Origin of the sequence: Halomonas profundus, assembly GCF_020865425.1 — a bacterium.
GTDB lineage: Bacteria > Pseudomonadota > Gammaproteobacteria > Pseudomonadales > Halomonadaceae > Vreelandella > Vreelandella titanicae.
The window spans coordinates 3,670,411-3,726,973 of record NZ_CP086344.1 but is presented as its reverse complement, the minus strand read 5'-3'; the positions used below and the strand labels follow the sequence as shown (position 1 = coordinate 3,726,973).

Annotated in this window: 55 protein-coding genes and 2 pseudogenes (2 of these 57 running past the window's edge); 38 read left to right on the top strand and 19 right to left on the bottom strand. The window is 55.2% G+C overall.

The features are described from left to right. Positions 1–604 carry the 5' portion of a zinc-binding alcohol dehydrogenase family protein gene (locus tag LMS44_RS17050; protein ID WP_022522314.1) on the bottom strand. The gene continues 407 nt to the left of window position 1, outside the view, so only the first 604 of its 1,011 coding nucleotides appear in the window; the start codon lies at positions 602–604; the stop codon falls past the left edge of the window. Between the two features lie 122 nt (positions 605–726). Between LMS44_RS17050 and LMS44_RS17045 the strand changes: the two genes are divergently transcribed. Together LMS44_RS17045 and LMS44_RS17040 are read left to right on the top strand one after the other, a co-directional pair. Continuing rightward, positions 727–1,611 (top strand): LysR family transcriptional regulator, encoded by an 885-nt coding sequence (locus LMS44_RS17045; protein ID WP_009287358.1) that lies wholly within the window; start codon positions 727–729, stop codon positions 1,609–1,611. A gap of 117 nt (positions 1,612–1,728) precedes the next feature. Beyond that, positions 1,729–2,613 (top strand): alpha/beta fold hydrolase, encoded by an 885-nt coding sequence (locus LMS44_RS17040; RefSeq protein WP_498945815.1) that lies wholly within the window; start codon positions 1,729–1,731, stop codon positions 2,611–2,613. A gap of 61 nt (positions 2,614–2,674) precedes the next feature. Here LMS44_RS17040 and fabF read toward each other — a convergent pair. Next, positions 2,675–3,947 (bottom strand): annotated as a pseudogene (gene fabF, locus LMS44_RS17035) (beta-ketoacyl-ACP synthase II). 231 nt (positions 3,948–4,178) lie between these two features. Between fabF and LMS44_RS17030 the strand changes: the two are divergent. Together LMS44_RS17030 and LMS44_RS17025 are read left to right on the top strand one after the other, a co-directional pair. Further along, positions 4,179–4,820, top strand: a complete 642-nt coding sequence (locus LMS44_RS17030) for a TetR/AcrR family transcriptional regulator (RefSeq protein ID WP_498945813.1) — start codon at positions 4,179–4,181, stop codon at positions 4,818–4,820. 172 nt (positions 4,821–4,992) lie between these two features. Beyond that, positions 4,993–7,176: an OsmC domain/YcaO domain-containing protein gene (locus tag LMS44_RS17025; RefSeq protein ID WP_498945811.1), complete on the top strand. Its 2,184-nt coding sequence runs from the start codon at positions 4,993–4,995 to the stop codon at positions 7,174–7,176. Positions 7,177–7,255: 79 nt separating this feature from the next. Here the strand turns inward: LMS44_RS17025 and LMS44_RS17020 are convergent, their stop codons facing one another. Beyond that, positions 7,256–8,158, bottom strand: a complete 903-nt coding sequence (locus LMS44_RS17020; RefSeq protein WP_027958057.1) for a LysR family transcriptional regulator — start codon at positions 8,156–8,158, stop codon at positions 7,256–7,258. A 100-nt stretch (positions 8,159–8,258) separates the two neighbouring features. Between LMS44_RS17020 and LMS44_RS17015 the strand changes: the two genes are divergently transcribed. The 3 genes and pseudogenes from LMS44_RS17015 (at position 8,259) to LMS44_RS17005 (ending at position 11,178) form a co-directional block, all read left to right on the top strand. Further along, positions 8,259–8,474, top strand: coding sequence for a DUF2798 domain-containing protein (locus LMS44_RS17015; RefSeq protein ID WP_022522320.1), 216 nt, complete (start codon positions 8,259–8,261; stop codon positions 8,472–8,474). A gap of 185 nt (positions 8,475–8,659) precedes the next feature. Further along, a pseudogene (locus LMS44_RS17010) lies at positions 8,660–10,122 on the top strand (alanine/glycine:cation symporter family protein). A 42-nt stretch (positions 10,123–10,164) separates the two neighbouring features. Then, positions 10,165–11,178: an asparaginase gene (locus tag LMS44_RS17005; protein WP_498945808.1), complete on the top strand. Its 1,014-nt coding sequence runs from the start codon at positions 10,165–10,167 to the stop codon at positions 11,176–11,178. A 5-nt stretch (positions 11,179–11,183) separates the two neighbouring features. Here LMS44_RS17005 and LMS44_RS17000 read toward each other — a convergent pair whose 3' ends face one another. From LMS44_RS17000 to LMS44_RS16980, 5 genes are all read right to left on the bottom strand, one after another. Beyond that, positions 11,184–12,050, bottom strand: a complete 867-nt coding sequence (locus tag LMS44_RS17000) for a DMT family transporter (RefSeq protein WP_009287352.1) — start codon at positions 12,048–12,050, stop codon at positions 11,184–11,186. 163 nt (positions 12,051–12,213) lie between these two features. Continuing rightward, the gene (locus tag LMS44_RS16995) at positions 12,214–13,443 is read right to left on the bottom strand and encodes a nucleoside recognition domain-containing protein (protein WP_022522324.1); all 1,230 of its coding nucleotides are present in this window, start codon (positions 13,441–13,443) and stop codon (positions 12,214–12,216) included. 81 nt (positions 13,444–13,524) lie between these two features. Beyond that, positions 13,525–14,457, bottom strand: coding sequence for a LysO family transporter (locus LMS44_RS16990; protein ID WP_009287351.1), 933 nt, complete (start codon positions 14,455–14,457; stop codon positions 13,525–13,527). Next, complete coding sequence (locus LMS44_RS16985; RefSeq protein ID WP_082116920.1) at positions 14,458–15,099, bottom strand: hypothetical protein; 642 nt, start codon at positions 15,097–15,099, stop codon at positions 14,458–14,460. A 172-nt stretch (positions 15,100–15,271) separates the two neighbouring features. Continuing rightward, positions 15,272–16,207 (bottom strand): 2-hydroxyacid dehydrogenase, encoded by a 936-nt coding sequence (locus tag LMS44_RS16980; RefSeq protein ID WP_022522326.1) that lies wholly within the window; start codon positions 16,205–16,207, stop codon positions 15,272–15,274. A gap of 304 nt (positions 16,208–16,511) precedes the next feature. On the opposite strand from LMS44_RS16980, the gene doeA reads away from it, so the two are divergent. The 11 genes from doeA to LMS44_RS16925 all read left to right on the top strand — a co-directional run bounded on the left by doeA (position 16,512) and on the right by LMS44_RS16925 (position 27,049). Then, on the top strand, positions 16,512–17,711 hold the full coding sequence (gene doeA / locus LMS44_RS16975; protein WP_027958052.1) for an ectoine hydrolase DoeA: 1,200 nt from the start codon (positions 16,512–16,514) through the stop codon (positions 17,709–17,711). A 38-nt stretch (positions 17,712–17,749) separates the two neighbouring features. Next, positions 17,750–18,769 (top strand): N(2)-acetyl-L-2,4-diaminobutanoate deacetylase DoeB, encoded by a 1,020-nt coding sequence (doeB, locus tag LMS44_RS16970; RefSeq protein ID WP_022522327.1) that lies wholly within the window; start codon positions 17,750–17,752, stop codon positions 18,767–18,769. An 8-nt stretch (positions 18,770–18,777) separates the two neighbouring features. Next, positions 18,778–19,254 carry an Lrp/AsnC family transcriptional regulator gene (locus LMS44_RS16965; RefSeq protein ID WP_022522328.1) on the top strand — a complete coding sequence of 159 codons (477 nt, stop codon included), beginning with the start codon at positions 18,778–18,780 and terminating at the stop codon, positions 19,252–19,254. A 223-nt stretch (positions 19,255–19,477) separates the two neighbouring features. Then, positions 19,478–20,974 (top strand): NAD-dependent succinate-semialdehyde dehydrogenase, encoded by a 1,497-nt coding sequence (locus LMS44_RS16960; protein ID WP_027958051.1) that lies wholly within the window; start codon positions 19,478–19,480, stop codon positions 20,972–20,974. A 140-nt stretch (positions 20,975–21,114) separates the two neighbouring features. Further along, positions 21,115–22,548 (top strand): aspartate aminotransferase family protein, encoded by a 1,434-nt coding sequence (locus tag LMS44_RS16955; RefSeq protein WP_009287349.1) that lies wholly within the window; start codon positions 21,115–21,117, stop codon positions 22,546–22,548. A 129-nt stretch (positions 22,549–22,677) separates the two neighbouring features. Next, the gene (locus tag LMS44_RS16950; protein ID WP_009287348.1) at positions 22,678–23,355 is read left to right on the top strand and encodes a haloacid dehalogenase type II; all 678 of its coding nucleotides are present in this window, start codon (positions 22,678–22,680) and stop codon (positions 23,353–23,355) included. A gap of 61 nt (positions 23,356–23,416) precedes the next feature. Next, positions 23,417–23,764, top strand: a complete 348-nt coding sequence (locus LMS44_RS16945) for a putative quinol monooxygenase (protein ID WP_022522330.1) — start codon at positions 23,417–23,419, stop codon at positions 23,762–23,764. A 32-nt stretch (positions 23,765–23,796) separates the two neighbouring features. Next, positions 23,797–24,264, top strand: coding sequence for an S-ribosylhomocysteine lyase (locus LMS44_RS16940; RefSeq protein WP_022522331.1), 468 nt, complete (start codon positions 23,797–23,799; stop codon positions 24,262–24,264). 162 nt (positions 24,265–24,426) lie between these two features. Then, a complete protein-coding gene (locus tag LMS44_RS16935; protein ID WP_022522332.1) occupies positions 24,427–25,038 on the top strand; it encodes a LysE family translocator in 612 nt (203 codons plus the stop codon). A 98-nt stretch (positions 25,039–25,136) separates the two neighbouring features. Next, complete coding sequence (locus LMS44_RS16930) at positions 25,137–26,174, top strand: CNNM domain-containing protein (protein ID WP_009287346.1); 1,038 nt, start codon at positions 25,137–25,139, stop codon at positions 26,172–26,174. Positions 26,175–26,398: 224 nt separating this feature from the next. After that, a complete protein-coding gene (locus LMS44_RS16925; RefSeq protein ID WP_022522333.1) occupies positions 26,399–27,049 on the top strand; it encodes a peroxiredoxin in 651 nt (216 codons plus the stop codon). Between the two features lie 170 nt (positions 27,050–27,219). Here LMS44_RS16925 and LMS44_RS16920 read toward each other — a convergent pair whose 3' ends face one another. Beyond that, positions 27,220–27,417, bottom strand: coding sequence for a zf-HC2 domain-containing protein (locus tag LMS44_RS16920; RefSeq protein WP_223828130.1), 198 nt, complete (start codon positions 27,415–27,417; stop codon positions 27,220–27,222). Positions 27,418–27,439: 22 nt separating this feature from the next. After that, a complete protein-coding gene (locus LMS44_RS16915; RefSeq protein ID WP_022522334.1) occupies positions 27,440–28,009 on the bottom strand; it encodes a sigma-70 family RNA polymerase sigma factor in 570 nt (189 codons plus the stop codon). A 150-nt stretch (positions 28,010–28,159) separates the two neighbouring features. On the opposite strand from LMS44_RS16915, the gene LMS44_RS16910 reads away from it, so the two are divergent. Beyond that, positions 28,160–28,960: a ZIP family metal transporter gene (locus tag LMS44_RS16910; RefSeq protein ID WP_009287345.1), complete on the top strand. Its 801-nt coding sequence runs from the start codon at positions 28,160–28,162 to the stop codon at positions 28,958–28,960. Positions 28,961–28,967: 7 nt separating this feature from the next. Here the strand turns inward: LMS44_RS16910 and LMS44_RS16905 are convergent, their stop codons facing one another. Continuing rightward, the gene (locus LMS44_RS16905; RefSeq protein WP_022522335.1) at positions 28,968–29,447 is read right to left on the bottom strand and encodes a MerR family transcriptional regulator; all 480 of its coding nucleotides are present in this window, start codon (positions 29,445–29,447) and stop codon (positions 28,968–28,970) included. 68 nt (positions 29,448–29,515) lie between these two features. Here LMS44_RS16905 and LMS44_RS16900 point away from each other — a divergent pair, with 68 nt between their 5' ends. Beyond that, on the top strand, positions 29,516–31,738 hold the full coding sequence (locus tag LMS44_RS16900) for a heavy metal translocating P-type ATPase (protein WP_138799896.1): 2,223 nt from the start codon (positions 29,516–29,518) through the stop codon (positions 31,736–31,738). A 25-nt stretch (positions 31,739–31,763) separates the two neighbouring features. Here LMS44_RS16900 and LMS44_RS16895 read toward each other — a convergent pair whose 3' ends face one another. Then, complete coding sequence (locus LMS44_RS16895) at positions 31,764–32,780, bottom strand: isocitrate dehydrogenase (RefSeq protein WP_009287343.1); 1,017 nt, start codon at positions 32,778–32,780, stop codon at positions 31,764–31,766. A gap of 481 nt (positions 32,781–33,261) precedes the next feature. Here LMS44_RS16895 and LMS44_RS16890 point away from each other — a divergent pair, with 481 nt between their 5' ends. The 3 genes from LMS44_RS16890 to cfa all read left to right on the top strand — a co-directional run bounded on the left by LMS44_RS16890 (position 33,262) and on the right by cfa (position 36,997). Then, entirely contained in the window at positions 33,262–34,752 is a 1,491-nt protein-coding gene (locus tag LMS44_RS16890; RefSeq protein WP_022522338.1) for a SulP family inorganic anion transporter, read from the top strand. 19 nt (positions 34,753–34,771) lie between these two features. Continuing rightward, positions 34,772–35,629: a universal stress protein gene (locus LMS44_RS16885; protein WP_230803703.1), complete on the top strand. Its 858-nt coding sequence runs from the start codon at positions 34,772–34,774 to the stop codon at positions 35,627–35,629. Between the two features lie 207 nt (positions 35,630–35,836). After that, positions 35,837–36,997, top strand: coding sequence for a cyclopropane fatty acyl phospholipid synthase (cfa, locus tag LMS44_RS16880; RefSeq protein ID WP_442908115.1), 1,161 nt, complete (start codon positions 35,837–35,839; stop codon positions 36,995–36,997). Between the two features lie 17 nt (positions 36,998–37,014). Here the strand turns inward: cfa and LMS44_RS16875 are convergent, their stop codons facing one another. The 3 genes from LMS44_RS16875 to LMS44_RS16865 are packed head-to-tail and all read right to left on the bottom strand — an operon-like array spanning position 37,015 to position 38,802. Next, positions 37,015–37,971 carry an arsenic resistance protein gene (locus LMS44_RS16875; protein ID WP_230803701.1) on the bottom strand — a complete coding sequence of 319 codons (957 nt, stop codon included), beginning with the start codon at positions 37,969–37,971 and terminating at the stop codon, positions 37,015–37,017. A gap of 46 nt (positions 37,972–38,017) precedes the next feature. Then, positions 38,018–38,404, bottom strand: coding sequence for a fluoride efflux transporter CrcB (gene crcB / locus LMS44_RS16870; RefSeq protein ID WP_027958040.1), 387 nt, complete (start codon positions 38,402–38,404; stop codon positions 38,018–38,020). Further along, positions 38,401–38,802, bottom strand: a complete 402-nt coding sequence (locus LMS44_RS16865) for a fluoride efflux transporter FluC (protein WP_230803696.1) — start codon at positions 38,800–38,802, stop codon at positions 38,401–38,403. The genes crcB and LMS44_RS16865 overlap by 4 nt, the downstream gene beginning before the upstream one ends. 164 nt (positions 38,803–38,966) lie before the next feature. Here LMS44_RS16865 and LMS44_RS16860 point away from each other — a divergent pair, with 164 nt between their 5' ends. Then, entirely contained in the window at positions 38,967–39,821 is an 855-nt protein-coding gene (locus LMS44_RS16860) for a universal stress protein (protein ID WP_230803680.1), read from the top strand. A gap of 11 nt (positions 39,822–39,832) precedes the next feature. Here LMS44_RS16860 and LMS44_RS16855 read toward each other — a convergent pair whose 3' ends face one another. Next, positions 39,833–41,026, bottom strand: a complete 1,194-nt coding sequence (locus LMS44_RS16855; RefSeq protein ID WP_498945797.1) for an MFS transporter — start codon at positions 41,024–41,026, stop codon at positions 39,833–39,835. A gap of 79 nt (positions 41,027–41,105) precedes the next feature. Between LMS44_RS16855 and LMS44_RS16850 the strand changes: the two genes are divergently transcribed. Continuing rightward, positions 41,106–41,447 carry a TraR/DksA family transcriptional regulator gene (locus LMS44_RS16850; protein ID WP_022522345.1) on the top strand — a complete coding sequence of 114 codons (342 nt, stop codon included), beginning with the start codon at positions 41,106–41,108 and terminating at the stop codon, positions 41,445–41,447. A gap of 25 nt (positions 41,448–41,472) precedes the next feature. On the opposite strand, the gene LMS44_RS16845 is transcribed toward LMS44_RS16850, so the two are convergent. Continuing rightward, positions 41,473–43,164, bottom strand: coding sequence for a 2-isopropylmalate synthase (locus LMS44_RS16845; RefSeq protein ID WP_022522346.1), 1,692 nt, complete (start codon positions 43,162–43,164; stop codon positions 41,473–41,475). Positions 43,165–43,442: 278 nt separating this feature from the next. Here LMS44_RS16845 and LMS44_RS16840 point away from each other — a divergent pair, with 278 nt between their 5' ends. Both LMS44_RS16840 and LMS44_RS16835 read left to right on the top strand, forming a co-directional pair. Then, positions 43,443–43,928: an Lrp/AsnC family transcriptional regulator gene (locus LMS44_RS16840; RefSeq protein WP_498945795.1), complete on the top strand. Its 486-nt coding sequence runs from the start codon at positions 43,443–43,445 to the stop codon at positions 43,926–43,928. A 71-nt stretch (positions 43,929–43,999) separates the two neighbouring features. Then, entirely contained in the window at positions 44,000–44,356 is a 357-nt protein-coding gene (locus tag LMS44_RS16835; RefSeq protein ID WP_022522349.1) for a RidA family protein, read from the top strand. A gap of 64 nt (positions 44,357–44,420) precedes the next feature. Here LMS44_RS16835 and LMS44_RS16830 read toward each other — a convergent pair whose 3' ends face one another. After that, positions 44,421–45,284, bottom strand: coding sequence for a MurR/RpiR family transcriptional regulator (locus tag LMS44_RS16830; RefSeq protein ID WP_009287337.1), 864 nt, complete (start codon positions 45,282–45,284; stop codon positions 44,421–44,423). Positions 45,285–45,498: 214 nt separating this feature from the next. After that, positions 45,499–46,854, bottom strand: coding sequence for an aldehyde dehydrogenase family protein (locus LMS44_RS16825; RefSeq protein ID WP_022522350.1), 1,356 nt, complete (start codon positions 46,852–46,854; stop codon positions 45,499–45,501). Between the two features lie 211 nt (positions 46,855–47,065). On the opposite strand from LMS44_RS16825, the gene LMS44_RS16820 reads away from it, so the two are divergent. The 11 genes from LMS44_RS16820 to alr form a co-directional block, all read left to right on the top strand. Continuing rightward, positions 47,066–48,214, top strand: coding sequence for a GNAT family N-acetyltransferase (locus LMS44_RS16820; RefSeq protein ID WP_498945791.1), 1,149 nt, complete (start codon positions 47,066–47,068; stop codon positions 48,212–48,214). Positions 48,215–48,370: 156 nt separating this feature from the next. Beyond that, complete coding sequence (gene ftsB / locus LMS44_RS16815) at positions 48,371–48,709, top strand: cell division protein FtsB (RefSeq protein WP_022522352.1); 339 nt, start codon at positions 48,371–48,373, stop codon at positions 48,707–48,709. Next, positions 48,706–49,413, top strand: a complete 708-nt coding sequence (ispD, locus tag LMS44_RS16810; RefSeq protein ID WP_498945789.1) for an IspD/TarI family cytidylyltransferase — start codon at positions 48,706–48,708, stop codon at positions 49,411–49,413. The genes ftsB and ispD overlap by 4 nt, the downstream gene beginning before the upstream one ends. A gap of 16 nt (positions 49,414–49,429) precedes the next feature. Then, positions 49,430–49,918, top strand: coding sequence for a 2-C-methyl-D-erythritol 2,4-cyclodiphosphate synthase (ispF, locus tag LMS44_RS16805; RefSeq protein ID WP_022522354.1), 489 nt, complete (start codon positions 49,430–49,432; stop codon positions 49,916–49,918). Then, positions 49,911–50,942, top strand: coding sequence for a tRNA pseudouridine(13) synthase TruD (truD, locus tag LMS44_RS16800; protein ID WP_498945786.1), 1,032 nt, complete (start codon positions 49,911–49,913; stop codon positions 50,940–50,942). Before ispF ends, truD begins: the two co-directional genes overlap by 8 nt. A gap of 169 nt (positions 50,943–51,111) precedes the next feature. Continuing rightward, positions 51,112–51,858 (top strand): 5'/3'-nucleotidase SurE, encoded by a 747-nt coding sequence (gene surE / locus LMS44_RS16795; RefSeq protein ID WP_022522356.1) that lies wholly within the window; start codon positions 51,112–51,114, stop codon positions 51,856–51,858. Then, positions 51,845–52,522: a class I SAM-dependent methyltransferase gene (locus LMS44_RS16790; RefSeq protein WP_498945784.1), complete on the top strand. Its 678-nt coding sequence runs from the start codon at positions 51,845–51,847 to the stop codon at positions 52,520–52,522. Before surE ends, LMS44_RS16790 begins: the two co-directional genes overlap by 14 nt. After that, positions 52,519–53,478 (top strand): DUF368 domain-containing protein, encoded by a 960-nt coding sequence (locus LMS44_RS16785; RefSeq protein ID WP_498945782.1) that lies wholly within the window; start codon positions 52,519–52,521, stop codon positions 53,476–53,478. Before LMS44_RS16790 ends, LMS44_RS16785 begins: the two co-directional genes overlap by 4 nt. 6 nt (positions 53,479–53,484) lie before the next feature. Then, entirely contained in the window at positions 53,485–54,552 is a 1,068-nt protein-coding gene (locus LMS44_RS16780) for a M23 peptidase family protein (RefSeq protein ID WP_498945780.1), read from the top strand. 152 nt (positions 54,553–54,704) lie between these two features. Continuing rightward, on the top strand, positions 54,705–55,676 hold the full coding sequence (gene rpoS / locus LMS44_RS16775) for an RNA polymerase sigma factor RpoS (RefSeq protein ID WP_088698869.1): 972 nt from the start codon (positions 54,705–54,707) through the stop codon (positions 55,674–55,676). Between the two features lie 232 nt (positions 55,677–55,908). Then, on the top strand, positions 55,909–56,563 hold the 5' portion of the coding sequence (alr, locus tag LMS44_RS16770; RefSeq protein ID WP_022522361.1) for an alanine racemase. The gene runs 446 nt beyond the window's last position; 655 of the gene's 1,101 nt are visible here — the first part of the coding sequence; the start codon lies at positions 55,909–55,911; its stop codon lies beyond the right edge, outside the window.

The following is a 56,563-nucleotide window of genomic DNA, read 5'->3' as shown; positions in this document are numbered from 1 at the left end:
GGTGGTCAATCACTGCGTCCGCGCCTAGCGACTTCACCCAGGATTGGCTTTCGGGCCGAGACGCCGTACCAATAACAGTAATATCGGTGAGCTGTTTGGCAAGTTGCACAAGGATTGAGCCCACGCCCCCCGCTGCGCCAATCACCAACAGGCTTTTGCCTTGGGTATCGCGCATGCCCAGCTCTAGCCGGTCAAACAGCAGTTCCCAAGCGGTAATGGCGGTTAATGGAAGCGCAGCGGCTTCAGTGTCAGAAAGGCTTTTTGGCGCTAGGCTGGCGATGCGCTCATCGACCAGTTGAAACTCGGCGTTAGAGCCTTGGCGAGCAACGTTACCCGCATACCACACCCGGTCACCTGGCTGAAAACGCGTAACGGCGCTGCCAACGGCATCCACAATGCCCACAGCATCGTACCCAAGTACGCGCGGCTCGCCGGTTTTCGGCAAGGCGCTGTTGCGCACTTTGGCATCAACGGGGTTTACGGAAATGGCGCTAACCGCAACACGAATATCGTGGGCTTCTGGTGTTGGGATCGGTAACTCAATCTCTTGAAGTGCATCAGGATGATCAATAGGCAGACTTTGGGTAAAGGCAATCGCTTTCATAATGGGGAGTCTCGTGAGTTGTCGTTGCGCCATCATGCCTGGATGTTGTTTTGCTAAAAAGAGGGGTAATCTTGCTAACAGTTTCTAATAAATTTTGAAGATAGCAGGCGCCAGGGGGTCTAATGCGTGTCGATGATCTAAAAGTGCTGACCTATGCCGCCGAGTACGGCAGCCTTTCTGCCGCTGCGCGGGAGTTAGCGATTACTCCAGCGGTGGCCAGTGTGGCCATCAAACGTTTGGAAGACGCGCTAGGCACACGGCTATTGGTGCGCTCTACCCGCAGTTTGCGGCTAACCACCGCGGGCGCACACTACCTTGTGCACGCTAAAGCGGCGCTCAATGCTCTCAACCAAGGCGAGAAAGAACTTCACCGCGAGCGCCAAGAGATCGCTGGAGAGCTCAGTCTTGCCATGCCTTCCGACCTGGGTCGCAATGTGCTGCTGGGCTGGTTGGACACCTTTATGGCCCAGCACCCGCAGTTGCATTTACGCCTGCGAGTAAGTGACCGCGTGAGTGACCTGTTCCGCCAACCCGTAGAAATCGCCCTGCGATACGGCGTTCCAGAAGACTCCAGCCTCGTCGCATTGCCGCTTAAAAGCGATAACTATCGCGTGGTATGTGCCTCTCCAGACTATATTACGCGTCATGGCAGTCCTGCTTACCCCGACGATTTACACCAGCACAACTGTCTGTGTTTCGTGCTTGGCGAACGTGTTCATAACCAGTGGAAGTTTGGGAGTGACAACATCAACGTAAAAGGCAATCGGGTGAGCGACGATGCCGATTGTGTGCGGCGCTGGGCATTGGCTGGCGAGGGCATTGCTTACAAGTCACGGCTAGACGTTGAAGAAGATCTTCGCAATGGTCGCCTAGTGGCAATGCTGGAGGAGTTTCCCTGCGAGCCAACGCCGCTTTACCTTGTGTGCCCTCATCGCCTTTCATTGACGCCTGCCGTGATAGCGTTAAAAGACTTTCTTATTCAGCAGTTAAAAGGTTACAGCCGCTAGCGACTGAGGTCAGGGTTTAACATCAACTTGTATTGCGAATCACTGATATAGGCGTTTATAAAAGGGTTACGCGATTACGTTGTGTTAGTTACATTGCCAGCAGACCAGGAGAACACCATGTTTCATGGGTTTGAAAAACAAACGCGCCACGTTAATGGCGTCGAGATCGCTTTTCGAATGGGTGGCAGAGGCCCGGCACTGCTACTGCTTCATGGCCACCCTCAGACCCACGTGATTTGGCACAAAGTAGCAGAAGAACTTGCCCAACATTTCACCGTTATCGCCGCGGATCTGCGCGGATACGGTGACAGCAGTAAACCCGACGATGATCCTGAGCATCTAAATTACTCCAAGCGCGCTATGGCGCAGGATATGGCTGAGCTAATGAGCGCGCTGGGTTTCGTGCGTTTTAAAGTGCTGGCCCATGATCGCGGCGCGCGGGTCGCCCACCGTTTAGGTGTTGACCACGCTGAACGCGTAGAGCGCATGGTGCTATTGGATATCGCCCCGACGCTTGCCATGTATCGCGGCACCAACGAGGCCTTTGCACGCAGTTACTGGCACTGGTTCTTCTTGATTCGGCCTCAGCCGCTGCCGGAAATGCTGATCCAGAGCGATCCCGCCCAATATCTGAAAAGCGTAATGGGTGCCCGCAGTGCCGGTATGGAGCCTTTCTCCTCAGAAGCCCTGGCCGAATATGAGCGCTGCTTGTCGCTCCCCGGTACCGCCACCGGCATTTGCGGCGACTACCGCGCCAGCGCCACGATTGATTTAGCGCACGATCAGGCAGATATCGACGCGGGTGTAAAACTCACCTGCCCGATAAAAGTGATGTGGGGCGCTGAAGGCGCTATTGAAGCCTGCTTCGATGCTTTAAGCGAGTGGCAAAAAGTCGCCACCGATGTAGACGGCAAAGCGCTGCCTTGCGGCCACTACATCGCTGAGGAAGTTCCCAAAATGCTGCTTGAGGAAGCGCTGTCGTTTCTATGCAAGAAAGGATGACAATAGTGTTTAGATAAACCGATCATAGCCTGGCGGCAGATCGGTTTATTTATTTCCGTCTTTAACGCTCGATACTGCTAACAATAAGCGCCGCATTGACGCCACCAAAACCGAATCCGTTGCACAATACATGCTTAGTGATGTGCTTATGATGAGTCGCCGTGACGAAGGTTAAATCCTGCATATCATCATCGCAGTGCTCAAGATTGATGGTGGGCGGAAGTTGCTGCGTATTGGCTGCCAATACAGAGAAAATACTCTCTATGCCCCCTGCTGCGCCTAAGAGATGGCCTGTGGCGGCTTTCGTTGCCGAAATAGGAATGGCGGGCAAGCGCTCACCGAATACATTACGCAATGAGGCAATTTCAGCCCGGTCGCCAACGGGTGTCGAGGTGGCGTGGGCATTGATGTGGTCAATAGCATCAGTAGATAGGTTCGCCATGCCTAGCGCCGCTTGAATCGCTGCTGCTGCGCCAGCCCCATCTTTTGGGCCTGCCGTTAGATGATAGGCATCTGCGCTGGTGCCGTAGCCGCTAATCACCGCTAACGGCGTTGCACCCCGCGCGACTGCATGCTCAAGCGTTTCGATCACCATAACGCCAGCGCCTTCTCCCATCACAAAACCGTTACGGGCTTTATCAAAGGGTCTGGACGCGCGTTCAGGGTTGTCTGCTTCTGTGGAAACGGCCTTTAGAGCGTTAAAGCTGGCCAGTGAAAGCGGGTCAATACATGCCTCGGCGCCGCCGACGAGGGCTACATCGGCTTCTCCATTGCGTATGATGCGCATACCGTCGCCAATCGCCTGTAGACCTGCCGCGCAAGCCGTTACTGGGCACCCCAGTGGGCCTTGAAAACCATAGCGAATGGACAGATTGCCCGCAGCCAAATTGGCTAGAAAGGCGGGCACCGTGAAGGGGGAAAGTTTGCGATAGCCTCGCTCGGCAAGGGTTTTTTGGGCTTGAGTAATGGTAGGGAAGCCGCCAATGCCGGAACCAATAATGGTGGCCGTTCTGCGTTTCTGAGCCTGCTCAACGGGAAACCAGTTGGCCTGTGACAGTGCCTCTTTGGCTGCCGCCAATGCGTAGAGGCTGAACAAGTCCATTTTGCGCTGCTCTTTGGGATCGGCTATCTCATCCAGGTCAATACCGCCGCTGGGGTCTTGGTTAATGCTAGGCACCACCCCAGCAATTTTGATCGGGATATTGCTGGTGTCAAAGCGGTCAATGGTGCTGATGCCAGACTGGCCGTCAACCAGTCGCTGCCAACTTGTGTTTGACGCTGTTGCCTAGCGGGCTGACCATACCCATGCCAGTAATCACGATAGGTGAGTGCATAGTGACTCCTGAGTTATTGATATGGTCACCCTAGCAATGGGCAATATATGATCAAGATAATATTTAGGCTTTGTACGAAAACTGCCTGCGCTCGACAATACTGCGTTAAAAATCGCCTCGAAATGCTCATTTACACCCCGTAAACTCTGCTTTCTCGTTGATTTTTGCCTTGTCTAGTCTTCGCTCGCCGACTTTTCGTACAAACCCTAGCTGACGTATGACGAGGTAGATATGCCTTATCCCAAGAGCCATAAATCGAAAACCAAAGAGCGCATTTTGGCTTCGGCGACGGAGCTATTCAGCCGCAATGGGTTTCAAAAGGTATCGATTGGCCAGATCATGAAGCTAGCCAAGATGACGCATGGCGCTTTTTATGCACATTTCGCTTCCAAAGAGGCCCTTTACAATGAGTCTGTTCGCCTGACCATTGATAACAGCCGGGCGGCTAGGCTGGTAAAAGGGCCGCTTTCGTTACAACACCTGACCGAATTAGTCGCCAACTACTGCAATCTCCAGGAGCTGGAAGCTAAGCATAAGCCGGGGCCTGAAGCGGTACTGTTCAACGAAATAGGCAGTGAAAAAGCAGAAATCCGCACCCTGTTTGAAGCGTCATATATGAGTATGAAAAAGATGCTTGAAACGCGATTGATAGCGCTGAGTAAGCTGAAAAAACTCCCCTTTGCCGATGACCGCAAGGCGATTGCTGATAAATCCCGGGTCATATTGGCCTCCTTGGTAGGGGCCGTCGCCATTGCCAAAAGTTTGCCGGGGGAGGTGGAGCGAAAGCAGGTGTTGGTAGCCACACAACGCCAGATTTTGCTGATGCTCGGGGTCAGCGAAGCTGAGGCGGAGCGTATGATGCAAGCTCAATAGTGCGTGAAGAGAACCCCGAGTTGCTGCTGTAGTAAGAACAACCTTTTTTGCACGACATGTGGTAGATGATTTGGGAGACTGACCAAGACGAAGCGGGTAAAAAACTGGATAATGGGCCGCAATTCGCCTACTGCCCACTGCTAGGCAAACTCATTGCTCCGGATGCCCGCTCATGGAAATCAAAGTTAACTATCTCGACAACCTCCGCCTGGAGGCCAAGTTCGACGATTTTACGGTTACCTCCGACCAGCCGATTCGCTATAAAGGTGACGGCTCGGCACCGGGGCCGTTTGACTACTTCCTGGCATCGTCTGCCATGTGTGCGGCCTACTTTGTAAAGGTGTACTGCAACGCCCGCGATATTCCTACCGAAAATATTCGTCTTTCCCAGAATAATATCGTCGATCCGGAAGATCGCTATAAGCAGATTTTCAAAATCCAGGTCGAGCTGCCTGAAGATATTTCTGAAAAAGACCGTCAGGGCATTCTGCGCTCCATTGACCGCTGCACGGTCAAGAAAGTGGTGCAAACTGGCCCTGATTTCCAAATCGAGACGGTAGAAAACATCGATGAGGACGCCCAGGCGCTGCTGATGGGCGCGCCGGAAGGCGGCAGTACCTACATCGAAGGTAAAGACCTGCCGCTGGAGCAGACCATTGCCAATATGAGCGCGATCCTTGCTGACCTGGGCATGAAGATCGAAATCGCCTCCTGGCGTAATATCGTGCCTCATGTTTGGTCACTGCATATTCGCGATGCGGCCTCCCCCATGTGCTTTACCAACGGCAAAGGCGCGACCAAAGAGAGTGCGCTGTGTTCGGCGTTGGGCGAGTTTATCGAACGTCTGAGCTGCAACTTCTTCTATAACGACCAGTTCTTTGGCGAAGAGATGGCGGGCAGCGCCTTTGTTCACTACCCCAATGAGAAGTGGTTCAAGCCGGGCCCGAACGATGAACTGCCTGCGGAAATCCTCGACGAGCACTGCTTGGCGATCTATAACCCGGAAGGCGAGCTGTGCGGCTCAAACCTGATCGATACCAACTCGGGTCGCGAAGACCGGGGCATTGTCTCGCTGCCTTATGTGCGTCAATCCGATGGCGAAACGGTTTACTTTCCTTCCAACCTGATCGAAAACCTGTTCCTGAGTAACGGCATGAGCGCGGGCAATACCCTAGTAGAAGCTCAGGTACAGTGCCTCTCGGAAATCTTTGAGCGGGCGGTAAAACGGGAAATCCTCGAGCAGGAGTTGGCTCTGCCGGATGTGCCGCAGGAGGTGCTGGCGAAATACCCCAGCATTGTCGAAGGTATTAACGCTTTGGAAGCTCAAGGCTTTCCGGTGTTGGTGAAAGATGCCTCCATGGGCGGGCAGTTCCCGGTCATGTGCGTGACCTTGATGAACCCGCGCACCGGCGGCGTGTTTGCTTCCTTTGGCGCCCACCCAAGCTTTGAAGTAGCGCTGGAGCGCAGCTTGACCGAGCTGCTCCAAGGCCGCAGCTTCGAGGGCTTGAATGATCTGCCGCTACCCACCTTTAATTCGCAAACGGTTGCCGAGCCGAACAACTTCGTTGAGCACTTTATCGACTCGGTGGGCGTGGTCTCATGGCGCTTCTTTAGCGCCAAGTCTGATTTTGAGTTCAGCGAGTGGGACTTCTCCGGCAGCAACGAGGAAGAAGCCGAGACGCTGTTCGGTATCTTTGAAGAGCTGGGTGCCGAAGTGTATATGGCGGTACACGAAGACCTGGGAGCACCGGTGTGCCGTATCCTTGTGCCGGGCTACTCCGAAGTTTACCCCATCGAAGATCTGATCTGGGATAACACCAATAAGGCGCTGGATTACCGCGAAGATATTCTCAACCTGCACCGCCTCGACGACGATCAGCTCACCGACCTTGTCGAACGGCTGGAAGAGAGCCAGATGGATGACCACGCCGATATCATCACCCTGATTGGTATCGAGTTTGATGAAAACACCGAGTGGGGCCAACTGACCATTCTAGAACTGAAATTGCTGGTCTACCTGGCGCTTGGCCGTCACGAAGAAGCGCTGGACTGTGGGCAGATGTTCCTGCAGTACAACGACAACACCGTCGAGCGCGGCTTGTTTTACCAGGCAGTGAACGCGGTGCTGGAAATAGTGCTGGATGATGAGCTGGCGCTCGAAGACTATCTGTACAACTTCCAGCGCATGTTCGGTGAAGCCACCATGGTGGCTGTTGTTGGCTCGGTGAATGGGGAAGTGCGCTTCCACGGCCTAACGCCCACTAACATGCAGTTAGAAGGCCTAGAGCGCCACCAGCGCTTGATTGAAAGCTATAAAAAGCTCCACGCTGCTCGGGCGGCAAAAGCGGGCATCTAAGCATTATCCAAAAATGATGGTCGTTAACTGCTGGCGTTATGGCGCCAGTAGAGAAGCCAGTTTGCTCCGTACAGTCGGTCTAATCAGCAGAGTGGAACCAGGATTGGTGACTGAGGAATTCGATTAACTCGCTGCGAAACAGCTTGGCCCGCGCTGAAAGGCTTCGCCGGTAGGGCCATACCAGGAAAATTTCCCTGTTGAGCCCCTGCCACTCAGGCAGTACTCGGATTAACTCCCCCGTTTGTAGGCTGTTGGCCACCATGCTGGTAGGCATCAAGGAAACGCCGGCGCCCGATTGGGTGAGATTCAGCACAATACTCATGTCGTTACTGATGTGAAAATGGCTTTTGCGGCAAGTGTACTGACTGCCTTCCCTGTGCGTGAGATGCCAGTCGCTAAACATTTTGGCGGCCACGCTGGGGCACGCTTCTAACTCATCAATCTTACTGGGAAGAGGATGCATCATGGTGGGTGATGCCACCAATATGAGCTCTATATAGCCCAGGTATTTCTGGATCAGCGTATCGTCTTTTTGTGGCCCAGAGCGTAGTGCAATATCCGCTTGTTGGCCGCGAATGTCGGCTACGTTGTTGTCCAGCTCGATGGTCAGCGAAATCTCAGGGTAGCGATGGATAAAGTGACGCCAAAATGCATCTAGCGGCCCGCTGCCCAAATTGACCGGCGCCATAATTTTCAACGGCCCGCTTAGGCTATGCAGCGTTTGATCCAGATCCAAAATGCGCTGATCTAGTGCGAGCACCAATTCCTCACATTCGCGGTAGTAGGATTCGCCGTGAGGCGTCAACGTCAACCCCTTGGTTGAGCGATAGAGCAACTCAACGCCTAGCGTGGCTTCTAATGCGCTTATACGCCTCGACACGGTGGCAATAGTCATCTTCAACGATGCCGCCGCAGCCGTGAGACTGCGTTGATTAGCGGCCACGATAAAGATATTTAGGTCATCTAACGAGGGTTTTCGCATTTTGCAATTTTGTAAAATTGATTCTCATATATTGGCATATATTACCGTTATAGATGTTTGTTAATCTACCTGCACTTATACATCATCCTTAGGTACTCTCATGAAACATAGAATTATCTTCGCTATTCTCATGTCGTTTACGCTATCGCTAATTATGTCTGCCTGGGTGACCTACGTGAATATCGGCATGCATGCTGATTTTGTTGGCATCTGGATGCACGCTTGGTTTCTTGCCTGGCCAGCCGCTGGGATCATTGCGTTTATCAGCGGCCCCTTTATCCATAAGTTAGCCCACCGCATTGCCGAGAAGGTCTGACGGCTTGCCTGATGCACTATGGTGCACCCACTGATGCAGCGAGTGCACACAACTGCACCGCTGCGCCAAATTTAATCCTGCCCCACACTTGGTAAAACGTTCTCCGCGGCGCGAATTCCACAAGCGCGATAACAAACGACGCGAATTCAAACATAACGCTAATACAAAAACGCGGAGAGAATCACATGCTCGATATGCTCAATGACCTCCTGTGGGGGAAGGTTCTACTAGTGCTGCTGGTGGGCGTTGGCATCGGTTTTACCGTTGCGTCCCGCTTTGTGCAGTTTCGTTATTTCGGTGAGATGTTTCGCATCCTCGGTTCCGGCCAAGCCTTTAAGCGCAATAAACACGGCCATTTAAGCTCGTTTCAGGCGCTGGTGCTCTCAGTGGCTGGGCGCGTTGGTGGTGGCAACATCGCCGGCGTAGCGGTTGCGATTACCTTGGGTGGCCCAGGGGCGATTTTTTGGATGTGGTTGGTGGGTTTAATGGGTATGGCCACCAGCTTTTTGGAATGCACCCTGGCACAGACCTATAAGAAGCCGAAGGTGACGGCACCTATCGCGGCGGCCCCGCGTACTACATTGTTAAAGGGCTGGGTAAGCAGTGGCGCTGGCTGGCAGCGTTCTACTCGGTACTGCTGCTGTTGACCTTCGGATTTGCCTTTACCGCACTGCAATCCTATGCGGTGGCAACCTCTTTCGGCGATGCTTTTGGCGTACCGGTGTTGTATAGCGGCATTGCTCTGGCGATGTTGGTAGGGCTGATTATTTTCGGCGGTATTAAGCGTATTGCACGTATTTCCGAGGTTTTGGTGCCCTTTATGGCGGTGAGCTATATCGCCATTGCACTGCTGGTCATCGCCATGAATATTACGGAAATACCTGGCGTGATTGTGCTGATTGTAAAGAGCGCTTTCGGCCTTGAACCACTGATTGGTGGCGGTATTGGCGCGGCAATTATGATGGGCCTGAAGCGTGGCCTGTTCTCTAATGAAGCGGGCTTGGGTAGTGCGCCAAACGTCGCGGCGGTGGCCTATGTGCCGCACCCTGCCAACCAGGGCATCGTGCAGGCGTTTTCGGTATTTATCGATACCGTGATTATCTGTTCCGCCACGGCGTTTGTGATTCTGCTCAGCGGTGCTTATGACCCGACCGTAGGTGCTGGTGTTGAAGGCATTGCCCTGACCCAGGCAGCGCTGGCCGGCCATGTGGGCGAATGGGGCCGCACTTTTGTCAGTTTGGCACTGTTGCTGTTTGCGTTTAGCACCATTCTCTACAACTACTACTTGGGTGAGAACAGCCTCAACTTCTTTAGCCGCGACAACCAGAACCTGTTTAACGCCTTCCGCGTTGCCATCGTGCTGTTGGTTTGCTGGGGCGCGACCACTGATTTGGGCACCGTGTTCGGCTTTGCTGATGTCACCATGGGGCTGCTCGCCGTGGTCAACCTGATTGCGCTGATCATGCTGTTCAAGTGCGGCCTGCGCATTTTGAAGGACTTCGATGGTCAGCGTCGGCAGGGCATCAAACAGCCGATTTTTGACGCTAACCAGCACCCAGATCTTGACCTGGATCCAAAAGCCTGGGAGCTAGAGCCTGAAGAGGCCGAAGCGTTAAAGCAGCGCCTGGAAGGCGTGCCTGCGAAGTAAGTATTTATTTAGACGACTGTACTGATTAGGAAAGGAGTGGCCATGCCCCGCGTACTGATGCTCTATACCGGTGGGACTATTGGTATGCAGCCATCGTCACAGGGTTATATACCTTGCGCGGGGCTGGCCGAACGCCTAGCGGCGCATTTGGCATTGGACGATCTTTACCGGCTGCCAGCGTTTGATGTGCTGGAAATGCAGCCGTTGATTGATAGCGCCGAGCTAATGCCAGAGGCCTGGAACCGTTTGGTGGCACAGCTGGAAATCCACTGGTCGTGCTATGAAGCGTTTGTGATACTCCATGGCACCGATACCATGGCGTACAGCGCTGCGGCGCTTTCGTTTATGCTCGGTGCGTTGAATAAGCCGGTGATCTTCACCGGCTCCCAAATTCCCCTGGGTGAGCCAAGAAGCGATGCGCTGAATAATGTGTTCGGCGCGCTGCAGCTTGCGGTTCACCCCGCAACACCTTGTGAAGTAAGCCTGGTGTTTCACGACCGGCTGTTGCGCGGTAACCGAGCCCGCAAGGTGCGCACTCAAGGCTTGGATGCCTTCGACTCACCCAACTTCCCCTGGCTTGCCGAGCTTGGCATTGGTATAAACTTCCCTCAGCCCTCGGCGCTGCTAAGCGGTAAACCGAATTTTGCACCTATTGAGGTGGACGACGAGGCGGTGGCGGTACTGCCGCTGCATCCAGGAATGTCGCTGCGCCGCGCAAAGGCGTTGCTGGCGGATAAAACGCTAAAAGGGCTGGTGCTTTATAGCTACGGGGTTGGCAACCCGCTTAGCTTTGAAGGCGAGCTGCTTGACGCCTTGAAGGCGGCCAGCGAGAGAGGCGTAGCGCTGCTTAACGTCACCCAGTGTGCCCAAGGCGAGGTAGTGCAGGGCGCCTACGCCACCGGTGCCGCACTCAATCAAGCGGGCGTGATTGCCGGAAGTGATATTACCCTGGAAGCAGCTATCGCGAAACTAACCGTACTCATTGGGCAAGGGCTGGTGGGGTCAATGCTGAGCAAGGCATTGAGTGCCCCCATGCGCGGTGAGTGTAGCCGTTAAGCTTATCAGCGGGAAGAAACGCTCAGCGCGGTGACGGTTAGCAAGATGATCCCCATACCGACCATTTGAATAACGCCCAGGCTTTCGTTTAACACCGCTACACCAAACAGGGTGGCGGTAATCGGCTCGACCATGGCAACCATGGAGGCTAGCGCAGGTGCCGCATGCTTGATACCTACCACGTACAGCAGAAAAGATAGTCCAGCGCCGAGAATGCCCAGCGCCACAAACAGCGGCAGCTCCGGAGCGCTGATAACGCTGACAGCCTGGTTAATGTCCGTTGGAAACAGCAGTGCGATGGCTAGCACGGTGAAGGCGACCGAAAGAATTGCCTGAGGACTGCCATGGGGCGCGGCATACTTGAAACCAAAAATGAACGCTGCATAAGAGAGCCCGGCAAGCAGCCCGGTGCCTACGCCAATTAACGAGAGACCACTGGCGCTGATGGCATACAGCTTGGTTAACAGCACAATACCCACCATGACCAGCGCAATGGCCAGCCACTTGGCAGCGGTGGGGCGCTCTAGTTTGAGGGAAAATGAGACGAGGTAGACAAAAACAGGGGCGCAGTACATCAGGGTGGCAGCGACCGCAACGTTGCCATACTCAATACTAAGAAAATAGAACGTAAAATTGCCAGCGACGCCCAGGCCTGCAACCACTGACCAGAACCAAAGCCGCTTGCTGTTTAGGCCGCTATGCCGACGTTGAAGCAGCAGCCACCCAAGTGCGAAGAGAAGCCCTATAAACCCTCGATAAAATGACACGACGGCTGCATCCCAGCCGTCGTCTAACAAAATGCCTGCGATTCCCCCAGATATCCCCCAGCAGAAGGCCGCCAGCGCTATCAATAAACTGCTTGCGCCTGCCATATTTCACCTATCGTCCTTGAGCGGTAAACACTCGGGAGCAACGAATGTTTAAACGCATTTCTACTGCTTAGCGATGGCTCCTGATCTACTGCCTGTAGACCTTAATGCGGCTCCCCTGAAAGGTAGACGCTGAGCCCAGTGAACGAAAGCCAGCTAACACCAGCTATCCAAAAAACCAGTAACACACCGCAATCGCAGTGGTTACTCCCGCCACATCGGCGACCAACGCACAGCCCAACCCGTGGCGAATGCGAGTGATACCCACGGCGCCAAAGTAGACAGCCAGCACATAGAAGGTGGTTTCAGTGCTACCTTGCATAGTGGCCGCGAGTAGCCCGGCGAAGCTGTCTACGCCGAAAGTATCCATGGTTTCGATCATCATGGCGCGGGCGCCGCTGCCAGAAAGCGGTTTCACAAAGGCGGTGGGGAGAGCATCGACAAAGCGGGTGTCCCAGCCAAAGCCTTCTACTATCCAGCGGATACCGCCTAAGCCAGCGTCTAAAACGCCGCTGGCGCGCAGTACGCCGACTGCCACCAGCATGGCGATCAAGTAAGGCAGCAACGTGATGGTAAAGCTCAGCCCCTCTTTTGCACCTTCAATAAAGGCGTCGTACACCCTCACCCCACGTAACGCCCCGACCATTAAAAACATCATCACGATGCTAAATAGCGTCAGGTTACCGACTAGCGTAGAGGCCGCGGCTAGCGCCTGGGCGGACATGCCTGCCAGCGTGGTTATCAGTAGCCCCAACGCAAGTGCAGCAATCGCTAAATAGGCTAGCACCACGGGCTGCCAGAGTTTTAAGCGCTGCATCAGTGCCACCGCCAAAAGCCCTGCCAGGCTGGAGGCGGTTGTCGCTAGTAAAATAGGTAAAAAGACCAGAGTGGGGTCGGCGGCGCCTTGCTGGGCGCGATACATAAAAATCGTTACCGGCAATAGCGTGAGAGAAGAGGTATTGAGCACCAGAAACAGAATTTGTGCGTTGCTGGCGGTCTCACTGCTGGGGTTAAGGCTCTGCAGCGAGTGCATCGCCTTGATGCCAATCGGTGTGGCGGCGTTATCCAGACCCAGGATATTCGCCGCGAAGTTCATGCTGATCAGCCCCATAGCAGGGTGGCCGCGAGGAACCTCTGGCATCAAGCGGCAGAACAGCGGGTCGAGCACCCGTCCAAGCAGGCGAATCAAGCCTGCCTTTTCGGCAATCGAAAGAAACCCCAGCCACAGCGTCATGGTGCCCAGCAGCACCAGGATAATATCAACGCTCACTTCCGCCATGTCGAACAGTGACTGCACCAAGCGGGCAAATACCTCGCTATCGCCGCCAACCAACCACTGCCAGAGTGAGGCCGCGAAGGCAGCGATAAAGAAGCTTAACCAAATTCCGTTGAGCATGGGGAGTGGGCATCCTGGGGGGTAAGAGTTTTTATATCTCCAGCAATGCCACTTATCCTAACCAATGAGCGCCCGTCACCGCTAACCCGACAGCGAAAGAAAGAACAGAATCAGCGGCGGGGAGAGCAGTGAAAGGATAAAACCGCTGACCACGGCAATGGGTACGCAGGCCACACCGCCGTGCTGCTGAATGACGGGCAGGGTGAAATCCATGGAGGTGGCGCCGCCGTAACCAATCGCCAGTGCGGTATGGCGGTGAATCACCAGTGGAATCAATATAAACGCCAGCAGCTCCCGGGTCAGGTCGTTGAAGAACGCCACACCGCCCATCAGTGGGCCTAGCTGGTCGCCGATCAAGATGGCCGAAAGAGAGTACCAGCCAAAGCCTGACGCCATCGCCAGGCCTTCGTTCCAGCTTAATGAGAGCAGCGGGGCGGCAGCCAAGCCTGCCAGCAGCGAACTTATTGCTAGCGTCACCGCAATCGCCAGCCCCATGCGGTTAAGTAAGATCTGCCTGAGTGGCATGCCGGAGTTACGCAGCTGGCAGCCAATCAGTGCCAGCAGCAGGTAGAGTACCCATTCGGCCAGTAAATCTGCGCTGTTGAAAAGCCTATCACCCAGGAGTGGCCCCAGCAGCAGGCCAGCGATAACGCCCCCTGCCACCACGGCGACCAATAACAGCGAACCCTGCATGGCCGCCAGCTTACTGGTCGGAGCATTTTTCACCACCGGTGAGCTACCGGCCTTAAGCGTTAAACGGCGCGATAGCCACCATAGTGCTGCTAAGTTAAACAGCGTGGTAATGCTAAATAACAGCAAGGCGTTGCCACCCAGGCGCGAAAGCTGGCTAGTCAGGTTTTCAAGCCCGGCAAGGCTTATGCCCATGAAGAGCAGAATCAGGTAAACCGAGCCATTAACCGCTCGGTTGATCAGATTCTGTAACTGTATGGAACGGACGCGAACCAGATAGCCAAGAAAAAGCGGTAGTAGAACAATCAATAAACCGGAAAACATTTAGGGCGTCGCGCCACCGTTTGGGTTGAAGTTAGTTAATGTCAGCTGCGTTTCGCGGCGACCCTCTTTTCGATACACCGCAGAAAGAATCAGCCCGGGCCAGTCAGGGTGAAAGCTAATGGTTAGCAGGCGGTCGGGCTTCTCGATATCGATGAGCGATACGTTCAGTGCTTCAAACTCTCCTGCGGGAACCTCAATGCTGCCTGGGGCGGTAACATAATATTGAAAGTGCTCATCGCGGCCTTTTTGATCGACAAACTCAATCGCGCAGGGCGTACTCTGTGTACAGTTTTCGTGTCCCGCCCGACGGGAGAGATCAAATAGCGCCGCTTGGCGATCTAAAGTGGGGATCTCACCTTCGTTCAGTTGATAGCTATCACCCACGCCCAGCACCGAATAGCTGCTGCTAAAGAGCAGAGCGTTGGTGTCATTGCCATTGAGCGAAAAACGGCTGAACTCCTGGCCGCGCGCCACGGTGATTGAAAAGCGCATATCGCTTAACCAGTGATTCCCTTCGTTAGAGAGGCGATGGGTAATGGTAGCCCCAGGCCAACCGCGAACCTCAAGCCGGTACTGTGCTTCAAAGGGTTGGGGGGCTTCAAAGGGCTGCGGCTCTTTGAACGTCTCAGTTGCTAATGCCATGCCACTTGAGCAGGAAATAGCAAAACCCAACCCCACACACCTGAGCGCGCGGCCAGGTAGTCGTGCGAAAACATTGACCAAGGGCCTTTCCTCCATAAAGGGTATCTTCCTAAGAGCCTTTAGCCACTGCTTGGTTCCCAGCGCGCCAGTATAGCCTGGGTGAGGGGTGGCGTCAGTAACCTGCTTCCGGGTTGATGGTGGAGAGTTTTTCACCCGATTCAAAGGCATGCAAGTAAGCGATCACTTGGTCGATGGCATCATTCAGCGGAGTAGGCGCCGCCATATGGGGTGTGACGATTACCTTAGGATGCTGCCAGAGCGGGTTGTCAGTGGGCAGTGGCTCTTCCTGGAAGACATCCAATAGCGCACCCCGCAGGTGCCCCGGCTGGTTACCGCTACCCAGTGCTTCCAATAGCGCCTGCTCATCAATCAAGCTACCCCGGCCAGGATTAATCACACTAGCCCCTTGGGGCAGCTGGGCCAGCCGCTCGGCGTTGAGAATATGTTGAGTGGCGGCCGTATCGGGCAAAATGGTGATCAGGCTCTGCACTTGGCCGAGCAGTTCGCTTAATCCATCATCGCCATGAAAGCAGTGCACGCCACGGATCTGCTTGGGGGAGCGGCTCCAGCCCAGTACAGGGAAACCTGCTTGCTCCAAGGCGCTGGCCACAAAGCTGCCAATAGCGCCCAGGCCTAATACACCCACCGGCCACTGGGATTTTTCCACCACCTCTTGCGGCTTCCAAGTGGCGTTTTGCTGCTGCTCTGAGTAACGATCCATGCTGCGGTAAAAGTGCAGTACGCCATAGAAGGCGTAATCGGCCATCAGCTCGCCCATGCCCGCATCGCGCAATTTTACAATTGGCACGTCGCTGGGCAGGCCTGGGGTTTTCAGCAAATAATCCACCCCTGCGCCTAAATTGATGATGCCTTTGAGCTGGGTCTGCTCTTGCAGTAAATGGGCGGGGGCTTTCCAGATGGCGAGATAGTCAGCGTCTTTACGCTCATCCGCTGGTGCCTCGCTGGTGAGTACGGTGGCTTGGGGCAACGCTTCCGCAAGCGCCGCTTGCCACTGTGCCGCCTCATCAATATGCACAACAATTTTCATTTCGTTTCCTCTCGCTAAACGTGTTTCCAATGCAGGTTATCATGGTGAGCGATAGGTGCCGTTGCAAGCTCGCATAGTGCAAATAACGATGCCGTATGCACTTTTTGTCATAAAGCCTTTGACCGCTAACCAAGGGTCGGTGCTAGTATCGGCTTAAGACGACATTGGCGGGCCTGCTGCAAGCGCGGCAGATGCAACCCCGACGCCTGATCGGTGGTGGCCAGGTCGATCCTGTGGCCCAGCGTTGCGTGCCTATAGTAGGCAGTGCGCTGGTTCTTGGTGATCTTTAATGGCGAGTTGCCCGATGACTCAGGTTTCCCTGCCTTTCACGCGCGAAGAGTACGCTAACCGCCTGTGGAAAGTGCGTGCTGAAATGGCCAGTCGTGGTATTGACGTACTGATCGTCAGTGACCCTTCCAATATGGCTTGGCTGACCGGCTACGACGGTTGGTCGTTTTATGTGCATCAGTGTGTGCTGGTGGGCCTTGAAGGCGAGCCGGTATGGTTCGGGCGGCGTATGGATGCCAACGGTGCTCTGCTCACCTGTTGGATCGATCCCGAAAACATTACCTACTATCCGGATTACTACGTACAGAATCCGGACATGCACCCGATGGAGTATCTGGCTCAGTCGATCATGCCGGATCGCGGCTGGCATCTGGGGGTGGTGGGTATGGAGATGGATAACTACTACTTCTCCGCCAAGGCCTATCTAAGCCTACTGCGCGAACTCCCCCATGCGCGTTTTATGGATGCCAATGCGCTGGTTAACTGGTGCCGGGCGATCAAATCGCCGCAAGAAGTGGCCTATATGCGCATTGCCGCCAAGATTGTGGAAGGCATGCATACGCGTATTCTTGAAGTGATTGAGCCTGGCTTGCCCAAGAGCAAGCTGGTGTCAGAGATTTACCGCGTTGGCATCGAAGGTTTTGTGGATGAGAACGGCAAAGTATTTGGCGGCGACTATCCCGCCATCGTGCCCATGCTGCCTACTGGTAAAGACGCCGCCGCGCCACACCTAACCTGGGACGACACGCCGTTCCGCAAAGGTGAAGGTACTTTCTTTGAGATTGCCGGGGTGTTTAAACGCTATCATGCGCCGATGTCGCGCACCGTATTTCTGGGCACACCGCCGACGGATTTTATTCGCGCGGAATCAGCTCTGCTAGAAGGCATCGAAAATGGTTTGGCAGTGGCCAAACCTGGTAACCGTACGGCGGATATCGCCATGGCACTGGGTGCGGCGATGGATAAATACGGTTTTGACCGTGGCGGCGCCCGCTGTGGTTACCCTATCGGTATCTCCTATCCGCCCGACTGGGGCGAGCGCACCATGAGTCTGCGCCCCTCGGATGAAACCATTCTCCAGCCAGGCATGACGTTCCACTTCATGCCTGGGCTATGGGTCGATGACTGGGGTCTGGAAATTACCGAAAGCATTCTGATTACCGACGATGGCTGTGAGACGCTGGCCAATTTCCCGCGCCAGCTGTTTGTGAAGTAGTGCTGATATAGCTGCCCGTAACATAAAGGAATTTTTTCATGACGACGATGCGACCAAGTCCCATTTCCGCCACCGTTGATTTTGATGCCGATGGCGTGCAGCACGGCTTTTTAAAGCTACCGATCTCTACCGATGAGTCTGCCTGGGGCGCGGTGATGATTCCTGTGACCGTGGTAAAAAACGGCGAAGGCCCCACGGCACTGCTGACCGGCGGCAACCACGGCGATGAATATGAGGGCATCACCTCGCTACTGAAACTCTCTTCAACGCTGAAGGCAGAGGACGTGACAGGGCGGGTGATTATCGTGCCGTGCATGAATACTCCAGCGGTTATGGCAGGCAAGCGTACCTCTCCGATGGACAAGGGCAACCTCAATCGCAGCTTTCCCGGCGACCCCAATGGCAGCGTCACACCGCAAATTGCCGACTACTTCACCCGTGTGTTGGTACCCATGGCGGACGTGGTGCTCGACCTTCACTCGGGCGGCCGCACGCTGGATATTCTGCCCTTCGGCGCGTCTCACGTGCTGGATAATAAAGAGCAGCAGCAGGCCGCTCTGGAAGGTGCCAAAGCGTTCGGCGCCCCCTATGCCATGGTGATGTTTGAGTTGGATGCGGAAAAACTCTTCGACACTGCCTGCGAGCGCCAGGGCAAAGTCTTTGTGGCCACCGAGCTTGGCGGCGGCGGTACTTCCACCCCACAAAGCATTGCCATTGCCGAGCGCGGCGTGCGCAATTTCCTGATTCACTACGGCCTTGTAGAAGGCGAAGTGGAAATGCCCACAGGTGGGCAACTGTATCTCGATATGCCCGACGCCAGTTGCTACGTGCAGAGCCAGCACTCCGGCGTGTTAGAGCTATTGGTGGCCCTGGGTGATGAAGTGAAAAAAGGCCAAACCATCGCCTACGTGTACGACATGACCCGCAGCGGCACCGATCCGGTTGCCTATAAAGCAGAGCGCGACGGCATTCTAATGGCTCGCCGTGCCCCCTCACTGATCAATATGGGGGATACCCTGGCGGTGATTGCCGATGTTGTTGAACGCCTGGAGGCGTAATCCTCGGCATGATGAAACTTGACCGTTACGATCTGAAAATTCTCGATATCCTCTCCCGCGATGGGCGAATCACCAAGTCGAAGCTAGCCGAGGCGATCAATCTCTCGGTCAGCCCCTGCTGGGAGCGGGTAAAGCGCCTGGAAAAGGCTGGCATCATTGAAGGGTATACCGCGCGCATCAACGCGGACGTGTTGGTGCCGCGCAATCCTGTCTGGGTGCAGATTGAGCTCAAGCAGCACAACGCCGAAAGCTTCACTCGTTTTGAAGCGCTAGTGATGCAAACCCCGGAAGTTACCGAGTGTGTGGCGGTGGGCGGTGGGGTGGATTACTTAGTGAAGTTTGAAGCGCGCACCATCGATAGCTACCAGCGTTTGATGGATAAGTGGCTGGTCTCTGAAGCCGGTATCGAGCGCTACTTCACCTATATCGTGACCAAAACCGTCAAGCGCGTTCCTATAGGCATTGATACCGACGACATTCTTTAATGTAGTTTTGGCCCCCTATCGTAAGCCCACCAAAAAAAAGCACTGCCAAACGCTCTCTGACAAAAAAAGTCGCGTGATAAGTCTCGGTTTTCAAAAACACTTCGTGGCTCCTCTCCGTTAACCTGTGGGCATTCGACGGCAAGGCTAATCAGCACTTGCTGACAATGCCACACAGTGACTGCAGCGCTCGGTTAGCCAGACTGCATTTGAGGGGGAGGTTCCCATGACCACACTATCGACCACGCTCGCCAAGCGCCTGGAAGATCCGCGTCTGTTCCGGCAGTACGCCTACGTGAACGGTAAGTGGACTCACGGGGAAGGCGGTCGCGAAGAGGCTGTCTATGACCCCGCTACCAATGAAGCCATTGGTCATATCCCGTTGCTGGAAGCCGAGCAGATAACCGCCGCTGTAGATGCCGCTGAAGCCGCTTTTGTACAGTGGCGGGCGCTACGCGCCGATGAGCGCTGCGAGCGCCTGCTGGCCTGGTATGACCTGATTCAAGCTAACCGTGAAGACCTTGCGACCATCATGACGCTGGAGCAGGGTAAGCCGCTGCCCGATGCCCGTGGGGAGGTGCAGTACGGTGCCAGTTTCGTGCGCTGGTTCGCCGAAGAGGGTAAGCGTACCTATGGCGAAACCATCCCCAGCCATATTCCCAACGCATCACTTGGTACCATTAAAGAGCCGGTGGGAATCGCGGCGATGATTACTCCATGGAACTTTCCGTTGGCGATGATTACCCGCAAAGCTGCGGCGGCGCTGGCAGCGGGCTGCCCGGTGATCGTCAAACCCGCCAATGAAACGCCCTTCTCGGCGTTGGCGCTGGCGGAGCTGGCCGAGCGTGCTGGGATTCCCGCGGGGATTTTCAATGTGGTGCTGGGCGATCCTGCGGAAGTCTCAAAGATTCTCTGCGCCGAATCGCGTATTCGGGCGTTGTCGTTCACCGGTTCCACCCGCGTGGGCCGTCTGCTGATTGAGCAGAGCGCTAATACCGTCAAGCGGCTCTCCCTGGAGTTGGGGGGCAATGCACCGTTTATCGTTGGGCCCGATATGGATCCCAAAGAGGCGGCCTTTGCAGCCATTGACGCCAAGTTCCAAACCGCTGGGCAGGACTGCTTGGCTGCTAATCGCATCCTGGTGCACGAATCTATCCATGATGAATTCGTAGAGCATTTCAGCGAGCGTATGGCGGCGCTTACCGTGGGCAATGGCCTCCACAGTGAGATAGACCTTGGCCCGTTGATTCACCGTCAGGCGGTAGAAAAGGCGGCCGCGATTGTCGATGACGCCATTTCCAAAGGCGCCAAGATGGTGGGGGGTGATCAAAGCCAAGCACCGGGGGAAAACTTCTTTATGCCGGTGATGCTGACCGGCGTGACGGCGCAGATGAAAGTGTGGCGGGAAGAGAACTTCGCGCCTGTGGCCGGGATCACCGCCTACAGCACCGACGACGAAGTGATTGAAATGGCCAACGACACCGAGTACGGCCTGGCGGCGTATATCTATACCCACGATATTCGCCGCATCTGGAAGCTGATGCGCGCCCTGGAGTACGGCATGGTCAGCGTTAACTCGGTTAAGATGACCGGCCCGCCGGTTCCCTTTGGTGGCGTGAAGCAGTCTGGCCTTGGCCGTGAAGGCGGTGCCACGGGTATCGATGAATACCTGGAAACGAAGTATTACTGCCTGGGCGCGCTGGGTTCGGTGTCGGGTAGTTAAGTCCGGGAACTTGAGTTGGCCTTGTGGGAGGCCGGCTCGGCCGGGCGAAGGCACCGTTAGGTGCCCAAAAATAAGTTCATCATTAATGAATAAAGCACCTCCCCGCTGACTGGGGAGGTTTACCGTACAGAGAGAACACTATGAGCTTGCATCAGGATTTGATCGAACGCGACCGTAAAGTCACTTTCCACGCCTCTACCCACTTGCGCGATTTCGCCCATGGCGATGCGCCGGGCCGCGTGATTACCGGCGGCAAAGGCATCAATATCGTGGATAAGGACGGCCGCGAATTTATCGACGGCTTTGCCGGGCTTTACTGCGTCAACATCGGCTACGGGCGCACCGAAGTCGCCGAGGCGATCTATAAGCAGGCACTTGAACTCTCTTACTACCATACCTACGTAGGTCACTCCAACGAGCCGCAGATCGAGCTTTCCGAGCGTATTCTAAAAATCGCCGGGATGAATATGTCCAAGGTTTACTACGGCATGTCGGGTTCTGATGCCAACGAAACCCAGCTCAAGATCGTACGCTACTACAACAACGTGCTGGGCCGCCCGCAGAAGAAAAAGGTTATCTCACGTATGCGTGGTTACCATGGTTCGGGCATTGCCTCGGGCTCGCTGACCGGCCTGAAAGCATTCCACGACCACTTCGATCTGCCCATCGATACCATTCGCCATACCGAAGCGCCGCATTACTACCTGCGTGCCGCCGAACAGCACGGCATGACCGAGCTGGAGTTCTCTGCGTATTGCGCTGAGAAACTGGAAGCGATGATTCTGGAAGAAGGCCCGGATACCGTGGCCGCCTTTATCGGTGAGCCGGTACTGGGTACTGGCGGTATCGTACCGCCGCCGGAAGGCTACTGGGATGCCATTCAAAGCGTGCTGGCGAAGTATGACGTGCTGTTGATTGCCGATGAAGTGGTCTGTGGCTTTGGCCGTACCGGCTCTGACTTCGGTAGCCACCACTACAATATGAAGCCTGACCTGGTCACCATCGCCAAGGGCTTAACTAGCGCCTACCAGCCGCTCTCCGGCGTGATTGTTGGCGAGAAGGTGTGGCAGGTGCTGGAGCAGGGCACCGGTGAGTATGGCCCCATCGGCCACGGCTGGACCTACTCTGGCCACGCTCTGGGCTGTGCGGCAGGGCTTGCCAACCTGGATATCATCGAGCGTGAAAACCTGGTGGGTAACGCGTCGGAAACCGGTGCTTACTTCCAGCAGCAGCTAAAAGCCAATTTCGAAGGTCATCCGCTGCTGGGCGACGTTCGTGGTGTAGGCCTGATGGCGGCACTGGAGTTCTCTCCGGATGCCAAGCAGCGCCTGCACTTCGACCCAGCGCTTAAAGTCGGCCCTCGCGTGGCGGCTGCCGCCATGGAAGAGAACCTGATTGCCCGGGCCATGCCGCAAGGCGATATTCTCGGCTTTGCGCCGCCGCTGACCATTAATCGTGGTGAAGTGGACGAGATGATTGGCCGCGCCAAGCGCGCCATTGACCGGGTTACCGATGAGCTTACGCGCTCTGGCGACCTGAAAAGCGGTGAAAAAGAGGCCGCGTTTACGGTCTGACCGAGTGTCGTAGTCTTCTGAGCGCCGCTGCCTGTGCAGCGGCGCTTTTGTTATTGAAGGTGTCGTCTATGCTAAAGATATAAGCTGAACTCAGGTCACAATCAATTGAAAGTTAAGGAGTAGCCAACGATGCAACCGGTCTTAGCCTTCGATGTATACGGTACGCTGATCGATACCCAAGGCGTTACTGTTGAGCTCGAACATCGCCTAACGGATGCTTCCAAAGCTGGCGAATTTGCTCGCCGCTGGCGCGATAAGCAGCTTGAGTACAGCTTTCGCCACGGCCTGATGGGGGCTTACGTGCCGTTCTCGGAGTGCACCCGCGAAGCGCTGGTTTTTATTGACCGCGCACTGCAAACCGGGCTTTCGGATAATGACCAAGATCATCTGATGGCGGTGTATGCTGAGCTGCCCGCGTTTGACGATGTAGTGCCTGCGCTCGATCAGCTTCGCGAAGCGGGCATACGCTGCGTGGCGTTTTCGAACGGCACAGCAGATGCCGTGTCCAAGTTACTCACTCGAGCAGGCGTTGAGAGCCATATGGACGATGTAATCAGCGCCGATGAGGTAAAACGCTTTAAGCCAGACCCAGCAGTGTACGCGCATTTGCGTAGCCGCTTAGAGACACGCCCCGAGCACACATGGTTGGTTTCCAGTAACCCTTTTGATGTGATTGGCGCCACCCATGCAGGCCTACGCAGTGCCTGGATACGGCGCAGTTCCGACGCCCCTTTCGACCCTTGGGGTGTCGAGCCGGATATGACGGTTACCGATCTAGAAGCATTGGCCGAGCGCATAATCCGCTAGGTTGTTAACCTACGTCGACAAGCCGCATAATGACGTACGCTTAACGACTTAGGAGATGACCATGTCAGAAAAAATTTACTGTGTTGCCGGTTTTAAGCCCAAACCTGGCAAAGAAGAAGCGGTATTCAAAGCGCTTCAGTCGTTAGAGCCGAACACCCACCGGGAAGATGCGTGCATTCACTACACCGTAACCCGGCAGATTGATAACCCCTTCGCCCAGGGCACCAGTTATCCGATTGTTTTTCATGAAATCTGGGCCAGTCGCGAAGAGTTTGAAGCCCATTGTCAGCGCAAAGAGATTCAAGACTTCTTTGCCAAGCACGTTGAAGCGCCGGATGGCGATATCGAAGATGCCAACGTGTGTGTTTATACCGACGAACCATGGAATTTTGACGCGCCCAAGGTTTAAGCGAATCAAGGTTTAGTGAAAAAGGAGCCAACATGACCGATAAAAAGATGAACGTCGAGAGCTTTAACCTGGATCACACCAAGGTAAAAGCCCCGTACGTTCGGTTAGCCGATATTAAAGAAGGCCAGAACGGCGACCGTATTCATAAATATGACTTGCGTATCTGCCAGCCCAATAAAGAGCATATGGAGATGCCGGCACTGCACTCCCTTGAGCACTTGATGGCTGAGTTGTCGCGCAATCACACCGATAAAGTGGTCGATATCAGCCCCATGGGCTGCCAAACCGGCTTCTACATCGCAATGATTAACCACGACGACTACGACGGTGTGATCACTATCATCGAACAAACCCTGAACGATGTGCTAGAAGCCACCGAAGTGCCTGCCTGCAACGAGATGCAGTGCGGCTGGGCCGCCAGCCACAGCCTGGAAGGCGCTAAAGAATTGGCCAAAGGCCTACTGGCCAAGCGTAGTGAGTGGACTGAAGTGTTCGCCTAAGCGCTATGTGGCAGCAAAAGGTCGTTAGACGGCGCCTCCCCCTTGTTACATATAGCAAAGGGGGAGGCGTTTTTATTGAGCGTGCTTTAACGAATGGAAAACGCCGACCAACAGTGACATGCTGGCGCATTGAAAGCATTTTTTCATGGGGGAAGCGTTACTATGCTGTTGGACACGTGGCTTTTATACCTAATCGCCTGCCTTGGCCTTTCGCTTTCGCCTGGGCCAAACGGCCTGCTGGCGCTGACCCACGGCGCGCTACATGGCAGCCGTAGAACCCTGTTTACCATCGTAGGCGGCGCCACAGGATTTATGCTGATTATTGCCCTGTGCATGTTTGGCATTGGTGCGCTGCTTAAGTCGTCGGTGGTGTGGTTAACAGTGCTGAAATGGGTCGGTGGGGGGTATCTTATTTGGCTGGGTATCCAGGTATGGCGCTCGCCGCCGATTACGGGCGAGGTGGATGTGAGCGCAAGCCAAGCGAGCGGGTGGCATCTGTACCGCCAGGGGGTGCTGGCATCGGTTACCAACCCCAAGGTACTGTTATTTTTTAGTGCTTTTCTACCTCAGTTTATCGACCCACAGCGCAGTTTGATGCTGCAATATTTCGTGCTGACAGGCACCTTTGTGGCTATTGAATGTATGGTTGAAGGCCTGCTCGCCAATATGGCTAACCGCATTCGCCACTGGCTGAAGCGTGTTGGCCGCGGCTTCAATCGCACTTGCGGCGGCATCTTCGTTGCCATCGGGGCTGCGTTGCCGCTGCGCCCATGAATGCGGCTTTGCGTGGTGGCGAGCGCACGATAGAGAACCATTGACTTCCGCTTATGATGCCCCTATAAACTGGGTACAACCCATCACTCTAGGCCCTCATGTTCCTCCTAATCACGATTGCTACCCTTTCAATCGCGTTCTCGTTTTTATGTTCCATCCTTGAAGCGGCGCTTCTTTCAATTACACCCAGCTATATTGCTAAGCAGAAAGAAGACAACCCCAAGCTGCACGCCTCGCTTACGCGCCTGAAGGCTAATATCGACCGGCCCCTAGCCGCTATTTTGACGCTCAATACGATTGCCCATACTGTTGGTGCAACTGCTGTGGGGGCTCAAGCGGCGGTCGTGTTTGGCGAAGCCTCTATTGCCATCGTTTCGGCAGTAATGACAATGGCGATTTTAATACTGTCGGAAATTATTCCTAAAACCATAGGCGCGACGTACTGGCGCGGCTTGTCACCGTATTTGCCACGCCTGTTAAACCCGATGATCATTGGCTTGCTGCCTTTTATCTGGATGTCGGAGCAGATCACCCGCCGGCTAGGTAAGTCAGAGCATGATGTCGATCTGCGTGATGAAATTAAAGTACTTGCCCGCGTCGGCCTGGAAGAGAAGGTTCTGGACGAGGACGAGTCGCGCACCATTATCAATATGCTCAACTTGCACGATATCGTCGTCAGCAAAGCGATGACGCCGCGCACGGTGTGTGAAACCGTTTTGCCTGACATGACCGTGAAAACGTTCGATGAGCAGTATGGCAAAGCACCGTTTACGCGCTTCCCAGTGATGGACAACGGTGAGCAGGCCTTTGGTTATGTGCATAAAGCAGATATGTACCACGCTGACGATGCCAAAACGATGCGCGAGTTGATGCATCCGATTGGCAGCGTGGACGTCTCACATAACATCGAGCAGGTATTCACCTCTATGCTAAAAGATCACCTGCACATGCGGGTTGTCTACGACGAGCATGGCACTTTTGTAGGTTTAATCACGTTAGAAGACATTATCGAAACCATTCTGGGGCAAGATATTGTCGATGAGACCGACAATGTGGCCAATCTACGCCACTATGCTAAACAGCAGTGGATCAAGCGGGTTAAACGGGAAGATAAAGCTGCCAAAGCAGCCGAGTAATCCCAAAGAAGGTGCTCTCTGTTGTTGATTTAAAGCGGCGCCTTGGGGCGCCGTTCTGCTTTTACAGGCATTTATATTCAGGCTTTTACGCCGTTAGACTACGCTTGGCAGAGCGAGGGAACGTTGTACTACGACTCGCTGTCTTAGCGCTAAATGATCTATAGTGAAGGTGTTGAAAGTCAAATAAGCTATTAGGGCGTCTAACGCCCATTAAGGAGGAAAGCATGTCATTACGTATTAATGCAGTCGTGCCCGATTTCGAAGCGGAGACGAGCCAAGGGCCGATTCGTTTTCATGACTGGATTGGCGACAGCTGGGCGATCCTGTTTTCGCATCCTAAAGACTTTACCCCGGTTTGCACGACAGAATTCGGTGCCGTCGCGCAGCTGAGCGCAGAGTGGAAGAAACGTGGCACCAAAGTAATCGGTGTTTCCGTGGATGGTGTTGAAGACCACAAACGCTGGGGCAATGACATCCAAACCGTCAGCGGCAGCGAAGTCGATTTTCCGATCATCGCCGACGACGGTCTTACGGTGTCAAAGCTGTATGACATGCTGCCGGAAGATGCCTACCTGCCCGATGGCCGCACGCCAGCAGACAGCGCAACGGTGCGCTCGGTGTTTATTATCGGGCCGGATAAGCAGTTGAAGCTTTCCATGACCTATCCAATGACCGTAGGGCGTAACTTTGCGGAAATCCTACGCGCCCTGGATGCATTGCAAACCACGACGAAACACGGCGTTGCCACCCCAGCTGATTGGACGATAGGTCAGGACGTGATTATTCCGCCTAGCGTTTCTGACGCCGATGCCAAGCAGAAGTATGGCGAGTATGAAACGGTTCTGCCTTACCTGCGTAAGACGCCACTGCGTTAATTGCGTTAGTAGAATAGTGTAAAAAGCGAAAAGCCAGCGCCTATGCGCTGGCTTTTGCATGGGCCATCAAGTGGACTCTATACAATGTTTTTGTCGGGCGTACGTAGGAGTTCGCTGACGGAGAAGCGAAGCAGGAGAGAGTAGTGGTTTGCAGCACTTAGCCGAAAAAGCTAATCGTCTAGCGTTTTGCGGGAAGAGATTCGCGAGGCGGGGTGGTGGTCGCTAATGTTGTGCAACAGATCGAATTGGCGGGCGCAGTGACGGCAATCCCGGCACATCGACAGGTGAAGACGAAGAGCCATCTTTTCACGCAATGTTAATATTTTGTCCTGTTTTAAAGACATCAACCTCGTGGCTTCGCGGCACATAAGCATATCAGGTTCCCCTCAGCTAATTTAACCAACCATGATCCAAGCACTCTCTTAGCCGTAAACGCGCACGGTGTAAGATGACCCAGCAGTTGGTTTCAGTAATGCCGGTTTCCTTACAGATCTCTGTGGTGGAGAGCCCCATGAGTTCACGCAAGGTAAATACGCGTGCGATATTCTCCGGTAAGGCTATCAAGCAGGCATCAAATACTTGCCAAAAACGCTGGTTTTCTAACACCTGCTCAGGCTCTCCCCAGTGGCTGGGGCGGGCAGCGCTTTGCCAGTGACCATCCTGTTGAAATAGACGGTCAAGGGTGTCGTCATCTAAGTCCAGGCCTAACGGTTGCCAAGTACCTTGACGGCGCTGTTGACGCAGTTGATCCAGAATTTTGTATTTTAATATGCCAAATACCCAGGTCTCGAACTCGGAGCGCCCTTCAAAGGTGGCGCTTTTCTCAAAGGCGGTGAGCAGGGTCTCCTGTACAGCATCTTCAGCGGCGGTAGAGTCGCGTAACTGCAAGCGCGCAAAGGCCACTAAGCGGGGTCGTAGCTGGGTAAAGTGGGCGGCGGCGAACGTAGCGGAATGAGGCACGAGAATCCCCTTTTAATGTTCCCAAGGCGCACTACTGACATCGCGCTAATAGAAAACCATCGTTATTTATTCATTAGGCATTAATGCGTTAAAGTACGTGTTGATACCACGTTAGACAACAACGTGTCGTTCTCTTTGATGCCTTTCTGAATGCCAACCGAGTTTATGCTGTCCATGGAAAATACGTTGTTATTAGGGTTTTTGGGCAGCTTAATTGCTGGATTGTTGACGGCGGTAGGTGCGCTACCGGTGCTGCTAGGTAAAACGCCTAGCCGTGGCTTTCGTGATTTGGCGTTAGGTTTTGCGGCGGGGGTAATGCTGGCAGCGTCATTCTTTTCGCTGATTATTCCAGCGCTTGACGCTGCGGAAATCTATTATCCCGGTGGCCCCGTGCCTGCCGCGATTGTTTGTGCGGCTATTTTGTTAGGAATGGGCGCGATTGCGCTGCTTAACGAGCATCTGCCCCATGAGCATTTTGCCCAGGGCCGTGAAGGGCCGGAGGCTGCATCGCTTCGCCGGGTGTGGCTGTTTGTGTTTGCGATTACTATCCACAACCTGCCGGAAGGCATGGCAGTGGGCGTTGGCTTTGGGGCCAATGGGTTAGAGGGCGGTATGCCCCTGGCGATCGGTATTGGCTTACAGAACATGCCAGAAGGACTCGCCGTTGCGGTCGCCTTAATGGGCGAGGGCTACTCAAAGTGGCGCTCCTGGTCGATTGCTGCGCTAACCGGCCTAATCGAGCCCGTTGGCGGGCTATTTGGTGCCAGTATTGTCAGCGTTTCCCAAATACTGCTGCCCTGGGGCCTGGCCTTTGCCGCCGGCGCGATGCTGTACGTGATCAGCCACGAAATCATCCCCGAAACCCACCGCTGCGGGCACCAGAAAAAAGCCACCTTTGGCTTGGCGATGGGGCTGGTGATTATGCTGTTCTTGGATGTGTGGCTGGGTTAATTGCGCGTTAACCTATGACATCCGCGCCACCGTGAGGCCCCGTTTGATGGCACAACCGGTGGTCGCTGAGTACGTCAATAATATGGCACTGGCCAACATTGCCCCCCGCACATTGATTGATCATGCGTTTGAGCTCATCGCGTACCGAGGTGAGTCGTGCAAGTCGTGCCTCGACCTCGGCTAGGTGACGCTTCGCTAGCGTGTCTACCTCTTCGCAGGGCATAGTGGGGTAATCCGCCATTTGTAACAGCTCCCGGACTGCCTCCACCGAAAAGCCAAAATCCCGCGCATGGCGAATAAACGTCAAACGGCGGATAGCAGCAGTAGTGTAGCGCCGCTGATTGCCTTCGTTGCGCGGTGCTGAAGGCAGTAGCCCAATCTGTTCGTAGTAGCGCACCGTTTCTGGCTTGCAGCCGGACTCGCGTGCCAGCTCACCAATGCCGATATAACGTTCAGTGGCAGTTGGCTCAGGGGTTTGATCTTTCATTACTTGAACCTCTAGTGACTACAGGTATTACGCTGCTCCTAAGATAGACTAACTTGGAGCAAAGAGCGATGAGTACGACCACACCGGCTAAAACCTCTGCAGTTTCTCCGTCGCCGACCACCCTGCGCGTGCAAGGTATGGACTGCGGTGGCTGCGAACGTAAAGTTGAGGCGGCGCTAAATCGTTTAAACCATGTTGAACATGTTTCCGCGAGTTCTGTCACCGGCTCGGTGCGATTAACCGCACCGCCCGGTAAGACCCTGCCACATTCCGATATTGAGTCAACGATCACGGCTCTGGGCTACCAGGTAATCGATGAGTCGGTGAACACAACTGAATCGGAAAAGTCGTCCTCATGGTGGCAGTCGCCTAAAGGGCGTTTGGTGATTGTCAGTGGTGTATTGCTGGCGCTTGCCTGGGGGCTTAAATTCGCCTGGCCCACCCTGGGCAGTTGGCCGTTCATCGCCGCAACGGTCGTTGGTCTTGTGCCGGTTATTCAGCGTGCTTGGCAGGCGCTTAAGATGGGTAACCCTTTCACCATTGAAATGCTGATGAGCATCGCAGCCCTAGGGGCACTGGCGATAAACGCCGCCGCTGAAGCGGCAGTGGTGGTGTTTCTATTTGCAGTGGGGGAGATGCTGGAAGGCGTTGCCGCCGCTCAGGCGCGCCGCAGTATTTCGGCGCTTTCCAAGCTGACTCCCTCTACTGCGCGGTTGATGGAGCAGGGCGAAGCTCGGGAAGTTGCTGCCGCGTCTCTGGTGCCGGGGCAACGAGTGCAGGTACGCCCTGGCGACCGTCTGCCCTGTGACGGGCAAATTATTGCCGGTCACTCTTCGATTGATGAATCGCCTGTGAATGGTGAGTCGGTGCCACGGGAGCGTAGCGAAGGCGAGTCAGTATTTGCTGGCACCGTCAATCTGGATGGCGTGCTTGAAGTTGAGGTAACCCGCAGCGCTGAAAACAACACCATCGCCCGAGTGATTAAGCTCGTGGAGGAGGCTCAGGCGGCCAAAGCACCAGTGGCGCGTTTTATTGACCGCTTTGCGTTTTACTATATGCCTGCGGTCGTCGGGGTGGCGCTGCTGGTCGCTATCGTACCGCCGCTGGTATCGACGATGCTGTGGTCGGAATCCATCTATCGCGCCCTAGCGCTACTGCTTATTGCTTGCCCCTGTGCGCTGGTGATTTCGACGCCCGCGGCCATTGCAGCCGGGTTATCGGTGGGCGCTCGCAACGGTCTGCTGATGAAAGGCGGTGCGGTATTAGAGCAGTTAGGCAAACTCAAGCGGGTCGCGCTGGATAAAACCGGCACGCTAACCGCGGGCAAACCCACCGTGACGGATGTAGAGAGCCTTGAAGCGGGTAGCCGTCTTGATAAAAGCCGTTGCGCTGAGATAGTGCGTCTTGCTGCCGCTCTGGAGCAGGGCTCGAGCCACCCCCTCGCTGTGGCGATCAGTGACTATTATGACCGGCAGGAGGGGGCTTCGGTACCTACTGTGCAAGGTGCTCGTGCGCTAGCAGGGCAGGGCGTTGCCGGACATGTCGAAGGACGTGAGTTAATGCTGGTGAGCCCGCGCTATTTACAATCTTTCACCCAGCACACCGGTGAGATAAAAGCCCGTATTGCGGCGTTGGAAGCGCAGGGCAAAAGCTTGGCCATATTGCTAGAAAGAGGGATAGAAAGAGGGATAGAAGGAGAGGACGGGATAGAAAGTGAGCGCCTATTAGGACTAATCGCTCTGCGTGATGAACCCCGTGAAGATGCTCGCGAAGGTCTTCAAGCGTTAGAGCGCCTAGGTGTGCAAGCCGTGATGCTCAGCGGTGATAATGCCCGCACCGTGGCGGCCATTGGTGAACAGTTGGGCATTGAAGCAGAAGGCGAGCTGATGCCGGAAGATAAAGCCCAGCGCGTGCGCGAGTGGCAGGCGCAAGGGCTTGGGCCAGTGGGTAAAGTGGGCGATGGTATTAACGATGCACCGGCACTCGCAGCGGCAGAAGTGGGTATTGCCATGGGTAGCGGTACCGATGTGGCGCTTGAAACCGCCGACGCCGCGCTGCTTAAAAACCGCGTAGGTGGGATAGCCGAGATGATCGCACTTTCCCGGGCGACCATGCGCAATGTAAAAACCAACGTGGCCTTGGCGCTTGGCTTCAAGGCGCTGTTTTTGGTCTCTACGGTGCTGGGGATTACAGGGATGTGGGTCGCGGTAATGGCTGACACTGGGGCGACCGTGCTGGTCACCCTCAATGCATTGTACTTATTGCGTTACCGCTTTAATGAAATTGGCTAGAAAGCGATCAGCTAGAAAGAGTCGACTAGTGGCTCTGTACGTACTCAACCAACGCCTGGGCGAAGGAGTCGGTAGAGCCAGTGCCGCCCATATCGGGGGTGACCATATCGCGGCGGGTTTCCAGCACGGTACGGATACCCTGGCGGATGGCGGTGCCTTTCTCTGTCATGCCCAGGTGATCAAGCATTTGTGCTGCGGCGAGCAGCAAGGCGCAGGGGTTAGCGATGTTTTTGCCTTCGATATCCGGCGCTGAGCCATGCACCGCTTCAAAAATCGCTGCTTTTTCGCCGATGTTCGCCCCTGGAGCCAAACCCAAACCGCCGACTAAGCCCGCACAAAGGTCAGAGAGAATATCGCCAAACAGGTTGGTAGTGACCACCACATCAAACTGATGTGGGTTCATTACCAGCTGCATGCAGGCGTTATCGACGATCATCTCTTGGAATTCGATCTCGGGGTACTCTTTGGCAATCTCCCGCGCTACGTCCAGGAACAAACCCGAGCTGGTTTTGATAATGTTGGCTTTGTGTACCGCGGTGACTTTTTTGCGACCGTTGTTTTTGGCCAGCTCAAAGGCGTAGCGCACAATGCGCTCGGAGCCTTTGCGAGTCACTTTGATCACCGAAATGCCAGTATCGCCGTCGTCTATCATCTCCTGGCCGTCGGAAAGATACGCGCCTTCGGTGTTTTCGCGCACGGTGATCATATCAATATCGTCGTAGCGCGAGCGGGTACCGGGGAAGCTAATCGCCGGGCGCACATTGGCATAAAGGTCAAAGTGACGACGTAGCTGCACGTTAATCGAGGAGAAGCCTTTGCCAATCGGCGTGGTTAGCGGGCCCTTCAGCGCAATGCCGTATTTCTCGATGGCATCCAACGACTCCTGGGGAATCAGCGTGCCATGCTTTTCAAGGGCACCTAAGCCAGCATCGATGTGCTGGTAGGTTAAGCCACAATCTAAGGCGTCGAGTACTCGCAGCGTGGCCTCCATAATTTCGGGACCGATACCGTCGCCCTTGATGACTGCAATAGATTGGCTCATGTGCTGCTCCTCTTTGAGCGACAAGTGTGTTGCGTATGCCGCTTCAACGTAAATAGTTGGGACTTGATAAGACATCATTTTCGAGCGTAATGGTACGCCAAATTGAGTCTGGAGGGCACCCTGCAAAGGGTGTAGCACGGGTGCAAAGAGCGCTAATTGCTGCTAGAATGTCGCGGCTTATAGCGCCACGCTTTAACTTTGCGTTCTTCTTACAGCAAGGCATAACGGTAATGATCTTTTCACGTTTATTTCAGAAACTACCTATTTCAGGGCTGATGACTCCGCCCTAGGTTTTCCCCCTCCTCAAGAAAACGTCTGGCCTCGTTAATTGCGTTGTCATGGCGTTGCAGCATGCTACTGTCGGCCGCACCCTAGATTGCTCCAGCACTGACTCATTGGTTTGACGCCGCACGTCTTGTGTGTGCTGATGCGCCGCGTCGAGAGTTTGTAAAATCTTAACCTCCAGCCATGGACTCCCTGAATGTCTCTCTATACCAAGCAAGAGTGGTTTTCCAACATTAAAGGCGACACGCTTTCGGGAATCGTTGTCGCCCTTGCACTGATTCCCGAAGCGATTGCTTTTTCAATCATTGCAGGCGTTGACCCTAAAGTTGGTCTTTACGCTTCCTTCTGTATCGCGGTGGTCATTGCGTTCACGGGGGGGCGCCCTGGCATGATTTCGGCGGCGACGGGGGCTATGGCGTTACTGATGGTGACGCTGGTGAGAGAGCATGGGCTTGAATACCTGCTGGCCGCCACGCTGTTGACTGGTGTATTCCAGATTATTGCGGGTTACCTGAAACTCGCGGATTTGATGCGCTTCGTGTCACGCTCAGTGGTGACGGGGTTCGTTAATGCGCTGGCGATTTTGATTTTCATGGCACAGCTACCGGAGTTGACCGATGTGACTTGGCATGTCTATGCCATGACGTTGGCCGGATTGGGCATTATCTACCTGTTCCCCTATTTACCTGTCATCGGTAAGTCCATCCCCTCACCTCTGGTCTGTATTGTGGTGCTTACCGCGGTCTATATGATCAGCGGTATGGATATCCGCAGCGTCGGTGATATGGGGGAACTGCCTGATACGCTGCCTGTATTCCTGTGGCCAAGTGTGCCGCTGAACCTGGAAACGCTATGGATCATTCTACCTTACGCGATGATGCTAACCGTGGTCGGTCTGCTTGAGTCTATGATGACTGCCACCATTGTCGATGATCTGACCGATACGCCAAGTAATAAAAACCGCGAGTGCAAAGGGCAGGGAATTGCCAATATTGGCTCTGGACTACTGGGTGGCATGGCGGGCTGCGCCATGATCGGCCAATCGGTGATTAACATTAAGTCCGGTGGTCGTACGCGGTTATCGGCGCTGATTGCTGGCGTGGTGCTATTAATGTTGGTGGTTTTTTTAGCAGACTTGGTCTCGCAGATCCCTATGGCGGCGCTGGTGGCGGTAATGATTATGGTGTCGATCGGTACCTTTAGCTGGGAGTCGATTCGTGATCTTAAAAAGCATCCGATAAGCACCAATATTGTCATGCTGGCAACAGTTGCAGTTACCGTCAGTACACATAACTTAGCGATTGGTGTTTTTGTAGGCGTGCTGCTAGCAGCGCTATTCTTTGCTAATAAAGTGGGCAACATTCTCTACGTTGGTTCAAAAGAAGTGGAAGTCGGTAAGCAGCGTGAATATCAGGTGGTCGGCCAAGTGTTCTTCGCCTCTTCTGAGCGTTTCACGGCCGCTTTTGATCTTAAGGAAAGTATCGAGAAAGTGACGATTGATCTTTCTCGTGCGCATTTTTGGGATGTGACGGCCGTGCAGGCGCTGGATCGCGTGGTGATTAAATTCCGCCGTGAAGGTACCGAGGTAGAGCTTGTGGGCTTGAGCGAGGCCAGTGCGACGGTCGTGGATCGCTATGCGGTACACAACGACCCCGAAGCGGTTGAAAAGCTGATGGGCGGCCACTAACCAACGCAAGGAGAGCGACATGACAGATCAAGTATTAGCCGCTATTGACGGCTCCCAGTTTTCTGAAGGCGTCTGCGATTATGCTGCCTGGGCAAGCTTGGCTATGGATGCACCGTTAACCTTTGTGCATGTGGTCGACAACCACTCAGCAGTACCCGAAGAGCAGAACCTTTCCGGCAACCTGCGTTTCGGTGCCCGCGAAAGGCTGATGAAAGAGCTTTCCGAGCTTGATGAGCAGCGCGCTAAAGTGAATCTTGAGCATGGCAAGCTGATGCTGGAAGTAGCTAAAGAGCGCGCTATCGATGATGGGGTCAGCAACCCCACCACACGCCAACGCAATGGCACCCTGGTGGAGAGCTTGTTAGAGCTTGAGGAAGACATACGGTTGCTGGTGGTGGGTAAGCGCGGTGAAACCGCCCACCAGGCCAGTGGCCACCTTGGCTCTAACCTTGAACGGGTGGCGCGTGAATTGCATCGTCCGATCCTGATGGTGCCGAAAACCTTCAAGCGACCTGAAAAGATATTGATGGCCTTTGACGGCAGCAAAACCGCCCGTAAAGGCGTCGAGATGCTGGCTCGTTCGCCGCTTTTTGCTGGCACTGAGTGCCATGTGCTGATCGTGGGTGCGGAAACGGCTGAACGCCGTTCTGAGCTTGAGTGGGCGTTAGGCACATTGCGTGAAGCGGGCCACCAAGCCGAAGGCGCTATTCGTGCAGGCGAGGTAGATGAAGCCCTACAAGCCTACGAAACAGAGAACAGCATTGACCTGCTGGTGATGGGCGCCTACGGCCATTCGCGTATTCGCCACCTGCTGGTTGGCAGCACCACAACGGCTATGCTACGTGGTAGCCGCATCCCGGTGCTGATTTTGCGCTAAAACTCAAAAAAAGCAGTAGTGCATAACCGTTTAGCTCGCTTTGCGTATTACCTTCCCAGCCGGCCCTCTTTCTTGAGCGAGCCGGCTTTTTAGTCTCTGCAGTGCATAAATTATCTCCATCAAATGATGCTAATGTTGCCATGCGCTTCTATGCTAGTAGTCAGGTTGTAACCTATTCACCCACTGGAATAGCGTAAGGAGCCTGCTGTGAACATGCCTATGTTGGAAAAAAAGCCTGTTGGCTTCGACGAAGCCTCTACTTCCCACCGTTTTGTTGCTGAGCTACTGGCCCAAGCCGATATTCATTTCGACGGGCACCGCCCCTGGGATATCCAATTGAATGCCCACGGCGTTATTGATAGCGCTCTCGCGCGAGGCAATCTTGGGTTTGGCGAAAGCTACATGAAGGGGGACTGGGACGCCGATCGGCTTGATGAGTTGTTTTACCGCTTAATGCGTGCCCAGCTCGGGCAGCGTATCAAGCCCACTCAATTGATTTATCACTCTCTGCGTTCGCGCCTGCTGAATCGTCAAACAGCGAAGCGTGCCTGGGAAGTGGGCGAAAAGCATTACGATCTGGGTAATGACTTCTACGCGGCCATGCTCGATCAGCGCATGACCTACACCTGCGGCTACTGGAAAGATGCCAAAACCCTGGACGAGGCCCAGGAAGCCAAGCTCGATCTCGTCTGCCGTAAATTGCAATTAAAGCCAGGCATGCGCGTGCTGGATATTGGCTGCGGCTGGGGAAGCTTCATGGCCTACGCGGCTGAGCACTATGGTGTTGAGTGCGTGGGCCTGACTATCTCCAAAGAGCAAGCGGAGTTTGGGCAACGATTGATCAAAAAGGGCTTGCCGGTAGAGTTTCGACTGCAGGATTACCGCAATGAAAGCGAGCAGTTTGACCGTATTGTCAGCATCGGCATGTTTGAGCATGTGGGGCATAAAAATTATCGCGAGTATATGAACGTGGTTAACCGCTGCTTAAAGGATGACGGCCTGTTTTTGCTACATACCATCGGCAAAAACTTAAGCAACACGGTGACTGACCCCTGGATTGATAAATATATTTTCCCCAATGGCGAACTGCCCACCTTGGGGCAAATAGCTGATGCCGCCGAAGCACTGTTTGTGGTGGAGGATGTGCATAACTTTGGGGCTGATTACGACCGTACTCTGATGGCATGGCACAATAATTTCGAGAGGCACTGGCCCACATTCGAAAGCCAGTATGGCGAGCGTTTCTATCGCATGTGGCGCTACTACCTGCTGAGTTGCGCCGGTGCTTTCCGAGCCAGAGAAATTCATCTTTGGCAACTGGTGATGAGTAAGCAGGGGGTACTGGGCGGTTATTCCCGCGTTAGCTAATCGCTATCTAACACAAGCTAGGGATCTGGCAGTAGCTTATTGGGCACCCAGCGTAAGAGTGCCACCATACCAAATAGCTCTACCAGTGATTGAAACACCACCACCACAACCGCCGCCTGCCAAGCGCTGGGTAGCGTCAGGGCGATGGGCAACATCATAAAAGAGTTACGTGTACCAAAGCTAAACGCTAGCGTTCTAGCGCTGGCGGTGGGTAGCTTAAACAACTTGCCAAGCCCCTTACCCAATAGAGCTGCAAAGAGTAAAAAACCAATAAAAATAAACACCACCTGAACCAACACTTGGCTAAGGCCGAACACAGTGTTGACCTGGGAAGCGGCGATCATAAACACCACTAAGGCCAGTAAGGGCACTGGCAGTATTCCCAGGTAATACACGGTGCGTTTAACTGCCTTGTGACGCTGGGCTATGTACTCGGTTAACCAGGCGAGTGCTAAAGGCGTGAGAATAAGCCCTGCAAAAGCGCTCAATAGTTCTTTAGAGAGCGTTAGCTGAAACCACTCACTGCCCAGGAACAACCACAAATAAACGGGTAACGCGACTAACTGCACCAGCAGCAGTAGTGGGGCGGCGGCAACGGCCCGAGCGCTATCGCCCTTGCCTAAATGCGTGAAGGTGATAAACCAATCGGTGCAGGGCACCAGCAGTACCAGTAAAACGCCTGCCAGCACGGCGGGGGAGAGTGGTAGCCAAATAACGGTAAGGGCTAAAAAGGCTGGAATGGCAATAAAGTTACCGACCATCAACGCGGCCATAAAGCGTGTGTCAGTGAAGCTACGGGCAATATGTAGCAAAGGAATTTGCGTAAAGGTGGCGTAAAGCAGCACCGCTAACAGCGGCCATAAAAAATGCGCTAGCGGCTCAGCGAATTGCGGTGCTCTGATGCCTAACGTTAGGCCTAAGCCAATGAAAATCAGGTAGAGCCAAGACTGATGCTTTTCCATCTGATCGCGCATGCTGGCACATCCTGTCGCTAACGGTTTTGCAATCGGGGTTGTTTTGCTAACGAAAAAGCGCCATGCGCTCACCCACCACGGCAGCGCCCAGCCAAAGGGGAAGGCTAACCACAATGTAAACCAGCGCAATCCCCGGGCGGCCTAACTGCACCAGATGTAGCGTCTCTAAGCTAAATAGCGAAAAGGTGGTAAAACCGCCGCAAAAACCGGCCACCAATAATGGCTGAAAACGCGCTAGCTGGCTGTGGGGGGAGCGCGAGAGGGTGGCGGCCAACCAACCGATTAAGCACGAACCCAGTACGTTAACAATGAGTGTTCCCCAGGGGAAATAGCCCCCTAGTGCTGCCTGGGATAATAGCGAAACGCCGTAGCGCAGCGCGCTGCCCACGCCGCTACCGACACCTACCGCAAGGTAAGCCTTCCAGGCGCTCATAAGGTCGCTCCTGACAGAGAAGCCCCTGATAACAACCAGCCCAGGGTGACCATGGCTAAACCAAGCAGCAGCGTGGTGCCCACATTAATGCCTGCGCGGAGTTGCTGGCCGCCCTGCCATAGCTCAATGGTCTGCAAGCTAAAAGAGGAGACAGTGGTGTAGCCACCTAACACACCTCCGACGGTGAACAGCCATACAGAAGAGGGGGTGCTGGCGATACCTAGGCTGCCGAGCAGCCAGCCCGCTAGAAAGGCTCCGCTGGCGTTAACCGCCAGGGTTCCCCAGGGGAAGGCCTTGCCGAGATAGCGGGCGAGTAGATTGGAAACCGCAAATCGTCCCATCCCGCCCAGCGCGCCTCCTAGTGCGACTAACAGTACGCTTGTTAAGCCATGCCCCATGCTTTCCTCCGAGTCGCCAACTTCAATAGGCCGCTAAGTTTAGCATGTGCGTTTTATAGCGTCCGAAGCACGCAAGAACGTTTTAGGGTGTCGTGGGGTAATGAGTTCGTGTAGAAAAGGGTGAGAATATAAAAATAATGTTGATGCTCAAGGAGAAGTACCTCATGTCAGATCGCGTGTTGGCAGCTATTGATAGTTCTCAGTTTTCAGAAGGCGTGTGTGATTATGCGGCTTGGGCCGCCCAAGCCCTGGATGCTCCGCTCAGTTTTATTCATACCGTGGATAACCATGCCCAAGTAGCTGAGCCTGATTTAACCGGTAACTTAGGATTAGGTACCCGAGAGCACCTGCTGGAAAAGCTGTCTGGCATTGAAGAGCAACATGCCAAAGTCTCCCGTGAGCGCGGGCGCCTGCTACTCGACGCCGCCAAGGAGCGCGCGGCCAACGCCGGTATTGCCGACCCGCAGTGTTTGCAGCGCAACGGTACTCTGGTGGAAACCCTGGTCGAGAATGAAAAAGATGTAAGGCTGTTAGTGGTAGGCAAGCGGGGCGAGACGGCGCACCAAGCCAGTGGTCATTTAGGTTCCAACCTAGAGCGCGTGGTGCGGGAAATGCATCGCCCGATTCTCATAGTGCCGAAAGAGTTTACTCAACCGCACAATGTGATGATGGCGTTTGACGGTAGTAAAACGGCTCGTAAAGGCGTGGAAATGCTGGCCAAAAGCCCGCTGTTTGAGGGTGCTACCTGCCACGTGGTGATTGTGGGCGCGGAAACCGCTGAAAACCGCTCGCAGCTGAGCTGGGCGCTGGAAACCTTACGCGAGGCCAGGCACACCGCCGAAGGGGCGATACGCGCGGGCGAGGTGGAAGAGACGCTGCGTACCTATAAGCAAGAGCATGATATCGACATGCTGGTGATGGGCGCCTACGGCCACTCGCGGATCCGTCACCTGCTGGTCGGTAGTACTACCACCACAATGTTGCGTAATGCCCAGTTGCCGGTGCTGATTTTGCGCTGATTTCTGCACTTTTATGGCTCAGCCGGGATAGTGGAGGTTTCCCGCAGTACACGCTGAGCCAGTAGCCAACCGGCAATGATAAACACCAGCATGCCCAACAGAAGCGCATGGAACGGAGCGCCTGCGCTAAGGGCTAACCCCAGTACGGCGGGCGCGACGCCGGTGGAGAACACCATGGCAGCGCTAAGAGCGGAGCGAACCCTCCCTAGGTGCTCAACTCCCCATAGCTTGATCAGCAGACCCGATGCTATTAGCTCTTGCGCGCCCATGGCCAAGCCGCCCCCTACCATCAATGCCCAAATGCTGATATGCCCGCCAATGGTGAGTGCCATCACCATGGCAAAGGCGTAGGGGAGTAGGTAAAGGCGGGCTAGCTTGGGGCCCAGTTTATCCACCCAGCGGCCTCCTAATAAGGCCCCCGGCAGTTTGGCGATTCCCATGCCGGTCAGCGCCAGGGCGTAAACCGCCAGGGAGCTCTCCAGAGACTCCGTTAATTGCGCTTGATAGATAAACAGCCCCGTCATGGTGATGGGGAGGGCCATTAATAGTAGCATTAGCAGCCAAAAGCGTTTTTCGCGAAAGGGACGAGGGCCATGGGGCGTCTGCCTGGTTGGTTTAACGCCCGGTGCGTCGGGCCAAGGTGCTTTTAACAGTAGCCACAGCCAAGGCAAGGCGATGACGCCACACAGTAGCCACCAGAAGGTTTGCCAACTGCTCCAGATAAGCGCAGCCGCCACTAACGGGGGCAGCAGCGCTTCTCCCAGCGGTATCCCTAGGTTAGCCAGGCCAATGGCACGGCCGCGCATGGTGGAAAACTCTCGGGCAGCGAGGGTGTTACCCAAATGGGTCAACATGCCCTGGCCGCATAGCCGCACTATGCCAAGGCCGACTATCCCCAGCCACCACCAGGGCGATAAGGTAAGCAGTACAACGCCGGTTAACAGCAGTGACAAGACGATTGCCGCAAAGCGCTGTGGGTTAATCCAGTCGATGGAGGGCCCAAAGCGCAGCATGCAGAAACCCGCTATCAGGGTAACCACGGCATAGGCGGTGCCAAACTGGCCGACGCTAAGACCCAGGTAGTCTGAAAGGGGCGCTTGAAAAAGACCAATAAAGTAGCTCTGCCCAAGGCTTGAGCTAAACATCGCTAGAAAAGCGATACTGAGTACGCTGCGGTGATCGCGCAGCAGGGTGCGATAGCCCATCGTAACGTTCCCTTCGCGATCAAATAATTAGTAGGTTAACGATTGTTGGTAAATGATTGTAGGCTAGTGGGAGGTGCAGATGAATCACCCTGAGGTGGATATAGTCGTTATTCGTGAGAAATTACTTGCTCTTGACGCCACGCTCCGCGAGGAGAGCGCCAGCAGTGAAGAGTCCCGGGATACGGTGATGCTGGATCAAACGTCGGTAGGTCGGCTGTCGCGTATGGATGCAATGCAAGGGCAAGCGATGGCCAAAGCAGGCGAGCAGCGACGTCAGCTAAAGTTGAAGCAGATTGCCGCTGCCCTGCAACGCATTGAGAGTGAAAGCTTTGGTGAGTGTATAGAGTGCGGCGAATGGATTGGGGCCAAACGCCTCACCTGGGGCCCATTAGTGCTGAAGTGTATTGAGTGTGCTGATTAGACCCTGCTCCTTAGAGCCAAGCCGTTTACGCTTCGGCGGCAGCTTCTGGCTGCTGCTCAGTTGTCTGACCAGGATTAATCGTTGCGTTAATACCTGACAACAGTGCCTTGAGCGATGCACTCACGGTGTCGCTATCTTCGGCCACTGCGCAAAGCCGCTGGCCATCGATATTGAGCTGAACGAAGGCGATGGCATTGGCTTCACTGCTGGCACCCAGCGAATGCTCGCTGTAATCGATAATCCCTACACTACTGCCGGAGTGGCGTTGCCACGCATCGGTAAACGCCGACATCGCGCCGTTGCCCTTGCCAGAAAGGCGCAGCGTTTCGCCACCCTGTTTCAGCGTCAGCTCAATGCCTTCCTGCTGGCCTTTGGAGAGCTGGTAATCGATAAGCGTTAGCGGCGATTCCTGAGTGAAATTATTGAACATCACCTGGCGAATCATTTCGCTGGAGAGTTCGCTGGCGCGTTTTTCGCTCTCTTGCTGCACGTAAGGCGCCAAGGCCAGCATCATCCAGCGCGGCAGGTTAATGCCGTAATCCCGCTCAAGCAGGAAAGCCATGCCGCCCTTGCCGGACTGACTATTGACGCGAATCACCGCCTGATAGTCGCGGCCGATATCGTGGGGGTCGATGGGCAGATAAGCCACTTGCCAAGGCTCGTCGGGCTTTTGATGCTTGAGGGATTTACGAATCGCATCCTGGTGGCTGCCCGAGAAAGCGGTGTAGACCATCTCGCCCACCCAGGGGTGACGCGGGTGTATAGCGATACCGGTGCACTCGTTGACCACCTGAATGATTTCATCAGGGTTGGATAGATCCAGTTCAGGATCGATGCCCTGGCTGTAGAGATTCATCGCCAGGGTGACGATATCCATATTGCCCGTGCGCTCGCCATTGCCCAGCAGGGTGCCTTCTACCCGCTCGGCGCCGGCCAGCAGGGCGAGTTCAGCAGAGGCTACCGCACCACCGCGGTCATTGTGGGTGTGCACCGAGATAATCACGCTGTCGCGGCGGCTAATGTGCTGGCAAAAGTACTCAATCTGATCGGCGTGATGGTGCGGCCCGGCCACTTCCACCGTGGTGGGCAGGTTGAGAATACATTTATTCTCTGGCGTCGGCTGCCACACATCCATCACCGCTTCGCAGATTTCCAGCGAAAAATCGATCTCGGTGCTGGAGAAACTTTCCGGGGTGTACTCGAAACACCACTCAATCTCGGGGTATTGGTCGGCGTAGGTTTTGACCCAGGTAGCCCCTTGTACCGCAATATCGACAATCCCGGCACGATCCATCTCAAACACCCGCTCGCGCTGAATGGTGGAGGTGGAATTATATAGGTGAACAATGGCGCGCTTGGCACCCACCAGCGAGGCAAAGGTCTTCTCAATCAGGTGTTCACGGCACTGCACTAGTACCGCTATAGTGACGTCATCGGGAATTTGATTCTCTTCGATCAGCCAACGCACGAAGTCGTAGTCGGGCTGGCTGGCCGAAGGAAAGCCTACCATGACTTCTTTAATGCCCACTTTAACGATCTGCTGCCAGAAGCGTTGCTTTTGCTCAACGGTCATCGGCTCAAGCAGCGCCTGATTGCCGTCGCGTAGGTCTTCGCTCACCCATATCGGGGCATGATCCAGGTCACGATCTGGCCATTGGCGATTGAAGGCAGGTACGCGGGGCGCAGGGCGATATTTGCGATGATCAAAAGCAGACATGGTGAGTTTCCTAAAGGCGGTGAGTTGTTAAAAGCGGCCGCTTGTGGCGTATGCCGCATTGCTGCAGTGCCAGGGTGAGGCACTTTAAGGGGCTGCTTGTGGCAATGACTCTTGTGGTACTGAGCTATCTCTTACTGGACTATCTTTTACTAGCTATCTCGTACTTGACATAGTGTATGCGGAGAGCGACGAAAGGTTATTGCGAAAATGTAGTGTTATCGCCAATAATTGACATTAAATATCGCATAATTCGATTTTATTGGTAGGAGCTGCTTTCTATGGCCGTAATGCCGCTGTCGCTTGATCGATTTGATCGTCATATCCTGGATATTGTGCAGCAGGAGGGGCGTATCAGTAATCAGGAGTTGGCTGATCGAATCGGACTTTCGCCTTCGCCCTGTTTGCGCCGGGTGCGAGCCCTGGAGGAGCACGGCCTAATACTGGGCTACCGCGCGGAGGTCGATTCTCGCCAACTGGGCTATCAGTTAATGGCGCTGCTGCATATCTCCATGGATCAGCATACGCCGGAGCGCTTCGATAATTTTGAGCGCCATATTCGTGAGATACCCAACGTTATCGAGTGCCTGATCATTACCGGTCAGGCGGCGGATTTTCAGCTCAAAATCCTGGTGCGGGACATGGATGACTACCAACACCTGCTGTTGCATGTGATTAACCGCATCAAGGGTGTTACCGGCGCGCATACCAGCTTTGTGCTGCGGCGGGTCTTTGAGCATCGGCCGGTACCTACGGATCGGCTTTGATAAGAAGGCATAGTCAAGGGTAAGCCAAGCGGTTTAGACTGCTTTTCTTAAACCCACTAGGAGTTTTCCCTATGACCATTCAACGCCACGATACAAAAGCCCGCATGAGCCGTGCGGTGATTCACCAGGGCGTGGCCTATTTGTGCGGCCAAGTGGCTGGCCCGGAGGCCCGCGAGGGCGACATTACTGCCCAAACGGAAAGCATGCTGGCGCGGGTGGATGCGCTACTGAAAGAGATTGGTTCAAGCCGTGAGCAGCTGCTTAGCGCGACGATCTACCTGAAAGAGGGCAGTGACTTTGCCGCTATGAACGGGGTATGGGATGCCTGGATGCCCGCAGGCTACGCACCGGCGCGCACCTGCGTCTGCGCGCCCATGCCCGCCGATGAGCTTAAAGTGGAAATTACGGTGACTGCCGCAGTGAGCTAACTGCTTTCTATTCGCTACTCACCATTCACCCTTCACTATTTTCCATTCACTTGCTATTTATCATTCACTTACCGGGCTTTTCTACCGGAAAGCGGGTGTCGCGCAGGCTGTCTTTGATTTTCTTGAGGTGGGGTAAGAAGTCTTCACCACGCCTCAAGGTTACCCCAGTGGCCAGCGCATCAATCAGCGTTAATTGAATTACCCGCGAGGTCATCGGCATGTAGTGGTCGGTGTCTTCGGGGGTAGCGACATCCAGGGTGGCGGTGCATTCGTTGGCCAGTGGCGAGTTTGGCGCGGTTATACCAAGAACGACGGCCCCTGCATCCCTCGCCAAACGGGCGATATCCACCAGCTCCCGGGTGCGCCCGGTGTAGGAGATAATCACCACCACATCCCCCGTATGGCAAGCGGCGGCGACCATACGCTGCATCAGCACATCAATGTAGGCCATCACCGGCAGGTTGAAGCGGAAGAACTTGTGCTGGGCATCCTGGGCCACCGCGCCAGAGGCACCCAAGCCAAAAATATGGATCTGCTTGGCCTGGGTAAGGTAGTCGACCATGCGCTCGACAGCACCCATATCGATGTCGCGCTGGGCTTCATCGAGGGCGGCGATGGTGGCGCCAAAGATTTTGTGGGTGTACTGGGTGGCGGAGTCGCCAGGCTCCACTGCACGGGTCACATAGGGTGTGCCGCCAGCTAAGCTCTGGGCCAATTTGATTTTAAAATCGGGATACCCCTTGGCGCCAAAGTTACGGCAAAACCGGTTAACCGTGGGTTCGCTGACGCTAGCTGCCTGGGCCAAGCTGGCAATGCTTAGGCTGGTGGCGACCGTTGGGTCTTCAAGAATTACATTGGCGACTTTACGCTCCGATCGGTTGAGTTCTTCTAAACGTTCGCGTAAGCGGTCAAGTAAGTCATGAGCCATTAACGGTCTCCGTGTCGTGTATGGAAAGCAGCAAATTTCCTATGCTTACAAAAGTTTTCCCACGAGTTTCAGTAAGCTGTTGCAAATGCTCAGGGCAGTTTCTGCTGTGCTTACGTGGGCTTTGTAGATAATTCCAACGTAGAGCGTATGTGAAATATATCATAAGGGCATTGTGAAAATTTGTTATTAGCAAACGATCATCAGTTCTTAAGCTTTAACCGACTCCTAACAATTTCATTAACCAGCGCCGATAAGGTGGATAAAGCAAGTGGCTCGAGGTGCGTTTTGATTGATAAAAAACGCTGCGTAAGTGGCTAAAACGCTCAAAGCCGTGACGGCCATGGTAGGCGCCCATGCCACTCTCGCCGACGCCGCCAAAGGGCAGTGAAGGAACGGCGTGATGAAGAAGCGTGGCATTAAACACCAGTGCGCCAGAGCGTGTCGTTTGCAGCAACTGCTGCTGTAAGCCCTTATCATGTGTGAAGGCATACAGTGCCAGCGGGTGAGGGCGGGCATTCACATAACGTATTGCGGCCGACATATCGCTAATGCCAATTACCGGTAGGCAGCGGCCAAAAATCTCTTCGCGCATCACCTGTAGCCCCTGGTGGGGGTCGATAATCAGCGCTGGGGCATGAGTGCCGTGATCGATGACTCTGCAGCCGTGGTCTTGGGCTTCTTGCAGCATGGCATCTAGCCGCTGCTGGTGGGCCGCGTTAATCGCGTGGGTGGCCGCATGATCGTCGGGGCGCTGCCGTTGAATAGCCTCGCTCAACGCTTTAACCAAGGCATTAATATGGCGGCTCTCAACCAGCACGTAGTCGGGGGCGATACAGGTTTGCCCGCCGTTCATGCCTTTTCCAAAAATAATATCTGCTGCCGCTTTGTCGAAATCCGCATCGCCTGCCACGATGGCGGGCGACTTGCCGCCCAGTTCAAGCGTCGTTGGGGTCAAATTCGCCGCGGCTGCTTGGGCCACTTGCCGACCTACCGCGCTGGAGCCGGTGAACACTAGGTGATCGAACGGCAAACTGCTAAAACGACGCGCCACCTCTACATCGCCTTCTACTACCTTGAGTTCTTCAGGGGTGAAGTATTGCGGCACCAGTCGCTGCAGTAGGGCGCTGGTAGCGGGGGAGTGCTCGCTGGGTTTAAGCATCACCACATTGCCCGCAGCAAATGCATCCACTATCGGCATTAGCGCCAAACTCCAGGGGTAATTCCAGGGTGACATCACGCCGACAACGCCCAGCGGCTGCGGCGCGATGCGTGCCCGGGCAGGCATCAATCGCCACGGCATGCTGACCGACCAAGGGCGCATCCAGCGCCATAGATGCAGTCTGGCATGGCGAATGGCGTGGAGCACCGCGCTGATTTCAGCCATGCGTATTTCCACCTCGCTGCGCTGACCAAAATCCGTTTGAATCGCGCGGATAATCTCAAGCTGGTGATGCTTGGTCATACGCGCGAGGCGGGCCAGCCGGTCACGACGCACCGTTAGCGTCGGGTAGGGCATTTGATCGACAGCGTGGCGCTGCGTTTGAAAGTCACCCGTCATATCGCGCGTCATGGACTCTCCTCATATGCCGTTACCGGCGTGGCGTTAACGTTAAATACTGCAGTTCAATAGCCGTATCTGCTTTCGTTGGCATAGCCCGATGGCATAGCTCGTTGATTTAGCCAGTTGATTTAGACATCGGTGTAGATGGTTAGTGTAAACGGTTTATATAAACAGTTAGTGTAAAGTGACCTTTTAGCCCCCACACGTTCGGGAAGGTGCTATGCCGTTACCCCCACTATCGATCACCATTCTACCCACCATTGAGGCCATTACGGCAAGCCAGTGGGATTCACTGGTCGATAATGATCAACCCTTTTTGCGTCACGCGTTTTTACACGCCCTGGAGGCAAGCGGCTCGGTCAGTGAGGCCACGGGCTGGGAACCGTGCCATCTGAGTGTATGGCAAGGCGAGCAGTTGGTAGCGGCGCTGCCGATGTACCGCAAGCACCACTCTTACGGTGAGTATGTGTTTGATTGGGGTTGGGCGGAAGCGCTAGAGCGTGCCGGTGGTCGCTACTATCCAAAAGCCCTCAGTGCGGTACCGTTTACGCCAGTGCCTGGCGCGCGCACGTTAATCGCCAAGAATGTCGATGCCCGCGCCGTCCGTGGGCTGCTGGCCGGCGCCTGGCGCGAGCAGTGTGAAAGTCTCGGTCTGTCTAGCTGGCACTTGCTATTTGCCGACGAGGCCGATGTCACCGCCTGGCAGGCACAGTGTCCTGAGCTTATTACGCGTGAAGGCGTACAGTTTCAGTGGCGTGATCGCGGCTTCGGCGATTTTGAGGGCTTTCTAGCCAGCATGACATCGAAACGGCGCAAGATGATCAAGCGCGAGCGTCGCTTGGTCGCCGAGCAGGGGCTACAGGTAGCGCACCTTGAGGGTGATGCAATTACATTAGCGGACATGGTGCATTTCTATCGCTGCTATGCAATTACCTACCATGAGCGCGGCAGGCCGCCTTACTTAAACTATGACTTTTTTGAGCGCCTGCGCCAAACCATGCCAGAGGCGCTGGTGCTGGTGCAGGCTTACGTTGAAGGGCGCCCGGTGGCAGCAGCGCTCTATTTTCGTGGCAGTAGCACGCTCTATGGGCGCTACTGGGGGAGTGAAGTCGTCGCCGATTGCCTGCATTTTGAGGCATGTTACTACCAGGGTATCGAGTACTGTTTGCAGCGCGGCTTAACGCTGTTTGATCCGGGCACCCAGGGCGAGCACAAGCTGGTACGCGGGTTTGAGCCCCAGCGTGTGCGCTCGCTGCACTATATTAGCCACCCTGGGCTTGCCGCAGGTGTTGCCCAGTTTTGTCATGAAGAAGGCGAGCATGTCAGCGCCTACCGCGATGCGGCCCATCAAGCGCTGCCATTTAAGTAGTTATTTAAGCTGTCATTATAACGACGTGCGGCTCGCTGGTGCTGCCCCTTAATGGCATAATGCGCGCCGATAAGCACTCTTTAGTGTATCAACGCCGCTTTTGATCAAACCAGGGCTTTGAATAAAATCCAGTCGATATTTCCAAGGAGTGCCGTGATGCGTAAATGGTTAGTGATGACATTGCTCGCTGTCTTGGCGCTGCTTCAGTACGAGCTGTGGTTAGGCAACGGTGGCTGGCACGATTTGCAGCAAGTGGAGCAGCGGGTCGCGGTGCAAGAGGCGGCCAATGTGCCCATGCGCGAGCGCAATGCGCGGCTGGCGGCCGAAGTGACGGATTTAAAAAACGGTTTAGACGCCATTGAGGAGCGGGCACGTAGCGATATGGGCATGGTGCGCACCGACGAGCAGTTCTTCTGGGTGCCTGGTGTAGCGATTGAGAAGGAGCTTATCGGTATTAATGCAGGTCTGGTCGCTCCCCAGGAGCCGCCACAGTGAGCCAAACCTGGTTAATTGTGCCCGCGGCGGGTCAAGGGCGCCGTATGGGGGCCGATAAGCCCAAACAGTACTTAACCTTGGCCGATGAGCAGCCGGTGTTGGCGCATACTTTGGCACGCCTTCATAGCGCCTTTCCTAGCGCTCGCTTGGTGCTCTGTTTAGATGCCGACGACCGCTGGTTCTCGCCCCGCTGGGTGCCTTTTACTGACTGGCAGCGCGTGACCGGGGGCGATGAGCGAATGGACAGCGTCTTAAATGCCCTGCACGCGATGGCCGCCGATGATAATGACGTAGTGATGGTGCATGATGTGGCCCGCCCCTGTATTACCGTGAGCGATCTCCAGGCGCTGTACCAAGCCGCCGCGACCCACCCCGCAGGCGCGCTTTTGGCGATGCCGGTGGCGGATACCATGAAGCGTGCCGATGATCAGTGCCAAAGCGCGCGAACCGAACCGCGGGATGACTTGTGGCACGCGCTAACGCCCCAAGGGTTTCGCTATGCGCTACTGCGGCGAGCCTTAGAAACCGCCCGCCAGCAGCGAACCCTGGTAACCGATGAAGCCTCGGCGGTTGAAGCCTTGGGCGAATGCCCACAGTTGGTAAGCGGGCGGCGCGACAACCTGAAAATTACCCACCCGGATGACTTAGCGCTGGCAGCCGCGATTATGGCGGCACAAACCGCTAACACGCCTGACAGGCTTTAATCACTAGGAGCTTATAATGCGTATCGGCCACGGATTCGATGTACACCGCTTCGGCCCCGGCGATCATTTGATGATCGGCGGCGTTAAGCTGCCGTTTGAACACGGCTTTGTGGCCCACTCCGACGGCGATGTGCTGCTTCACGCGATTAGTGATGCACTGTTGGGCGCCTGTGCGCTGGGCGATATTGGCCGCCACTTCCCCGATACTGACCCGGCGTGGGCGGGGGCTGATAGTCGCGAGCTGCTGCGTCATGTAGTCACGCTGACTCAAGGTCAAGGCTATGGGGTGGTCAATATCGACGCCACGCTAATGGCTCAAGCACCTAAAATGGCACCGCATATCGAGGCAATGCGAGAAGTCATTGCTGCCGATCTAGGCGTCGCGCTTGGTCAAGTCAACGTTAAAGCCACCACCACCGAACGATTAGGTTTCACCGGGCGCGGTGAAGGTATCGCCGCGGAGGCGGTGGTACTGCTTAACCGTGCTGAGGCGCTTAATGATTAATATGCCTGAGTGGCAGCGCTGTCTCGATGCTCAATTTGGCTCTCCCAAACCGGGCCAGTACCGTGCCCAGCCGGAAGATTTTTGGGTCGATGAGCAGCTGGATTTCAGCCCTGAAGCACACGGGGAACATTTGTGGCTGCGAGTTGAAAAGCGCAATCAAACCACGTTAGATGTCGTCAATACATTAAGTCGGCTTTGTGGCGTAACGCCCCGTGATATTGGTTACTCCGGCATGAAAGACCGCATTGCCGTCACGCGCCAGTGGCTGAGCGTGCATCTGCCCGGCCGCGACGCGCCCACGGAGCTTGAGCAGTCGCTTAATGCGCTGGGGATCACTGTCGTTGAGCAGGCGCGCCACCCACGTAAGCTGAAGCGTGGCGTTCACCGCACTAACCGTTTTGTATTGCGCCTTAGCGGTGAGGCCATTGAAAGCGAAGATTTTGTCAGCCGCTGGGAAGCCCTTTGTCAGCATGGCGTGCCTAACTATTTTGGCCCCCAGCGCTTTGGGCCCGAAGGACGTAATCTTCAGCGTGCCGAAGCATTACTTAACCGAGGTTGGCGAAAACGCGACGATCGCCAGGGTATGATGCTCTCCACTGCGCGCAGTTTTTTGTTTAACGAACTGCTCAGCGCGCGCATTGCGGATGGCACCTGGTCGCAGCCGCTGGCGGGAGACACGTTGATTCTGGACGGCACCCAAAGTGTGTTTCGTATCGACGCCTCCGACCATACGCTTCAGGCCCGCGCCGCTGAACTGGATGTGCATCCCACTGGGGTGCTTTGGGGCGTTGGTGAAGCTGACCAGGGCGACGCCGCTGGCTATGAAGCCCGTTTGCTGGAGCACTACCCTGGGCTATGCAGTGGCTTACAACGCAGCGGAGTAAAGCAGGCACGCCGTGCACTTCGTATGCGGCTGCTGGAACCCCAGTATGCTTGGGAGTCAGGTGCTGTCCGGCTTTCGTTTTCGCTGCCGCGGGGCAGCTTTGCCACCGCTGTGCTGGGTGAGCTGATGTTAGCGAACTGATTTAGCTATTAGATTTGAGATTAGCATACAGAAAAGTTAGTAAAAGAGAGGGACATGAGCGGCCGCGTTTCGTGCATATGCTTTTGCGCTCACGTCTCTTGTGGCTATCACTCTTGGCTTACGACTCTTGTGCTTATAACTTTTGTGGTTAAGAACAGGGAGACCCACTATGCGGCGACTGCTGCTTTCCAATGATGATGGTGTGTACGCGCCCGGACTGCGTGCGCTGCACGATGCGCTGTTGGCCCATGCCAATATTCGCGTAGTGGCGCCTGATCGAGACCGCAGTGGTGCTAGCAACTCGCTTACTCTGTCACGGCCTCTCTCGTTGACGCCTCTGGATAACGGCTTTTATAGCGTCGATGGTACTCCCGCGGACTGCGTTTATTTGGGCGTTCACGGCGTATGGGATGAAAAACCCGATTTAGTCATCTCCGGCATCAATCACGGCAGTAATCTGGGCGATGACGTGCTCTATTCAGGCACTGTCGCGGCGGCGATGGAGGGGCGTAATTTAGGTATGACGGCGATTGCCATGTCGCTGTGTGGCGAGCGTCATTTCGCCACCGCTGCCAGGGTCGCTGCCACCTTGATTGGTGCTGCTGATCAGCTCTCTCTGCCGCCGAGAACGCTGCTGAATGTCAATGTGCCCGATGTGCCCTGGGAGGAGGTTAAAGGCGTAAAAGTGACTCGCTTAGGCTATCGTGGGCCAGCCGAGAAACCGTTAGCGGTAAAAGACCCGCGGGGGCGTACGCGCTACTGGATTGCGCCGGTAGCGGCCAATGCCGATGACGGTGATGATACCGATTTTGCTGCCGTCGAGGCGGGCTATGTGTCGATTACTCCCTTACAAACAGACCTAACGCGGCACCCCGCGCTTAACGATGTGCAGGAATGGTTGGATGTTTTTGCCTGATATCTCTCCAGGAGAGCTGCGCGGTCGCGGCATGACCTCCCAGCGTACTCGTGACCGCATGGTCGAGCGCCTCATGCAGCAGGGCATCAGCGATGCCCGGGTGCTGGAAGTCATGGCCAGAGAGCCGCGTCATCTATTTGTTGATGAAGCGCTGGCCCATCGCGCTTACGAAGATACCGCGCTACCGATTGGCTTTAGCCAAACGCTGTCGCAGCCGTTCATCGTGGCGCGCATGACGGAGCTTGTGTTGCGCGCCGAGCCGCGCAGGGTATTGGAACTGGGGACAGGGTCTGGCTATCAGACGTTAATACTGTCGCGCTTGGTCGAAGGGCTCTACTCCATTGAGCGCATCAGTGCGCTACACGAGCGTGCGGCGGAGAGGTTAAGACGGCTAGCAGCACCTGTCAGACTGGCGGTGGCGGACGGCGGCTATGGTTGGCCAGACGTTGCGCCGTTTGACGTTATTTTGCTAACCGCCTGTGCCCAGACGCTACCCACACCGCTACTAGAGCAATTGAGCCACGACGGGGTGCTGATTGCTCCGTTGGAAGAGCCCGATGGCAACCAGTGGCTTACTCAGGTAAAGCGCATTGGCAGTGCCTTTGAAAAACGTCGGCTTGAGCCCGTGCGTTTTGTACCCTTACTGCAAGGAGTAGTGGATTGAAGCGGCAACCCTTGGGAATATTTTTACGAGGCGCAGGGATGGGCGCCGCCGACGCAGTGCCTGGCGTGTCGGGAGGAACGATTGCATTTATTAGCGGTATCTATGAAGAGCTGATCAATACGATCAAACAGTTTGGCCCCGGTGCCATCGGCGCTTGGCACCGCGGTGGCTGGCGGGCTCTTAGCAACCATTTGAATCTCGCCTTTCTGGTGCCGCTATTGGCGGGGGTTGCGGTTAGCCTGTTTAGCGTAGCGCATTTAGCGCTCTGGTTGATGGAAGCGCACCCGTTGCTGCTGGATGGCTTCTTTTTTGGCCTGGTGGCAGCCTCTGCTCTGGTGGTCGGGCAGGCGAGTAGCGGCTGGAAGCTTTGGTATCTATTGCCGCTACTGGTGGGGCTAGTGCTCGCCCAGGCGTTACCGGGCATGATGCCGCTGGTGTTATTAATTGGTAATGAAGCGCTGGTAGTCATGGTGGCAGGCTGCATCGCGATTAGCGCCATGCTGTTACCGGGCGTGTCAGGTAGCTTTCTATTGCTGACTATGGGCCTCTACGGCACCATTATGGGTGCAATTCGCAGTTTGGATCTGGGCATTATTGTGTTGTTTGGCATGGGCTGTATGGTGGGCTTAGCGCTGTTTTCACGACTTCTGTCCTGGCTGTTACGGCGTCACCATACCCCAACGATGCAACTGCTATTGGGGTTTATTGCCGGTTCGCTGCCGGTTCTCTGGCCATGGCGCGAGCTGTTACGCTACCAAATCGGGCCAGAAGGGCAAATGATTCCTCTGGAGTACCGCTATTTATTGCCCGCTGACTATGCCGTATTGACCGGCGCTTCGGCACAAGTGGCCGGTGTTGTTGCGCTAATGGCCGTGGGTGCCCTCATTGTCGTGTTACTCAACCGACATGCAGATCGTCGGCCAATCGATACCCAGCTTGGCGCTGAAAAGGAGTAGGTTTGAATGCGTAAAGGTCATATACCTAAAGTACTCATGATGTCGGCGCTGGCATTAGCCATTGCTGGCTGTGCCAGCCAGCAAGGCGGAAGCCCCCAGGTGCGCGATTTAAGCCAAGCACGCCAGGCGGTGGAAAACTCGCCCCAGTACACGGTGAAAGCGGGTGATACTCTGTATGGCATTGCTTGGCAGCACAATTTGGATTATCGCCAGCTCGCGGCAATCAATAACATTGATCCGCCCTACCAAATTCGGCCAGGGCAAACGATTGCCCTGCGTGAAGGCGCTGGGTCGGCATCAACGGCCAGTAACCAGCCCACGACGAATACCTCAAGTGGCGCCGTGGCGACCGGGTTGAGCCCGCAGACGGCTTCCGTAGCGAGTGATGACCAGGAGTTGGATTGGTTGCTGCCCGATGAATCCGCGATTCAGCGTAATCAGCGCCTCACGGCAGAACGCAATGCCGCAGAGCAAGAAGCTGATGAACTGTCCTCAACACCTCAGCCTGAAGTGGTCGCGGCGGCTGATCCTGAGCCCGCCGAGCAGCCTGAACCTCAGCCATCATCAGAACCCGAACAAACTGAGCCCGAACAAGCGCCGGCACCGGAGCCCGAAGCTGAACCCGAACCACAGCCTGAAGCCGCTCCTGCCACACAAAGTGCCAGCGTAGACCGCTCATCGCGTACCTATACGCCCGCCGAAACCATTGCTTGGCAGTGGCCTGCAGATGGCAATGTGGTTGGTGCATTTGGACAGGGTGATAGCATCACTGCCGGGATTGATATCGCCGGTGAAAAGGGGCAACCTGTTAAAGCGGCAGGCCCCGGCATCGTGGTCTATGCGGGCAGCGGCGTCAGGGGTTACGGCAACCTCATCCTTCTCAAGCACAACGATCAATTCCTAAGTGCGTATGCCCATAACGACAGCTTGCGGGTCAAGGAAAATGACGTGGTCGAGGCCGGTGAGGTCATTGCCACAATGGGGGATAGCGATGCAGAAAACGTCAGATTACACTTTGAGGTTCGCCGTGACGGGCAGCCGCAAGATCCCATGGACTTTCTGCCCTCCCGCTAAGGCACCCACCGGGAGAGTGAGCCGTCAGCATTTAACATGGACGTTGCCCGAATCGCTGCATTCGAGCGTCACATAACAATATGGTGTGCGTCCTAGAGCGCACCCCTTTGACTTTCTAAATGGCGGGTAGGCGACAAACGAGGGGTAAAGCCATGAGTATGTTGGAGAAAGATCTACAGGAGGTTGACCTGGATGCTGCTGAGGAGGCGCTTGATGATACTGATGATGTCACGGTAGAAGAAGACGCTTTCGAGAAAGCACTAGGGCGCGAGGATCGTCAATCGACCCAAAGCTTGGATGCGACGCAAATCTACCTCAACGAAATCGGCTTTTCGCCACTGCTAACACCAGAAGAAGAAGTTTACTACGGCCGCCTGGCGCGTAAGGGTGACCCTCTAGGGCGCTCGCGGATGATTGAGTCCAACCTGCGGCTTGTGGTGAAGATTGCCCGCCGCTACCTTAACCGTGGCTTGACGCTGCTGGATTTGATCGAAGAGGGCAATTTGGGCCTGATTCGTGCTGTGGAGAAGTTTGACCCGGAGCGTGGCTTCCGTTTCTCGACCTACGCCACTTGGTGGATTCGTCAGACCATCGAGCGGGCGCTAATGAATCAGACGCGGACGATACGCCTGCCCATTCATGTGGTCAAAGAGCTCAATATTTACCTGCGGGCGGCGCGGGAATTAACCCAGAAGTTCGACCACGAAGCCACTGCCGAAGAGATCGCCGATCACCTTGATAAACCGGTTGATGTGGTCAAAAAGATGCTTGGCCTTAATGAGCGAGTGTCGTCGGTCGATTACCCCATGGGGGGCGAGAGCGATAAGCCGCTGATCGATACGCTGGCGGACGATGAAGTTCAGGGCCCTGAAGCACGCTTGGTGGATGGTGACGTCAAGGAGCATGTGGATTTGTGGTTAGACGAGCTGAGCGAAAAACAGCGCGAGGTAGTGGTGCGCCGTTTTGGCTTGCGAGGCCACGAGTCGGCCACCCTGGAAGAAGTGGGCGCTGAAATTGGCTTAACCCGTGAGCGGGTGCGCCAGATCCAGGTCGAAGCGCTCAAGAAACTACGCCGTGCATTGGAAAAACAGGGCCTTTCTTTAGAGGCGCTGTTTGAAACCTGAGTGACGAACAGGTCTGGAAAATGACGGCTGGTTAAACCGCCTAGTATCCGGGCGAAGGGGAGGTTGAAGCGAGGGTCTTTTGTCATGGATGACAAAAGTAGCGCCCAGGGAAGGGTTCACAGCGCCCTCGCGGAAACCTCCCCTGAGCACCGATGCTACCTACTATAATCCTGGCTTAGCTAGGCACCTATTTGATGTTTTTCCTCTATAAACTTTGTAAGTGAGTCACCTCATGCGCCCCCTTGTGGCCGATATTGATCTGGACGCGCTGCGTCACAACTATCAATTGGCGTGCCGCTGCGCGCCGCAAAGCCGCTCAGTGGCAGTTATCAAAGCCGATGGGTATGGGCATGGCGCGCTGGCCTGCGCTCAGGCGCTGGAAGGCCAGGCTCCCGCGTTTGCCGTTGCCTGTATCGAAGAGGCGCTTACCCTGCGCCAGGGCGGCATTACCCAACCCATCATCCTGTTGGAAGGTATCTTCAGCGCCGACGAGCTGGAGCTGGTGGATTCCCACGGCTTCTGGATTGCGGTACACAGCCAATGGCAGGTTGATGCTTTGTTAGCCGCTTCACCTAAAAAGCCAATTCCTGTCTGGTTGAAAGTTGACTCCGGCATGCACCGCCTGGGCTTTGCCATCGACGAGGCCGCCGCTATCTGGCGTCAGCTAAGTGCCGCGCCAAGCGTGGCCTCGCTCCACCTTATGAGTCATTTTGCCAGCGCCGATTCCCGCGATAACCGCTATTTCAACCAGCAAATGACCCGGCTGCAAGGTCTTGCTAGCGAGCTAGAAGCGCCGCTGTGCCTGGCCAACTCACCGGCTACCCTGGCGTGGCCGGTGGCCCATGGTGACTGGAACCGGCCAGGTGTGATGCTCTACGGCAGCGACC

Excerpts from the sequence above, each read along its gene's own strand:
- LMS44_RS16965 (WP_022522328.1), top strand. The coding sequence starts at position 18,778 with ATGATGAAACTTGACCGTTACGATCTGAAAATTCTCGATATCCTCTCC.
- LMS44_RS16900 (WP_138799896.1), top strand. The coding sequence starts at position 29,516 with ATGAGTACGACCACACCGGCTAAAACCTCTGCAGTTTCTCCGTCGCCG.
- LMS44_RS17045 (WP_009287358.1), top strand. The coding sequence starts at position 727 with ATGCGTGTCGATGATCTAAAAGTGCTGACCTATGCCGCCGAGTACGGC.
- LMS44_RS16985 (WP_082116920.1), bottom strand. The coding sequence starts at position 15,099 with ATGGCATTAGCAACTGAGACGTTCAAAGAGCCGCAGCCCTTTGAAGCC.
- LMS44_RS16930 (WP_009287346.1), top strand. The coding sequence starts at position 25,137 with ATGTTCCTCCTAATCACGATTGCTACCCTTTCAATCGCGTTCTCGTTT.
- LMS44_RS16835 (WP_022522349.1), top strand. The coding sequence starts at position 44,000 with ATGACCATTCAACGCCACGATACAAAAGCCCGCATGAGCCGTGCGGTG.
- LMS44_RS16860 (WP_230803680.1), top strand. The coding sequence starts at position 38,967 with ATGTCAGATCGCGTGTTGGCAGCTATTGATAGTTCTCAGTTTTCAGAA.
- ftsB (WP_022522352.1), top strand. The coding sequence starts at position 48,371 with ATGCGTAAATGGTTAGTGATGACATTGCTCGCTGTCTTGGCGCTGCTT.
- LMS44_RS16935 (WP_022522332.1), top strand. The coding sequence starts at position 24,427 with ATGCTGTTGGACACGTGGCTTTTATACCTAATCGCCTGCCTTGGCCTT.
- LMS44_RS16790 (WP_498945784.1), top strand. The coding sequence starts at position 51,845 with ATGTTTTTGCCTGATATCTCTCCAGGAGAGCTGCGCGGTCGCGGCATG.
- LMS44_RS16865 (WP_230803696.1), bottom strand. The coding sequence starts at position 38,802 with ATGGGGCATGGCTTAACAAGCGTACTGTTAGTCGCACTAGGAGGCGCG.
- LMS44_RS16895 (WP_009287343.1), bottom strand. The coding sequence starts at position 32,780 with ATGAGCCAATCTATTGCAGTCATCAAGGGCGACGGTATCGGTCCCGAA.
- LMS44_RS16960 (WP_027958051.1), top strand. The coding sequence starts at position 19,478 with ATGACCACACTATCGACCACGCTCGCCAAGCGCCTGGAAGATCCGCGT.
- rpoS (WP_088698869.1), top strand. The coding sequence starts at position 54,705 with ATGAGTATGTTGGAGAAAGATCTACAGGAGGTTGACCTGGATGCTGCT.
- LMS44_RS16820 (WP_498945791.1), top strand. The coding sequence starts at position 47,066 with ATGCCGTTACCCCCACTATCGATCACCATTCTACCCACCATTGAGGCC.
- LMS44_RS17000 (WP_009287352.1), bottom strand. The coding sequence starts at position 12,050 with ATGGCAGGCGCAAGCAGTTTATTGATAGCGCTGGCGGCCTTCTGCTGG.
- doeA (WP_027958052.1), top strand. The coding sequence starts at position 16,512 with ATGACTCAGGTTTCCCTGCCTTTCACGCGCGAAGAGTACGCTAACCGC.
- LMS44_RS16945 (WP_022522330.1), top strand. The coding sequence starts at position 23,417 with ATGTCAGAAAAAATTTACTGTGTTGCCGGTTTTAAGCCCAAACCTGGC.
- LMS44_RS16855 (WP_498945797.1), bottom strand. The coding sequence starts at position 41,026 with ATGGGCTATCGCACCCTGCTGCGCGATCACCGCAGCGTACTCAGTATC.
- LMS44_RS16780 (WP_498945780.1), top strand. The coding sequence starts at position 53,485 with ATGCGTAAAGGTCATATACCTAAAGTACTCATGATGTCGGCGCTGGCA.
- LMS44_RS16995 (WP_022522324.1), bottom strand. The coding sequence starts at position 13,443 with ATGCTCAACGGAATTTGGTTAAGCTTCTTTATCGCTGCCTTCGCGGCC.
- LMS44_RS16845 (WP_022522346.1), bottom strand. The coding sequence starts at position 43,164 with ATGTCTGCTTTTGATCATCGCAAATATCGCCCTGCGCCCCGCGTACCT.
- LMS44_RS16840 (WP_498945795.1), top strand. The coding sequence starts at position 43,443 with ATGGCCGTAATGCCGCTGTCGCTTGATCGATTTGATCGTCATATCCTG.
- truD (WP_498945786.1), top strand. The coding sequence starts at position 49,911 with ATGATTAATATGCCTGAGTGGCAGCGCTGTCTCGATGCTCAATTTGGC.
- LMS44_RS16875 (WP_230803701.1), bottom strand. The coding sequence starts at position 37,971 with ATGCGCGATCAGATGGAAAAGCATCAGTCTTGGCTCTACCTGATTTTC.
- LMS44_RS17015 (WP_022522320.1), top strand. The coding sequence starts at position 8,259 with ATGAAACATAGAATTATCTTCGCTATTCTCATGTCGTTTACGCTATCG.
- LMS44_RS16940 (WP_022522331.1), top strand. The coding sequence starts at position 23,797 with ATGACCGATAAAAAGATGAACGTCGAGAGCTTTAACCTGGATCACACC.
- LMS44_RS16990 (WP_009287351.1), bottom strand. The coding sequence starts at position 14,457 with ATGTTTTCCGGTTTATTGATTGTTCTACTACCGCTTTTTCTTGGCTAT.
- doeB (WP_022522327.1), top strand. The coding sequence starts at position 17,750 with ATGACGACGATGCGACCAAGTCCCATTTCCGCCACCGTTGATTTTGAT.
- LMS44_RS16885 (WP_230803703.1), top strand. The coding sequence starts at position 34,772 with ATGACAGATCAAGTATTAGCCGCTATTGACGGCTCCCAGTTTTCTGAA.
- LMS44_RS16825 (WP_022522350.1), bottom strand. The coding sequence starts at position 46,854 with ATGACGCGCGATATGACGGGTGACTTTCAAACGCAGCGCCACGCTGTC.
- LMS44_RS16980 (WP_022522326.1), bottom strand. The coding sequence starts at position 16,207 with ATGAAAATTGTTGTGCATATTGATGAGGCGGCACAGTGGCAAGCGGCG.
- LMS44_RS16910 (WP_009287345.1), top strand. The coding sequence starts at position 28,160 with ATGCCAACCGAGTTTATGCTGTCCATGGAAAATACGTTGTTATTAGGG.
- LMS44_RS17020 (WP_027958057.1), bottom strand. The coding sequence starts at position 8,158 with ATGCGAAAACCCTCGTTAGATGACCTAAATATCTTTATCGTGGCCGCT.
- LMS44_RS17025 (WP_498945811.1), top strand. The coding sequence starts at position 4,993 with ATGGAAATCAAAGTTAACTATCTCGACAACCTCCGCCTGGAGGCCAAG.
- LMS44_RS17005 (WP_498945808.1), top strand. The coding sequence starts at position 10,165 with ATGCCCCGCGTACTGATGCTCTATACCGGTGGGACTATTGGTATGCAG.
- LMS44_RS16920 (WP_223828130.1), bottom strand. The coding sequence starts at position 27,417 with ATGTGCCGCGAAGCCACGAGGTTGATGTCTTTAAAACAGGACAAAATA.
- LMS44_RS16955 (WP_009287349.1), top strand. The coding sequence starts at position 21,115 with ATGAGCTTGCATCAGGATTTGATCGAACGCGACCGTAAAGTCACTTTC.
- LMS44_RS16925 (WP_022522333.1), top strand. The coding sequence starts at position 26,399 with ATGTCATTACGTATTAATGCAGTCGTGCCCGATTTCGAAGCGGAGACG.
- LMS44_RS16905 (WP_022522335.1), bottom strand. The coding sequence starts at position 29,447 with ATGAAAGATCAAACCCCTGAGCCAACTGCCACTGAACGTTATATCGGC.
- LMS44_RS17030 (WP_498945813.1), top strand. The coding sequence starts at position 4,179 with ATGCCTTATCCCAAGAGCCATAAATCGAAAACCAAAGAGCGCATTTTG.
- ispF (WP_022522354.1), top strand. The coding sequence starts at position 49,430 with ATGCGTATCGGCCACGGATTCGATGTACACCGCTTCGGCCCCGGCGAT.
- LMS44_RS16830 (WP_009287337.1), bottom strand. The coding sequence starts at position 45,284 with ATGGCTCATGACTTACTTGACCGCTTACGCGAACGTTTAGAAGAACTC.
- LMS44_RS16890 (WP_022522338.1), top strand. The coding sequence starts at position 33,262 with ATGTCTCTCTATACCAAGCAAGAGTGGTTTTCCAACATTAAAGGCGAC.
- LMS44_RS16950 (WP_009287348.1), top strand. The coding sequence starts at position 22,678 with ATGCAACCGGTCTTAGCCTTCGATGTATACGGTACGCTGATCGATACC.
- LMS44_RS16850 (WP_022522345.1), top strand. The coding sequence starts at position 41,106 with ATGAATCACCCTGAGGTGGATATAGTCGTTATTCGTGAGAAATTACTT.
- surE (WP_022522356.1), top strand. The coding sequence starts at position 51,112 with ATGCGGCGACTGCTGCTTTCCAATGATGATGGTGTGTACGCGCCCGGA.
- crcB (WP_027958040.1), bottom strand. The coding sequence starts at position 38,404 with ATGAGCGCCTGGAAGGCTTACCTTGCGGTAGGTGTCGGTAGCGGCGTG.
- LMS44_RS17040 (WP_498945815.1), top strand. The coding sequence starts at position 1,729 with ATGTTTCATGGGTTTGAAAAACAAACGCGCCACGTTAATGGCGTCGAG.